The organism is Micromonospora sp. CA-248212, assembly GCF_050948405.1.
GTDB lineage: Bacteria > Actinomycetota > Actinomycetes > Mycobacteriales > Micromonosporaceae > Micromonospora.
On the sequence record NZ_CP192023.1, the window covers coordinates 6807986 to 6864250 of the forward strand.

Sequence of the window (56265 nt, forward strand, 5' to 3'; positions counted from 1 at the left end):
CACCATCTCGATACAGGCCAGTGAGAGCCGATCAAACCACCGACCCCAGCCGTGTGCTGCGCCTCCCAGCCTGTCTAGGCGGAAGACCACCGGCGGGTCGTCCAGGTGGAGACTGTGGACCGGCACACCCCACCAGGTGACATTCTGGTTTTCCGTCCGGAAGACCAGGACCCGGTCCTCGTCGTCGAGATACAGCCGCGGGGGTTCCCGCAAGTAGTCCTGGGTTCGTGTCAGGTCATCTCGGCGACCGAACAGGCGGTAGGCGGTACGCAGGGCAGCGGGCAACCGCACTCCGAGTGCTGTCTCAGCCGCAGCCAACTCCGCTTCGGTGTAGCCGTCCCCGGCCTCCGACGACGCCACCCAGACCGAGGCGAACTGAGTGATGAAGCGTTCCACGGCAAACTGTCCACGAGCCGCAGCATCGGTAAGACGTATTGGATCGAACCGGTCGGTCACACGTCCAGACCGTAGTAGCGGGCAAATGAAGCCGTCTAGCTGGACGTGTCACCCACGTCCCCCAGACCGATCTGTCACCCAGGTCCTGAGACCCGACATCGCCGGCAGTCCGGCCGGCCCGGTCAAAGGGCCGCGGCTTCCCTGATGCTCGCCGAAGGATCTGGTGCGGCTGTCGCTCGTTCGCCCGGCTCCGCGAGACCGCCAAGCTGCCCGGTGTCCGCCTATACGACCTGGCGGCAACCTGATCTGATGACCGATAGTCTCCGTTCCATGCTCCTGTCGGCTGGGCGCACTCGACGCTGCCTGCTTGTCGCGCTCGTGTCAGCGGCCTTCTTGTTGGTGTGCTGGGAAGTCTTCACCTGGCATATCGTTCTCAATCGGTGATCCGGTGGAATCCACCGGCATCGACGGCACCTACCTGGCCTTCCCTGTCACCCTGGCCTACTCCGACGAATCGACCGACGTCGTGCATCTGGCTGTGGGCCTGGAAGAGAGTGGTCCCCAGGTCTGTGATGACTACGCTTGGCGTAGGTGACCGACAACGGCGGGCACGGGCGGCCGCCGGACGCCCGTTTGCTCTCAGCGCTGCTGTCAATCACCGCGCTCCCGGCCCTGCGGTCCGGGGAAGCGCATGATGGATATGGAGCCCCCGGCCGGGATCGAACCGGCGACATCTCGCTTACAAGGCGAGTGCTCTGGCCAGCTGAGCTACAGGGGCGCATGTGTCGACGCCAGCATAGCGACTGACGTCCGGATATCCCGCTCGCGAGTGCTCCCGAGCACGGGAAACGTCAACAACCCGACGCCCGACGCCGCACCGCGACGTCGATTGATGCCTTGCCGTGCCCGACTGCCCGGAATGCGTAGGCATTGGGTCACTTCCGAGGGTCCCTCGCCTTGGCAGCGCGGGCAAAGCCAATTACGGTGCAGTGACACGGACGACGACCCGGCCGCCCCCGCGACCGACCGCCGTCCGCTGACCGGCACGGGCTCGTGCCGGTTGCTCCTTCACTCGGATCGTCCGGCACGTTCCTGCCGGTGAAAGGAAGCGCACCACCATGGCTACGGTCACCTATTCCAAGGCGTCCCGGATCTACCCGGGCACCGAGCGTCCCGCCGTCAACGAGCTGAACCTCGAGATCGGCGACGGCGAGTTCCTCGTTCTCGTCGGCCCGTCGGGTTGCGGCAAGTCCACCAGCCTGCGGATGCTCGCCGGTCTGGAGGACGTCGACGCCGGCTCGATCTACATCGACCAGCGGGACGTCACCCACCTTCCCCCGAAGGCCCGCGACATCGCGATGGTCTTCCAGAACTACGCCCTCTACCCGCACATGACGGTGTACGAGAACATGGCGTTCGCCCTGAAGCTGCGCAAGACCTCCAAGTCGGAGATCGACCGGCGGGTCAAGGAGGCGGCCGGGCTGCTCCAGCTCGAGGAGTACCTGAGCCGCAAGCCGAAGGCGCTCTCCGGTGGTCAGCGTCAGCGGGTGGCCATGGGCCGGGCGATCGTCCGCGAGCCGCAGGTCTTCCTCATGGACGAGCCGCTGTCGAACCTCGACGCCAAGCTGCGTGTGCAGACCCGTACGCAGATCGCGTCGCTCCAGGCCAAGCTGGGCGTCACCACCGTCTACGTGACGCACGACCAGGTCGAGGCCATGACCATGGGCCACCGGGTCGCCGTGCTGCTCGACGGTGTGCTCCAGCAGGTGGACACCCCGCGGGCGCTCTACGACACCCCGGCGAACGTGTTCGTCGCCGGTTTCATGGGCTCTCCCGCCATGAACATCAAGACCGTCCCGCTGCACGAGCAGGGCGCCGAGTTCGCCGAGCTGCGTATCCCGCTGACCCGCGAGCAGGTCGAGGCGGCCCGTGCCGAGGGTGGCGACGGCAAGGTCACCGTCGGCTTCCGACCGGAGGACTGCGACCTGGTCAGCCCGACCGAGGGCGGTATGCCGGTCGTCGTCGAGCTGGTCGAGGACCTGGGCTCGGACGCGAACGTCTACGGCCACGCCGCCCTGGGTGGCAACTCGGAGCGCTTCGTCGTCCGTACCGACCGCCGCAGCATGCCGAACATGGGCGACACCGTGTTCGTCAAGCCGCGCGCCGGCCGCAGCCACGTCTTCCACGCCACCACGGGCAGCCGGATCTGACGTAACGCCGTACCGAAAAGGGGCGGTCCGCTGCGGCGGGCCGCCCCTTTCGTCGTACCCGGAAAGGGTCGTCATCCCCGGGAGCCAGCGCGAGCGTGGCTCCCCGGGGTGACGCGGCGGGGTGTGCCGTATCCCTAGCGTTCGCGGCACACCGAGCCCGAGGAGACGCCGTGTCCGCCACCGCCACCGCCACCGCCCACCGGAACCAGATCATCCGCCGGGCCGGCCGTAGCCTCGCCTACTGCGCGACGCTGGTACCGGTCGCCCTGTTCACCTTGGCTACCACCCCGGTGGGCGGGGCCGACGCCGCCGTCGCGCGGTGGCGGGGCCTGCGGACCGGCCTGCTCGGCGCATCCCCGACGGCCGTGCCCGGCCGGCGACCCGGAACGCTCGCGGTGCTCGGTCACGCGCTGCTCAGCCTGCTGCTCGGCCTCGTGGCCCTGCTGCCGATCGGCGTCGAGCTGTTGATGGTGCTGCGCGGCGTCCTGTACGGGGTGGTCGATCCCGGCCCGTACGACCACTCCTGGGGCGGTCCGAGCCGGGCCGGCGCGTGGCTGGCGCACTTCCTCGTCGGCCTGCCACTGGCGGCCGGCGGGCTGGCCGCGCTGATCGGCATCGCCGCCGTGCACCAACGACTGACCCGACGCCTCGACGGGGAGCGGGGTCCGGCCTGGCTGCTGCCGGCCACGCTGCTGACGGCGGTGGCCGGTGCGATCTTCTTCGTCGCCTGGCTCCACCAGATCTGACGGCGAGGCCCCCTACCGCTTTCGGGCGGTAGGGGGCCTCGTCGACGTCGTTACAGCTCGACCGAGCGGCGGCGGGCGACCTCGGCCAGGGTGACCGCGGCGGCCACGCTCGCGTTGAGCGACTCCACCTCGGAGATCATCGGGATGCTGACGGTCAGGTCGCAGGTCTCCCCGACCAGCCGGGACAACCCGCGCCCCTCGGAGCCGACGACCACCACCAGCGGGCCGACGGCGGCCTCCAGGTCGTACAGGTCGGTGTCGCCGTCGGCGTCCAGGCCGACCACCATGAAGCCGGCGTCCCGGCACGCCTTCAGCGACCGGGTCAGGTTGGTGACCTGGGCCACCGGCACCCGCGCCGCCGCGCCGGCACTGGTCCGCCAGGCGGTCGCGGTGATCCCGGCGGCACGACGCTCGGGTACGAAGACACCCTGCGCGCCGAATGCGGCGGCCGACCGGATCACGGCGCCCAGGTTGCGCGGGTCGGTGACCCCGTCCAGCGCGACCAGCAGCGGAGCCTGCTGCTCCAGCGACGCGGCCACCAGGTCCTCGAAGGGCTCGTACGCGAACGGCGGCACCTGCAAGCCGACGCCCTGGTGCAGCACCCCACCGGTCATCCGGTCCAGTTCGGCCCGGCTGATCTCCAGGTTGGCGATGCCCCGGTCGGCGGCGGTCCGGATGATCTCCTTGGTCCGCTCGTCCACGTCGATGCCCTGGGCCGTGTAGAGCGCCGTCGCCGGCACCTGGGCGCGCAGCGCCTCCAGCACCGGGTTGCGTCCGACCAACAGCTCCGGGGAGTCCTTCGACGGGTTGGACTTGCGCCCCGGGGAGACCCGGGGACCGGAGCGCGAGGTGGGCTTGCCACCCCGACCGCCGGTCGCGCCACGACCGACCGGTACGCCCCGACCGCCACCCTTGCCCCAGGTGGTGTCCTTGCTGCCCGGCTGACCGATCTTCGGGGCGCGCCCCTCCTCGGCCGCCACCCGGCGCTCCTTGTCCTGCTTCCAGGCGGTGCGCTGCGGCAGCTTCTCGGTGCCCGAGTAGCCCTTGTGCCACGGCCGCTCGTCAGCGGGCAGGGTGCGACCCCGCCCGGCGAGGGAGTCCTTGTTCTTGCCGCCGGAGCCCTTGGGGGCACCCGCCTTCGACGTCAGTCGCCGGCCACGGCGCTGCGAGTTGCCGGCCATCAGTCCTGCTCTCCAATAGTCCAACGGGGGCCCTGGGGGGTGTCCTCGACCACCACGCCGGCCAGCTTGAGCTGGTCACGTACCGCGTCGGCGGCAGCCCAGTCCTTGCGGCCCCGGGCCTGCGCGCGCTGCTCCAGGGCCAGCGCGATCAGGGAGTCCACCACGGCGCGCAGATCGTCCGAACGACCGCCGCCGGTCCACGCCTCGTCGAGGGGGTCGATCCCGAGGATATCCAGCATCGCGCGTACGACGGCCAGGGTGGTGCGGACAGTCACATCGTCGCCCGCGCTCAGCGCGGTGTTGCCGTCCCGGAGGTGCTGTTGCAGCACCGCCAGCGCGGCGGACGTGTTGAGGTCGTCGTCCATCGCCGCGACGAAACCGGCCGGCAGCTCGCCGAGCTGCCCGGCGCCCACCCGCTCGACGGCCCGCTGGACGAAACCCTCGATCCGGCGGTACGCGGTGGCCGCCTCGCGAAGCGAGTCCTCCGAGTAGTCGATCACCGAGCGGTAGTGCGCGGCGGCGTAGTAGTAACGCAGCTCCACCGGCCGCACACCGAGCGAGTCGACGTACGCGAGGCCCAGGGCGTTACCCGCCGACTTGCCCATTTTCGCCCCGCCGATGTTGAGCAGGCCGTGGTGCACCCAGTAGCGGGCGAACGGCAGCCCGGCCGCCTGGGACTGGGCGATCTCGTTCTCGTGGTGCGGGAACGTCAGGTCCAGACCACCGCCGTGGATGTCGAACTCCGGGCCCAGGTAGCGCCAGCACATCGCCGAGCACTCGATGTGCCAGCCCGGACGGCCCAGCCCCCACGGGGACGGCCAGTACGCGTCCGCCGGCTCGTTCGGCTTGGCGCCCTTCCAGAGGGCGAAGTCGCGCGGGTCCCGCTTACCCCGGTCCGGCGCGTCCCCGGCCGACTGCATCGCGTCCGGCGACTGACCCGACAGCGACCCGTACGCCGGCCAGGACGCCACATCGAAGTAGACGTCGCCGGAGCCGTCGGTGGCCGGGTACGCGTGCCCGTCCGTGATCAGCTTGGTGATCAGCTCGTGCATCTCCGGGATGTGCCCGGTGGCGCGCGGCTCGTAGGTGGGCGACAGCACGTTCAACGCCCGGTACGACTCGGCGAGGATCAACTCGTTGGCGTACGCGATCGACCAGAACGGCAGACCCTGCTCACCCGCCTTGACGAGGATCTTGTCGTCGATGTCGGTCAGGTTGCGGATGAACGTGACCTCGTAGCCGGCCGCGAGCAACCAGCGGCGCAGCACGTCGTAGTTGACGCCGGAACGAAGGTGACCGATGTGCGGCGGCGCCTGAAGGGTGAGACCACACAGGTAGACCCCCACCTTGCCGGCTTCCCGCGGGACGAAGTCCCGCACCGATCGGGTGGCGGTGTCATACAGGCGTAGCGTCACCGTACAAGGGTAGCCGTCCGCGCCTGTCCGGGTCCGCCGGTGCCGGGTCGTACGCTGCGTGCTGTGGATGCGACGGCAGGGTCCAGCCGGACCGGGGAGACGTCCCAGACGCTCGACCGGGGTCTACGGCTTCTGCACCTGGTGGCCGATACGCCGACCGGGCTGACCGTCAGCGAGGCGGCGAACCGGCTCGGCGTCGGCCGGGCGGCCGTCTACCGGCTGGTCGGCCCGCTGACCGGGCACGGCATGCTGCGCCGGGGCAGCGACGGCCGACTCCGGATCGGCGCGGGCGTGCTGCAGCTGGCCCGACGCGCCCAGCCGCTGCTCGCCGAGGGCGCGTTGCCGGCGCTGCGCCGACTCGCCGAACAGGCCGGCGCGACCGCCCACCTGACCGTGGTGGACGGCGGCGAGGGTGTCGCCCTGGCGGTGGTCGAGCCGAGTTGGACGTCGTTCCACGTCGCGTACCGGACGGGCGCGCGACACCCCCTGGACCGGGGCGCGGCGGGTCGGGCCATCCTGGCCGGCCGCAGCGGCACGGCCGACCCGGTGAGCAGCAGCGGCGAGTTGGAGTCCGGGGCGTACGGGGTGGCCGCGCCGGTGCTCGGCGTACCGGGCCTGGAGGCCAGCGTCGGCGTGGTCGCGCTCGCCCCGCTGGACGTCGCCCTGGTCGGCCCCCAGGTGCAGGCCGCCGCGACGGCCGTGGCGGCAACCCTCCGCTGACCCCTTGATCCACTCGCCGACGCTTGGTCGACTCGGCTTCCTGGAAGTCGGGCTCTCCTTGAGCCCGCGACGCCCCGATTTCTGGAAAGCCGAGTCGATCAACCCATAGCAAGATCCCCAAGGCGCTTCGTGGTTTTCCACAGGCGGTGGCGGGGCCCTCCGCGGGGTTGTCCACAGGGGTACCGGGCGGCGACCGGCGGGCGGCACGCTGCTCGGCATGCCACCACGTCCGTACCGACCCGACGCCCTGACCTGGCAGGTTTTCCGCGGCTCCGACGTCGTCCGGGATGGCCTGCTCAGCGAGCACCAGCTACGCAGCAGCGCCTGGGTACGACTTCGCCACGACATCTACGCCGACGCCCGACTGGACCGGGACCACGCCCTGGCCTGCCGCGCCGCGCTCCTGCGGCTGCCGCCCGGGGTGGTCGTGGGTGGTCCGTCGGCCGCCTTCCTGCACGGCATCGAGCACGCCGCCGCCTTCACCGACGACGTGCACATCCTCGCGCCCCGACCGTTGCGGGTCGGCGCTCAACGCGGCCTTCGGGTGCATGTCCACACCGCGTCCGAACACGCCGCCACCGGCCCGCGCGTAAGCGGTCCGAGGCCTGAACGGGCGGTCCCCTATCCACCGGCGAGCGGTCCCTCGAAAGCGAGACGCCCAACCGGCGCGACCCGCCCACCGGGACCGGATCGCCTGGCGCGCAGCCCGCTCCCCTGCTCGGGTCCGGCGCGGTCCGCCTGGGAGACGGCGGTCTGGCTCGACCCGGTCCGCGCGCTCCCCATCATCGACACGTTGCTCGGGCGGGGACTGACCGACAGCGCCGCGCTGGCCAAGGAGGCCGCCCTCAACACGGACCGACCCGGGGCTCGTCGGGCGGATTGGCTCTTCGACCTGGCCGACGGGCGGGCCCAGTCCCCGCCGGAGTCCCAGCTACGGGCGCGGTTGGTGTTGGGCGGCCTGCCACGCCCCGTCGTCCAACATCCGGTGCGCCTGCCCAACGGCGTGGTCCTGCACCCCGACCTGGCGTGGCCCACCTACCGGGTGGCGGTGGAGTACGACGGGCAGTGGCACTCCGACATCGACCAGTTGCACCGTGATCGCCGACGGCTCAATCTGCTCGTCGGCGCGGGTTGGTTGGTGCTCCATGTGACCAGTCGACGGATGGGGTCCGAGTTCCCGGCGGTGCTGCGCGAAGTGCGCGCCGCCCTGAACGCCCGCGGCTGGCGGCGATGAACGCCCGCGCCGCGGCGGTGAGCGGCCGTGATCCACTCGGCTTCTTGGAGACCGGGCTGTCCGGGGCACCGCGACACCCCGCCTTCCAAGAAACCGGGGTCGATCATCGCGCCCGACCGCCGCACGCGGCAGGGCCCGGCCGACCAGTGTCGACCGGGCCCCGCGGGCGGTGCGTTACGGGCGGGCGTTGAGCTTGAGCGGGGTCTTCACCGCCGCGTACGCGTCGACGATCCCGTACCCGTAGAAGCCGTTGAAGTTGAGCCCACCGGCGCAGTACGCGTCGTAGGTCTCGTCACGGCCCTCGTTGCGGTACTGCTGCAGGCGCGGCTCCGGGCAGGCGTGCTCGGCCGCCGTGCGGTAGAGGTGCTGCTCCACCTGGTCCGGGGACATGCCGAAGCCACCCCGGGCCTGCGGCTTGCCGTACCGGCTGACGATCAGCGCGGCCACCCCGGCGGCGTGCGGGGACGCCATCGAGGTGCCCTGCAGGTAGGTGTAGTAGCCGCACTCACCGTTGGCCTTGCACTGCTTGAAGACGGACTCCTCGAAACCGGCGACGATGTTGCCGTCGGCGTCGACCGAGCCCTCCTCCTGGAGCACGTGCTTCGGGTAGGACGACAGGATCATGTTGGCGTCGGTGCGGTACGTGTCCGTGCCGAAGCCGTCGCGGAACCAGCCGCCCGGCGCGGCGACCGAGATCTGCTCGGTGCCGTAGTTGGAGAAGTCCGACTTCTTGCCGGACGGGCCGACCGACGACACACCGATGACGTGCGGGCCCTCGGTGGGCAGGTCCCAGCAGCTGTTGTTGTCGATCGGGCGCGGGTACGGGTCGGCGCCGTAGTCCGGGCTGGACGTGTCGGTACGCGGCGCGCCCAGGTCCTCGTTGTTGTTGCCGAGCGCGCCGACCAGGGTGACGCCCTTGTTGTGGGCGAATTCCAGCGCCCGCTTCATGGCCTTGATGATGGCCCGCTGCTCGGCCTGCGCCTCGGGGGAGTCGGCCGGGTTGGCGGTGCAGTTGTAGAGCCACGGGTCGACGTAGAACGACATGTTGACCACGTCGATCCCGTTGCGGCCGGCGTAGACCAGGGCGTTGACGACCGGGTCGAGGAAGAAGTAGCCGGAGTCCTGGCCACCCTTGAGCTCGACCAGCGACACGTTCGGGGCGACACCGGAGAGGCCGAAGCCGTTGGCGGCGGCGCCGATGGTGCCGGCCACGTGGGTGCCGTGCCCGCCGTCGTCGGTGCCCACCGCGTCGAGGCAGCTCGGCACCTCGCAGGGGCCGTCCACGTCGATCCGGTCGGGTGCGAAGTTGCGCGACAACGCCCAGTTGAAGTTGGGCGCGATGTCCGGGTTGCTGGCGTCGACGCCGGTGTCCAGTACGCCGACGGTCACCCGACGGTCACCGGGCTCGATCTTGCGGGCCTTGTCGGCCTGGATCATCTCCAGGCCCCAGAGCTTGTCGTCGAGCGGGTCCATTTTGGCCCCGCGCCGGGCGGCAGCGCCGGCGGCGGCCTTGGTGGCGGCCGTCAGGTGCTCCTGCTCGACCCGGTCCAGCTTCGGCTTGCGGCCGATGGCCTTCTGCTCGGCGGCGCCGACCAGGGTCGGCGCGGCGGCGGCCCGGGACGCGAAGTCGGCCCGGTCACTGGTGACCTGGAACATGCCGACCTCGTCGGACGAGGACACCACCGTGCCGCCGGCGGCCCGGATGGCGGCGACCGCCGTGTCGACGGCGACCCCGTCCTCGGCGACCACCGTGAAGGTGCGGGACGTGCTCGGCGCGGCGCTGGCCGGTACACCCAGGCCCGCTGCCGTAAGTGCCAGTACCGCCGCGGTCGCGACGGCACCGACGGTGAAGCGCTTGCTCACCACATCGAATCCTCTCGTTGAGGGACGTGGCGTCATCACACAACACCTGGCGGGTTCCCGCCAGATGAACGTCCGTTATGCCGGTGAATCTGTTCTTCATCCGCCCTGGCCGACGCCCAGATCCACCCGGTCGGACGATGCCGCCGGCAGATTCGGCAGGACCGTGGGCAGTTCGGCCAGGGTGGACACCTCCGCGTCGGGGATGAGACCCGCCGGGCGGGGTAGCCCGTGCCGGTTCAGCCACACCGACCGCAGGCCGGCCCGTCGGGGCGCCACCACGTCGTGCTCCCACGAGTCGCCGACGTACACGATCTGCTCGGCGGGCACCCCGGCAGCCTCGACCACCGCCGCGTAGAACTCCGGGGCGGGCTTCTTGGGCAGGCCGTTCTCGTGCGCGTACAGCTCGAAGGCGAACTCGCCGGCGAGCCCGCAGCGTTCGGCGCGGCTGTTGCCGTTCGTGGCGAAGCCCAGGGTGTACCGGCGGCGCAGCGCCACCAGCGCCGGTGGGACGTCCGGGAACGGCCGGGTGAGGGCGAACCGGCGGGCAAAGAAGAGGTCGGCGATCTCGTCGAGGTGGTCGCCGAGGCCGGCGCGGGCCAGCGACCGGGCCAGCGCGGCGCGGCGGATCTCCATGACCGGGGCGGCGCTCAGCTCACCAAAGACCGCTCCCCAGTCGGATTCCAGCTCGGCGAGCGTCACGCCGGCCGCGTCGGGTGCGCGACGCCGCATCTCGTCGAGGACGGCCGCCAGCCCGCCGGTCACCGCGGGCCGCAGGTCGAGCAGGGTCTCGTCAGCGTCGAACACGACAGTGGTCAGCACGGCACCCACTCTCCCACCGCACGACGACCACACCGCGACAGCGACCTCACCGGGTGCCGGCCGCCAGCGCGGGCTCGGGCGCGGCGGGCGCGGGCACGCCGCGCAGCTCGTCGAGGCGTACCAGGGCGACCCCGGCGACGATCAGCAGGCCACCGAGGAGTTGCCAGGCGGTGGGCAGTTCGTCAAGGAACAGCCAGGCGATGAGTACGGCGAACAGCACCTCGGTCAGCCCGACGAACGACGACAGCCGGGGGCCGAGGATCCGGTTGCCGGCGATGCCGGCCAGGTACGCGATCACCGCGGCGACGAGGGTGAGCCCGACGATGGGCAGCAGCCAGGTGGTGCGCTGCCCGGCGAAGGTGACCTCACCGAACGTGGCACGCAGCGGCAGCAGCCCGGTCACCCCGATGAGCAGCAGCACGGCCGCGCCGACGGCCATCCCGCCGCTGGCCATGGCGACCGAGGGCAGTCGGGGGTCGACCCGGCCGGCGAGTACGAAGTAGCCGGCCAGGCCGAACGCGGCGCCCAGCCCCCAGAGCACGCCGACCGGGTCGAAGGCGGCGTTGCCGGTGAGGTCCAGGACGAACACCAACCCGCACAGCGCGGCGGCGGAGCCGGCCACGGTGAGCCGCCGGGGGCGCTGGCCGTGCCGCAGCCACATCCAGCCCACGACGAGGATGATGCCCAGGTATTCCAGCAGGAGCGCGATGCCAACCGGCAGGTAGCGCACGGCGTTGAAGAAGCACACCTGCGCCAGGGCGACCCCGAGCAGCCCGAACATCACGACTGCGGAGCTGTTGTCGCGCAGCACGTGCCACCTGCCGCGCAGCGCCAGCAGGGCGGGGATCGCGAGCACCAGGGCGGCCACCCCGACCCGGGCGACGACAGCGGCCTCGGCCGACCACCCGGCCTCGATGAGCGAGCGCGCGAAGGTGCCCGAGGTGGCGAACGTGACGGCGGAGAGCAGCGCCAAGGCGGCGCCGACGGCGGGTCGTTGCGGCATCTCGCGCTCCTCGCTGCGACACGTGTGTCATGGGCAAACTATCCTTGTGCCCATGACGCTAGGCGGCCATCGTGACAGGAGTCAAGTTGCTGTTCGCTCATGACACCGAATGCTCGCTGATCGCCGCCACCGCCCTGGTCAACACCGGAGGCCGCGACGGCGAGCTGCTACCCGACGTCGCCGCGCTGGACGCCTTCTTCGTCCGGCACACCTACAGCGGACGGCACGAGCACACCGACGCGGAACTACGCGCCGTACGACAGTTGCGCCCCCGCCTGCGCCGCATCTGGGACGCCGAACCGCCCGAGGTCGTCGACATCATCAACGGCCTGCTCCGCGAACACCGGGCGTTGCCGCAGCTCATCGAGCACGACGACGAGCCGTACCACCTGCACGCCGTGCCCCGCGACGCGCCGCTGGCCACCCGCATGGCGGTGGAGGCGGCCATGGCGATCGCCGACCTGGTCCGGTCGAGCGAGCTGAGCCGGCTGCGCATCTGCGAGCACCCGGACTGCGACAACGTCGTCGTCGACCTGTCCCGCAACCGGTCGCGGCGGTTCTGCGAGGCCGGCTGCGGCAACCGCGCCGCCGTGGCCGCCTACCGGGCCCGCAAGGCGGCCGGCCGGTCCTGAGCGACGTCGGCGGCCAGCAGCTCGTACTCCACCTCACCCTGCTCGGTCCCCGGGATCGGGTCGTCGAAGTCCAGGTGGAACGTCCGCACGTAACGCAGCCCCGCCTTCTCCATCACCCGGCGGGACCGCTCGTTCACCGCCATCGTCTGCGCCCACACCCGGCGTACGCCCACGACGTCGAGCGCGTACTGGACCAGCGCCCGGGACCCCTCCGTCGCCAGGCCACGCCCCCACGCCGCGCGGCGCAGCCGGTAGCCCAACTCGGCCTCCGTGCCGTCCGCCGACGGGTCGAGCGCGAACCACCCCAGGAACTCACCGGACGCCCGGTCGAGCGCCGCCCAACGCCCCAGGCCGGGATGCCGCTCGTACTGGGCGATCAGCCTCGGCAACTCCTCGTCCCGGATCGTCTCCATCGGGGTCGCGACGCCGCCGGTGAGGAACCGCATCACCTCGGGATCGCCGTCAAGCTCGACGAACGCGTCCACGTCGGCCATCGTCAACCGGCGCATCCGCAGCCGCTCGGTCGACACGCTCTCGCCATCGCCGTCCCACATGCCCGCATCATCCCGCCACTCGCGGACACCGTCGAGCCGATTACCCGCAGCCCGACGCCGGCCGCCGCAAGATCCACGCAACTTCGGGGATACTGCTGCCTCACGCCGCGCGGAAGCAGCAGTATCCCTGAAGTTGCGCAGGAAACCCCGCGACCACCGTCGCGGGGAGGGCGGTCGGGTCAGCGCGGGGGCGCGACCACGAAGAGCCGCCAGGAGTACGCGTCGACCACCAACACGGGTCCGTCCGGGTCCTTACTGTCCCGCACCCCGACCACGCCCCCCAGATCCGTAGCCACCTCGACGCACTGGTCGTTGGAACCACTGCGGCTACTCTTCCGCCACCGGGCTCGGGTCAGCTCCACGACTCCGCCACTTCTCTCAGCAACTCGATCGACTCCTGCGGAGGTAACGCCTGCCCGAGGGTCGCTTCCCAGGTCCACTGTAGGCGGAGCAGATCTGCCGGCAGATCGAGTTCCTGGCCGCCGATCTGACCCCCAAGGTAGGCAAGGTCGCTGTGGTCGGCAAGCGTGGCGAGTATGAACGGGCCGTTCAGGCCGGGATATTCCTCCGCGCTGCGCGGCACCACATGTAGCTGCACCCGGGGATGCTCGGTCCCCAACCGAGCCAGGTGCAGGGCCTGCTCACACATCACCTTTCGGCCGCCGACGCGCCGCCGCAGAACCGCCTCATCAACTATCGCGACCAGATGCGGCGGCCGGTCCTGGTAAAGAACCTGCTGGCTGTCCAGCCTGTCTGCCAGCCGCCGCTCCACTTCCTCGGCATCGAGCAGCCGATCGGACTCGAAGATCGCCCTGGCATAGCCCTCGGTTTGCAGCAGTCCCGGAATGTGCAGCGGGTCGAACCACCGCAACGCTCGTGCTTCCGCGAGGATCGCACGCCAACCCCGCAGCCAGACCTGCGCCCGGTCCAGGCTGACCAACTCGGTGGACATGCGGCTGAAGAGGCCGCCGGTGTCCAGGGCGCGGTCGAGGAGTTCCAGGTACTTCGCGGTGGGCGGCTGCTGGCCCAACTCGACCGCGCTGACCATCGACGGCGAGTAGTTGACCGCCTTGGCCAACTCGTCCTGGCTCCAGCCTCGGCGAGCCCGCGCCCGGCGCAGCTCCGCGACCAGGAACGCCGCCGCCGTCATCTGCCCATCGGCCATGCCCGACCACTCTCCAACCCGCCGGCGATCAATTCCAGCCGGCCAACAGAGCCGGCACCGCCCGGAAACAGGGCAGCCACGACAGGTCGGCCGAACCCTTCCGACCGTAGTCGTCCGATCACCAGACTGTGAAGTGCGACGCCGCTCCCCGTCCCCCGGGCCAGCGACATCGCCCGGGACCGCCCGAACCCCCGTGCCGGGCGGTCCCACCCCGCAAGATCGTGCTCGATCGTGGAAACAGTGGCCTCCGCACGTGCCGAGGCCACTACATCCAGGATCGAGCACGATCTTGATCGGGTGCGGGGGTGATGTCGCCAGCGATTCAGCTCGAAAGGACTCCCACACCATGACCCGGACCGTCTCGGACGACCGCGCGGCCGTACCCCGTCGACCGCACCTGCCGTTGCGGCCGTTGTGGCTCTGCCGGGTCTGCGCCGCGCCGTGGCCGTGCGCGCTGGCCCGACTCACCCTCCGCCAGGAGTACGCGCACGACCGGATCGCGCTGAGCATCTACCTGTGCACGGTCCTGCACGACGCGGCGGCCGACCTGTACCGGCTCAACCCGCACGACGGCCCGGCTCCGGCGGCGCTCTACGTCCGGTTCCTCGGCTGGGCGGCACTGCCCGAACCCTGACGTTCGTCGACGGCGGCCCTGCCGTCGACGGGAGCGTCTAACGCATGGCGAGCCGTTCCAGCAGGGCGGCGCTGCGTGCCAGCAGTGCCCGCTCCTCATCCGTGAGTTCCGCCTCGATGGCCTGGGCGAGCCAACCGGCTCTGCGGCTGCGCTCCGCCTCCAGGGCGGCCCGACCCGCGTCCGACAGCTCGACGAGCGACTTGCGGCCGTCCGTGGGGTGCGCCCGTCGCGTGATCAGCTTCTGTTCCATGAGCAGCCCCACCGCCCGCGCCATCGACTGGGGGCGTACGCGCTGGTCGGCGGCGAGGTCGCTGGTGGTCATGGCACCGTCGCGGTCCAACGCGCCCAGCACGGCGATCTGACCCAGCGGAATGCGGTCCTCGTGCTTGACGCGCCGGGTGAGCTTGCCCATCGCGGTACGCAGTTCGGCGGCGATGGCGGCGGCTTCCGAGGTGGGCACAGGGCACTTTACCCCGCTCGTCAGCGCTGTTGGGCAGCTGACCTGCACAGCAATACTGTTCAGCGGAGCTGTTCAGCATAACTGGTCAGCATTGCTGTAGGGTTTGCCGCTGTCGGGCCCAGCGCCAGCGTTGTCGCAGCTGGGGCCACGGCAGGCGACAACGAAAGGGACCTCCCATGTCCGCACCGGCAGCCGGAACCGTCACCACCACCATCGAGACCGTCACCGCCCGCCGCATCATCGACAGCCGGGGCAACCCCACGGTCGAGGTCGACGTCACGCTGGCGGACGGCTCGTTCGGCCGGGCCGCCGTCCCCTCCGGCGCCTCCACCGGGGCCCGGGAGGCCGTGGAGCTGCGCGACGGAGACCCGACGCGCTGGCACGGCAAGGGCGTCGACCGCGCGGTGGCCAACGTCAACGGGGAGATCGCGGCGGCCGTGCGCGGCAGCGACGCGGCAGACCAGGCGGGTCTGGACGCCGCACTGATCGCCCTCGACGGCACCGCCACGAAGTCCCGGCTCGGCGCCAACGCGATTCTCGGCGTCTCCCTCGCCGTCGCCAAGGCCGCCGCGGCGGCCCACCGCCAGCCCCTCTACCGCTACCTGGGCGGCGCCGACGCCCACCTCCTGCCGCTGCCGATGATGAACATCGTCAACGGCGGCGCCCACGCCGACAACCCACTCGATTTCCAGGAGTTCATGATCGTGCCCGTGGGCGCGGACACCTTCGCCGAAGCCGTCCGCATGGGCAGCGAGGTCTTCCACACCCTGCGCCGCGATCTGCTGGCCGCCGGGCACTCCACGGGCGTGGGCGACGAGGGTGGCTTCGCGCCCGAGCTGCGTACCGCCGAGGAAGCGCTCGACTTCGTGCTGACTGCCGTCGAGGGCGCGGGCTACCGCCCCGGCACGGACATCGGCCTCGTCATGGACCCGGCGTCATCCGAGTTCTTCCGCGACGGCGTGTACGACTACACGGGCGAGGGAGTACGCCGCACGCCCGCCGAGCACGCCGACTACCTCGCCAGGCTCATCGACGCCTACCCGGTCGTCTCCATCGAGGACCCGATGGCCGAGAACGACCTGGACGGCTGGCGCGAGCTGACCGCCCGTGTCGGTGACCGCTGCCAGCTCACCGGTGACGACGTGTTCTGCACCAACGAGACGCTGCTGAGCGAGGGCATCCGCACCGGCGTCGGCAACTCGGTCCTGGTCAAGGTCAACCAGATCGGCACCCTGACCGAGGCGCTGGCCACGGTGGCCACGGCCCAGCGGGCGGGCTGGACCGTCGTCATGTCGCACCGCTCCGGCGAGACGGAGGACACCACCATCGCGGATCTGGCGGTCGCCACCGGCTGCGGTCAGCTCAAGACCGGCTCGCTCTCCCGCTCCGACCGGACGGCGAAGTACAACCAGCTGATCCGGATCGAAGAGGAGCTGGGCGACTCGGCGCGCTTCGCGGGCCGCGCCGCACTGCTCCGGGCGTGAGCGATCGCGCCGCGCTTCGCCGGGCGTGAGCAGAGGGCGGCGCTGGTCAGGGGTGGGTCATCCGGAGCAGGTCGAGCACCTCGTCGAGCTGGGTCTCGGTGAGCTTGCCCGAGTCGACGTGGCCTCGGGCGATCACGACCTCCCGGATGGACGCCTGCTTGGCCAGCGCCTCCTTGGCGATCGAGGCGGCCTCGTCGTACCCGAGGTAGCGGTTCAGCGGGGTGACGATCGACGGCGAGCCCTCGGCGTACGCCAGACAGACCTCGGCGTCCGCGACCAGGCCGGCCACCAGACGGTCGGCGAACAGCCGACTCGCGGCGGCCAGCAGCCGGATCGACTCCAGCAGGTTGCGGCCCATCACCGGGAGCATGACGTTCAGCTCGAAGTCGCCCTGCGAGCCGGCGAACCCGACTGTCGCGTCGTTGCCGATGACCTGGGCGCAGACCTGCCGCATCGCCTCGGCGACCACCGGGTTGACCTTGCCCGGCATGATCGACGAGCCGGGCTGAAGGTCGGGGATGCGCAGCTCCCGCAGGCCGGCCCGGGGGCCGGAGCCCATCCAGCGGATGTCGTTCGCGACCTTGTAGAGGCCCACCGCGATGGTGCGGAGCTGCCCGGAGGTCTCCACCAGGGCGTCGCGGGCGCCCTGCGCCTCGAAGTGGTTACGGGCCTCCGACAGTGGCAGCCCGGTCGACTCGCGCAGCTTGCCGATCACGGCGGCGGCGAAGCCGAGCGGCGTGTTGATCCCGGTGCCCACGGCGGTACCGCCCAACGGCAGTTCGGCCAGCCGGGGCAGCGAGCCCTGCAACCGCTCGATGCCGTAGCGGACCTGGGCGGCGTAACCGCCGAACTCCTGCCCGAGGGTGACCGGCGTGGCGTCCATCAGGTGCGTACGCCCCGCCTTCACCACCGTCTCGAACTCGGCCGCCTTGCCCTCCAACGCCTCGGCGAGGTGGGTCAGCGACGGCAGCAGGTCCTCGGCGATGAACTGGGTGGCCGCCAGGTGGATCGACGACGGGAACACGTCGTTGCTGGACTGGGACGCGTTGACGTGGTCGTTCGGGTGCACCGGTGAGCCCAGCTCCCGGCTCGCCAGGGTCGCGATCACCTCGTTGGCGTTCATGTTGGACGACGTTCCGGAGCCGGTCTGGAAGACGTCGACCGGGAACTGGTCGTCGTACCCACCGTCGGCCACGTGCGCGGCGGCGGCGGCGATCGCGGCGGCCACGTTGGCGTCGATCACGCCCAGCTCGCCGTTGACCTCGGCCGCCGCGCCCTTGATCTGGGCCAGGGCCTTGATCTGGGCGGGTTCGATGCCCCGGCCGGAGATCGGAAAGTTCCGCACCGCGCGCTGGGTCTGCGCCCGCCACAGCGCCTCGGCGGGCACCTCCACCTCGCCCATCGAGTCGCGTTCGATCCGGTAACCGGTCGCCTCTGGAGTCGTCACGCGTACCATCCTGCCGCGCCCGTGGCCGAACCGCAGATGATCCGTCAGCCCAACTCGGCGACCGGCACCAGCCGACCGGCACGCAGCAGCAGCATCGGGAGCACGACGCGGTCCGGTGATAGTGATCTGAGAGCGGATCGAGTGTGGTGCACCGCAGACTTGTTCCAGGTTGGCGGTGACGACATCCGACGGGGGCGGTGCGACCGTCCCACCCCCCAGCGGGCGGGCGTACCGATGTCGGTGGAGGTGCTACCGACGGGCGAGGCGCCAGGCGGAAGCCTGGCGCCTCGTCGCGTCACCCACCGATCAGTGTGGGTCGATGGCGAGCAGTCGCTCCACCTCGTGCCGGTCCGGCACGTCGATCTGCTGGTACAGGGACAGCGCCCGGGTCAGGTGTGCGCGGGCCGCCGCCGGATCGGTCGTCAGCAGGCACCGGCCGATGCCCTCCAGCGCCCGGCCCTGCTCGTAGCGGGCGCCCAACCCGGTCGCGTCGGCGAGCACCCGGCGGTACAGATCGAGGGCACTGGTCACGTCCCCCTGAGCCAGGATGGCCCGGGCCAACAGGTTGCGCGAGCCGCACTGGGCGACGCGGTCACCCACCTCGGTCATCGCGACGAGCGCCGAACGGTGCAGGTCGGCGGCCCGCTCCGGACGGCCGGCCTCGCGCTCCATCATCCCGATCTCGTTCAACACCTCACCCTCACCGAACCGGGCACCCACCTGCCGCTTCAGGCGCAGCGCCGCCCGCAGCAGCCGGCCGGCCGGCCCCACGTCGCCCATCCGGTGCCGGGCCATCCCGAGGTGCCCGACGGCGTTGGCGATGCGGCGCGGCTCGCCGATCTCACGGGCGACGATCAGGTGCTTGCGGGCCGTGAACACCGCCTCGTCGAGCCGACCCCACAGCAGCAGGCTCATCGACAGGTTGTTGAGTTCGTTCGCCAGCGCGTCGTTGTCGGGCATCCGCGTCGCCATCGCTCGGGAAGCCTCGTAGGCATCCCGGGCCCGCTGGAACTCGAAGTTGGCGGCGTACGAGGTGCCCAGATTGACCAGGGTGTTGCGGACTTCGCGACGCAGACCGAGCCGGCGGAAGATGTCGAGCGACATCTCCATCACCCGGATCGACTCGGGAAAGTCACCCAGCCGGTAGTGGGCCGAGGCGAGATAGTTGAGCAGCGTCGCCTCCGCCCGCTCGTCCCCCAACTCCTCCGCGGCGCGCAGTCCGACGGAGTGCGTCTCGATCAGCTCGTCGAGACGGCCGCTCTCGAACTGGGCGTACCAGCACGCCCTGGTCAACTGCCAGCAGTAGTGCGGGAACCCCTCCGTCTCGGCCAGGCGGACCAGGGCCGGCCACAGGGACACGTTCTCGTCGACCCAGGCTCCGCCCTGCTCGGCGACGATCGCGGCCAGGTCGGCGCGGAGCGGCTCGGCCACCACGAGCTGCGGACGAGAGGCGGAGAGTTCCCGCTTGCGGGCGATCGCGAGGGCGACCTGCAGATGGTGATCGAGGAGTCGCTCGACGCCATCCCGGCGCTCCACCGCCCGGTCCGGATCGGCCATCAAGGTCCGGGCGTACTCGCGGACGAGGTCGTGCAACCGGTACCGACCCGGCTGCACCTCCTCCACCAGGTGCGCGTCGACCAGCTCGTCCAGCAGATCCTGCGCGCCGGGAAGGGACAACTCGGCGAGGACGGCGGCGACCGAGGTGTCGAACCGTACCCCCGGGTGCAGGCCCAGCAGCCGGAACGCACGCTGCGCCGACGGCGACACCTGGGCGTACGACAGAGCGAAGGCCCGGCCCACGGACCGTTCGCCCGCCTCGAGCTCGGCCAGCGGGTCGGGTCGACTCGACAGCCGCTCCGCGAGGTCGGCGATGCGCCAGCGGGGCCGATGCGCCAGGCGAGCGCCGGCCAGCCGGATCGCCAGTGGCAGGTGACCGCAGCGCCGCACCATCTCGGCTGCCGCCTCCGGCTCGGCGGCAACCCGGTCGGAGCCGACCACATGCCCGAGCAGTTCGACCGCCTCGTCCCGGTCGAGCACCGGCAACGACAAGGGCCGTCCCTCGTCCACGCCGACCAGCCGGCGACGGCTGGTGACCAGGACCAGGCAGTGCGAGCCGTTGGGCAGCAGCGGTGTCACCTGGCCAGCGGTGGCGGCGTTGTCCAGCACCAGCAGGGCCCGCCGACCGGCCAGCTCGGTGCGCCACAGCGCCAACCGGTCGTCCTGGCTCGTCGGCACCCGGTCGGCGGGAACACCGAGCTGCCGTAGCAGGGTTGCCACCGCCGCCGACGGCGTCAACGGGGTGCGCTCGCTGTGCCCGTGCAGGTCGATGTAGAGCTGAGCGTCCGGATAGCTCTCCGCGAGGACAGTCGCGACGTGCACCGCCAGCGTGGTCTTGCCGCTGCCCGCCATGCCGTCGATGAGCTGGATCCGCGCACCGGCCTCCACATCCTTCAGCAGACGCGCCAGCGTCTGCTGCCGGCCGGTGAAGTCGCCGATCGCCCGGGGCAGCGAGCGCACCGGCGCCACCGACCGGACCTCCCGGCCGGCCAGCGCGAGGTCACCGGCCAGCACCCGCTGGTGCAACTCCTGCAGAGCGACACCCGGTTCGAGGCCCAACTCGTCGGCGTAGAACCGACGGCCCTCCCGGTAGACCGCCAGCGCGTCGGCCTGCCGACCCACCGACGAGAGCGCGAGCATCAGTTGCCCCCGCAGCCGATCCCGCGACGGATACACCTCGACGCTCTCGGTCAACTCCTCAATCAGCTCGGCGGCCCCCCCGAGGCGCAGCTCGACGTCGACGCACTCCTCCAGCACCGTGAGGCGCTGCTCGTCCAGCGTCTGCGCCCGGCGACGGACACTACGGCTGGCGATGCCAGCCAGCGCCGGGCCCCGCCACAGCGCCAGCGCCGCCCGGTAGTGCGTACGGGCGTCGACCAGACGACCGGCCGCGCCCGCCGCCCGAGCCACCTCCACCCCCCGGGTGAACAGGTTCGCGTCCAGGTCGGCGGGCTCGATACGCACGCCGTAACCGGCGGGATCGGTGACGATGGTCCCCGGGGTGAATCCCAGCTCGGTGAGGCGACGCCGCAGCCGCGACACACACGTCTGCAACTGGGCACGGGCGGTAGCCGGAGGATTTTCCTCCCAGACCGCGTCGACCAACTCGTCGACCGGCACCAGCCGGCCCGCACGCAGCAGCAGCATCGCGAGCACGACCCGGTCCCGACCTGCCGTGACGGTGGATCCACCACCGACACGCAGAGACCCCAGGATCCCGAACCGCATCTACTCCCCCGCGTCGATCACACAACCAACCAGCAGAGTAGTCCGACGATCACAGCTCGACGCAGGCCGACCACCGACGTGAGAGGCGCCTCCTCGCGGGACGGAGCGGTCAGCGGCGGCCGATGGTGAGCACCGGCTTGGTGACCTCGGCGAAGAAGTCGTTGCCCTTGTCGTCGACCACGATGAAGGCGGGGAAGTCCTCCACCTCGATCTTCCAGACGGCCTCCATGCCCAGCTCGGGGTATTCGAGCACCTCGACGTGCTTGATGCAGTCCTGGGCGAGGCGGGCCGCCGGACCGCCGATCGAGCCGAGGTAGAAGCCGCCGTACTGCTGGCAGGCGCGGGTCACCTGACCCGACCGGTTGCCCTTGGCCAGCATCACCTGCGAGCCGCCGGCGGCCTGGAACTTCTCCACGTACGCGTCCATCCGGCCGGCCGTGGTCGGGCCGAACGAGCCCGACGCGTACCCCTCGGGCGTCTTCGCCGGGCCGGCGTAGTAGACGGCGTGGTCGCGCAGGTACTGCGGCATCGGTTCACCGGCGTCCAGCCGCTCGGCGATCTTGGCGTGGGCGATGTCCCGGGCCACGACGAGCGGGCCGGACAACGACAGGCGGGTCTTCACCGGGTACTTGGACAGCTCGGCGCGGATCTCGTCCATCGGCCGGTTGAGGTCGACCCGGACGACCATCTCGGCGTCGAGCGCATCGTCGGTGACCTCGGGCAGGAACCGCGCCGGGTCGGTTTCGAGGCGCTCCAGCCACACGCCCGACGGGGTGATCTTGGCGACCGCCTGTCGGTCCGCCGAGCAGGAGACCGCGATCGCCACCGGGCACGACGCGCCGTGCCGGGGCAGCCGCACCACCCGTACGTCGTGGCAGAAGTAGCGCCCACCGAACTGCGCGCCGATGCCGAAGTTGCGGGTCAGCTCCAGCACCTGGGCCTCCAGCTCCAGGTCGCGGAAGCCGTGGGCGCTCATCGAGCCCTGCGTCGGCAGGGCGTCCAGGTACTTCGCGGAGGCGTACTTCGCGGTCTTCAACGCGTACTCGGCGGAGGTGCCGCCGATGACGATGGCCAGGTGGTACGGCGGGCAGGCCGCGGTGCCGATCAGCCGCAGCTTCTCCTCCAGGAACTGCATCATCCGCGTCGGATTGAGCAGCGCCTTCGTCTCCTGGTAGAGGTACGACTTGTTGGCCGAGCCGCCGCCCTTGGCCATGAAGAGGAACTTGTACGCGTCCGGGTGCCCGTCCGGGTCCTCGGCGTACAGCTCCACCTGGGCCGGCAGGTTGCTGCCGGTGTTCCGCTCGTCCCACATGGTCAGCGGGGCGAGCTGGGAGTAGCGCAGGTTGAGCCTCGTGTACGCCTGGTAGACGCCCCGGGAGATGGCCTCGGCGTCCGCGCCATCGGTCAGCACGTGCCGGCCACGCTTGCCCATCACGATCGCCGTGCCGGTGTCCTGGCACATCGGCAGCACCCCGCCGGCGGCGATGTTGGCGTTGCGCAGCAGGTCCAGCGCGACGAACCGGTCGTTCGACGACGCGGCCGGGTCGTCGATGATCGCCCGGAGCTGCGCCAGGTGCCCGGGGCGCAGGAAGTGTGCGATGTCGTGCATCGCCTCGGCGGTCAGCGCGGTCAGCGCGGCCGGCTCCACGGTGAGGAAACGACGACCCCCCGGGCCGTGCACGACGTCCACGCCCTCGTCGGTGACCAGGCGATATTCCGTCTGGTCGGGGCCGGTCGGCAGCAGGGGGGCGTACGAGAATGCGGCGGCACTGCTCATGAGCGGCAAGCCTAGGGCAGACCGGTCGATCATTCCCACCCGCCGGGCTGGGTCTGGGACGCCGCTCTCATCCGCCGAGGTCGGCAGCGCTCAGCGCCCCGAAATCCCACCCGCTCAGCCGTCCTTGCCGCCGTCCGGTTCGGTGCACAACTCACCCTTGGGACCGCAGTCGCCGTTGCCGTCACCCGACCCCGGGCGGGTGCCGCCCGGGCCGGGGTTGCCGCCGTCGCCGGGCTGCGGGACGGGGGCGCCGGGCGTGGCGCCGAAACGGACGTACCCGATCTCCCGACCCTCGCCGATGATCATGCCCTGCGAGCCGACGGCGAGTGCGTTCGCCGAGGTACGCAGGACGGCCAGCTCCCGCCCGGTGCGCGGGTCGAGGGCGACCAGCCGCGACGGCTTCTCGTCCGCGAGCACCGCCGCGTACGGGGTGAGCGCCGCGCCCGCCTTGGCGCTGGCCGGCCTGGTCCACCGCACCTTGTCGGCGCCGAGTTCCCGGGACACCACCGAGCGCTTGTCGGCGGAGCGGAACACCGCGTAGCGGTCGTCGACGGCGACGAGCTTGGTGCTGGCCTCGCCGACCCAGAGCAGCCGTCCGTCGTACCCGTCGATGACCGCCTCGCGGCCGTCCGGGCCGACGCCGATCAGCACGTTCCGCGCGCCCTGCGGGTCCTCGCGCTGGACGCAGCCGGCGGTGTCGGCGGTGCGCAGGTTGACCCCGGCCCGCTGCCACGCCTCCTGCCCGGTCGCCGGGTCCCGCGCGGAGATGGCGAAGTAGCAGGTGCCGTCCTGGGAGCGGGCGGCGATCCGCAGCATCCGGCCGCCCACCACCGACAGCCGCTCGTCCCGGCCGGGCTCGACGTTCTGCAGCACGCGACCGGTGGCGGTGTCGACGACGTGCACCCGGCCGTCGACCGGGAAGCCGAGCAGCGGAGGTGCCGCCTCGGCCCCGGCCACTCCGTCGTCGATGCGGGTGGCGGCGAGCCGGCGTGTGCCGCGCAGGCCGGGGTTGTCGGCGAGCAGGCCGCTGTGCACCCCGGGCAGGAAGGCCGTCCACAGTGGCTTGGTACCGCGCGGGTCCCACGCGCTCAGCGTGCAGTCGGTGGCGTCCGTGCAGCGGGCGTCCAGCAGCAGGTTCCGGTACGTCCAGACGGCCACCGCGTCGTCGTCGCGCCGTCGGACCGCCCCGGTGGTCGGGTCGAGCAGTTCGTACCCCTTGACCAGGAGCTTGCCCACGGCGACGACCGGATCGCGGTCGCCACCCGCGACCGCCGACCAGTCCGCTTTGCGTTCCCAGAGCTGGGCGCCGGTGGCCAGGCTGCGGGCCTCCACCCGGGTACGCTGCTCGACCACGACGGTGTCGCCGGCGATGGTCACGCTGCGCGGGGTGCCGCCGACCCGCTGCTGCCAGACCACGTCCGGCTCGGAGATGGGCTCGCTGCGGTCCACCCAGTCCCAGATACCGGGGAACGGGTTCCAGACGCCGGTGGCGGCGAGGGCGACGACCACGGCGAGGCCGGCCAGCAGCCCGACGCGCACGCTCCCCTTCGCCACCCGCACACCGTAGCCACGATCACGGATCTTCCGTACGCCCGCGCCGCCGTGTCGCCGCGCTTTCTGCGGCGGAAGGTGTTAACGGGGTGCCCTTCCTCTACCGCAAGCGTTAGGAAGGTGCCCTTCCTTCAGCTCGGACGGCGCTGCGGATCAACGGCAGCGTGCGGTAGGGGATCTGCTCCGCCAACGCGATGATCGTCGACGCGCGGGTGATGCCGGCGAACGAGACGATCTGGTCGATCACTCGTTGCAGGTCCGTGTTGGAGCGGGCCACGATCCGGCAGAGCAGGTCGCTGGAGCCGGTGATGGTGTGCGCCTCCAACACCTCGGGGATCGCCGCCAGGTGGGCGGTGACCGGGTCGTGGCCCTGCCGTTGGCTGATCTCCAACGTGACGAAGCTGGTCACGCCGAAGCCGATCGCGGCCGGCGAGATCTCCGGACCGAAGCCCCGGATGACACCCCGCTCGATGAGCTTGTCCAGCCGGGCCTGCACGGTGCCCCGGGCCACGCCGAGCCGCCGCGAGCACTCCAGCACCCCGATCCGCGGCTCCTCGGCGAGCAGTTCGACCAACCGGACATCGAGCGCGTCGAGCTGTACAGCCTGCCCACCATTCATGGGTTCAGACCATACCGAATGCGCAACCTGACCAGCCTTTACGTTGACAGTTGCCCACTCGATGCCCGTCCCGCGATCCTTCGGTCAAGAACCGGCCCACGAGGCCGGCCGGTACGCGAGGGAGGCCACCATGACCCAGGCGATCGACCGACCCCAGTCGACCGAGGACGTCGACATCGACCGGCTCGTCGGCGCTGTCGACCACGACATCAGCCACGACCCGTTCCCCGTCCGTGGGCTCGACCACGTGCACTTCCTGGTCGGCAACGCCAAGCAGGCCGCGCACTACTACTCCACCGCGTTCGGGATGACCTGCGTCGCGTACCGGGGCCCGGAGCAGGGTTACCGCGACCACGCCCAGTACGTGCTGACCAGCGGCTCGGCCCGGTTCGTGCTGACCGGCGCGGTGCGCCCGGACGCCGACGGCGCGGAGCACGTGGCGAAGCACAGCGACGGCATCAGCGACATCGCGCTCGAGGTGCCGAACGTCGACGCCGCGTACGCGCACGCCGTCGGCCAGGGCGCCACCGGCGTCGTCGAGCCGCACGACGTGACCGACGAGAACGGCACCGTCCGGATGGCCTCCATCGCCGCGTACGGCGACACCCGGCACACGCTCGTCGACCGGTCCCGCTACCGCGGCCCGTTCCTGCCCGGCTTCGTGGCGCGCGGCCCGATCGTCGACCGGCAGCCCATGATCGACGCCGGCATCCAGCCGAAGCGGTTCTTCCAGGCCGTCGACCACGTGGTCGGCAACGTGGAGCTGGGCCGGATGGACGAGTGGGTGGAGTTCTACAAGCGGGTGATGGGCTTCTCCAACATGGCGGAGTTCGTCGGCGACGACATCGCCACCGACTACTCGGCGCTGATGAGCAAGGTCGTCGCGAACGGCACCCGCAAGGTGAAGTTCCCGCTCAACGAGCCGGCCATCGCCCGCAAGAAGTCGCAGATCGACGAGTACCTGGAGTTCTACCAGGGCCCCGGCGCCCAGCACATCGCCGTCGCCACCAACGACATCGTGGCCAGCGTCGACGCCATGCGCGCCGCCGGCGTGGAGTTCCTGGACACCCCCGACTCGTACTACGACGACCCGGAGCTGCGGGAGCGGATCGGCAACGTGCGGGTGCCGATCGAGCAGCTCAAGGAGCGCAAGATCCTGGTCGACCGGGACGAGGACGGCTACCTGCTCCAGATCTTCACCAAGCCGGTGCAGGACCGCCCGACCGTCTTCTTCGAGCTGATCGAGCGGCACGGCTCGCTGGGCTTCGGCAAGGGCAACTTCAAGGCGCTCTTCCAGGCCATCGAGCGGGAGCAGGAAGCGCGCGGCAACCTGTAACACTGTCGAACGTGACGCAGCCTCCGTCGTACCCGACGCCGCCGGCCGGTGGGCCTCCGCCCGCCGCCGGCGGCGTCGCGCCATCGCCCGGCCCACACCCCCAGGGGTACGGCGTGCCGCCGCACCAGCCCCCACCCGGGTACGGCGTGCCGCCGCACCAGCCCCCACCCGGGTACGGCGTGCCGCCGCAGTACGCCCCACCCGGGTACGGCGTGCCGCCGCACCAGCCCCCACCCGGGTACGGCGTGCCGCCGCAGTACGCCCCACCCGGGTACGGCGTGCCGCACTGGCCGGTCGCCCAGCCCGCGCTCAGCCCGGCCGGCCAGCCGCTGGCCAGCTTCGGTGACCGGCTGCTGGCCTGGCTCATCGACGGGGCACTGGCGAGTGTCGTGTCGATGGTGCTGTTCCTGCCGGTCTTCCTGGTCCTCTGGTGGCAGATGTTCAGCGAGATGACCCGGACCAACCCGGACGGCACTCTCGTGGAGCCCGACCCGGCCACCGTCTTCACCGACTTCTTCCTGCCGCTCCTGCTGGCGGAGCTCGGCGTCTTCGTCGTGCTGCTCGGGCTCTACTGGCTCTACCACGTGGAGTACCTCAAGCGTGGCGGCCAGACGCTCGGCAAGAAGATCATGAAGCTGCGCGTGGTGCCGCTCGATCCGAACCGCACGCTGGACCGGCGGATGGCCGGCCGCCGGTGGCTCGTGCAGTACCTGGCCTGCTCGCTGGTCCCCGGCCTGAGCTACGTCGACGGCTTCTGGCAGCTCTGGGACAAGCCCTGGCAGCAGTGCCTCCACGACAAGTTCGCCGCGACGGTCGTCGTTAAGGTTGCCTCGTGAGCGAGCGAACCAGCAGGTACGGCAGCGGAGCGTCGGCGTGAGTGTGGAGCCCGGCTGGTACGTCGACCCCGCCGACCGCGAGACCCGTCGTTACTGGGACGGCGAGGGTTGGCTCGGCGCGGCCATCCCTGTCGACGCGACCCCGCCCGACGGACCGCCCCCACCCGAGCCGCCGCCCGTACCGGTCACCCCGGCCGGCTCTCCCTCGGCGGAGACCCCGCCGGGCTGGCCGCCGCAATCCGGCCAGCCAGCGCACCCGGGACCCGGCCCGCAGTCCGTCCCGCCTCCGGGTTGGGGTCCGCAGGGCGGTCCGCCTCCCGGCTGGGGTCCGCAGGGCGGTCCGCCTCCCGGCTGGGGCCCACAGGGCGGTCCCGCCGGTTGGAGCCCGCAGGGCACCCCGCCCGGTTGGAGCCCGCAGAGCGTGCTGCCCGGCTGGGGTCCCGGCTGGCCCGGCCGTCCACCGGAGCCGCGCCCGCACGGGCTCAGGTTGGCCGGTTACGGCCGGCGGCTGGTCGCCCGTTTGATCGACTTCGCTGTCGTCTTCGCGCTGAACGTGCTCGTCAACGGCTGGTTCGTCTGGCGGTGGCTGGAAGAGCTGACGCCGTACTGGCGGGAGGCGTTCCGGCGTGGGATGGAGGGCAACACCTCCCGCGAGGGACTGCCGCCGATCAGCGAACAGGCCGGGCTCCTCCAGGTGGCGATCGTGGTGATCGCCACCGCGCTGTGGCTGGCGTACGAGGTGCCCGCCATGGCCGGCAACGGGCAGACCATCGGCAAGCGGGTGATGCGTATCCGCGCCGTCCCCATCGAGGCCGACCAGCCGTTGGGCTTCGGCCGGGCGCTGCGCCGATGGACGACGCTGGGCATGTCCACCCTGCTCTGGCCCTGCTTCGGGATCGGTCTGCTGGTCCAGCTCATCGACTCCGTGTCGCCGCTCGTCGACCACCCGCTGCGCCGCGCGTTGCACGACCGGGGCGCGCTGACGGTGGTCGTCGAGGTTCCCGCCACCACCGGTCCCCCCGCCTCCGACGATCACCCTCAGCCCTCGGGAGACACCCCATGACCGACTCCGGACGTCACCAGCCGGCGGTGCGACTGACCCGCGCCGACCTGGACGCGCTGCCCAGCTACGTCCCCGGGCGCAGCCCCGCCGACCTGGCCCGCGAACTGGGTCTGCCGGAGGCCATCAAGCTCGCCAGCAACGAGGTGCCGTACGGGCCGCTGCCGGGCGTGGTCGAGGCGGTCACCGAGGCGGTCAGCGGCTCGCACCGGTACCCGGACATGGGCGTTGTCGCGCTGCGCGACGCGTTGGCCCAGCGGTACGGCGTGGACGCCGACCGGATCGCCACGGGCTGCGGGTCGGTGGCGCTCGCCGAGCACCTGGTGCGGGCCACCTGCCTGCCGGGTGACGAGGTGCTGTACGCGTGGCGGTCGTTCGAGGCGTACCCGATCATCGCGGCGACCAGCGGCGCGACCAGCGTGCGGGTCGCCAACGACGCCGGGCACGGGCACGACCTGGCGGCCATGGCGGCGGCCGTGACCGACCGGACCCGGATGATCCTGGTCTGCAACCCGAACAACCCGACCGGCACGGCCGTCCGCCGGGCCGAGCTGGACCGGTTCCTCGACTCGGTGCCGGACGACGTGCTGGTGGTCATCGACGAGGCGTACCGGGAGTTCGTCACGGACCCCGAGGTGCCGGACGGCCTGGACTACCTCGGTCGGCCGAACGTGGCGGTGCTGCGCACCCTGTCCAAGGCGTGGGGCCTCGCCGGGCTGCGGATCGGCTGGCTGGTCGCGCAGCCGGCGGTGGCGGCGGCGGTCCGCAAGGTGGTGACGCCGTTCTCCACGAGCACTGCGGCCCAGGCCGGCGCGCTCGCGGCGCTGGCGCAGGCCGACGAGATGGAGCGCCGGTGCGCGCTGGTCGTCGCCGAGCGGGACCGGGTCACCGAGGCGCTGCGCAAGTTCGTGCCCGACGTTCCGACCAGCCAGGCGAACTTCGTCTGGCTGCCGCTGGGCGACCGGGCCGTGGCGTTCGGCAAGGCGTGCGAGTCGCGCGGGGTGATCGTGCGGCCGTTCGCCGGGGACGGCGTCCGGGTCACCATCGGCACCCCGACCGAGAACGACGCGTTCCTGGCCGCCGCGGAGGCGGCGCTGACCTGAGCGAACGCGGTATGACCAACCGGTGACATAAGAGCTGTTTGTCTGGTTTTGCACGGTATTTGCCCTATCTTCCGAAGTAGCCGGCGCGGCGCGGACCCGTGCCGGCTCACTTCGAGAAAACGGGGTAACGAACAGTGCGTACTGCCAAGATCTGCCTCGCCGGAGCAGCCGCGGTGGCGGCGGTCGGCTTCCTCGCGGCACCCGCCGCCGCGGCACCCACCGACACCACGACCACCACCTTCGAGGTGCTCGCCGGCACCCTCGACATCGACGCGCCGGCCACCGCCGACCTGGGCACCGGCGCACCCGGTGGCACCATCACCGGCCAGCTCGGCACGGTGACCGTCACCGACTCCCGGGGCTCCGCCGACGCCTCCTGGGTCGCCTCGGTGACGGCGACGGTCTTCCAGACCGGCGGCGGCTCGCCGCCCGAGACGGTTCTGCCGTCCGAGATCGACTACTGGTCCGGTCCGGCGACCGCGACCACCGGCGACGGCACCTTCACCCCGGGGCAGGTCACCGCCGGGGACGCCGCGCCACTGGACAGCACCACCCCACTCACGGCCTTCACCCACACGGGTGGCACGGGCGGCAACACCGCCGCCTGGAACCCCACCCTGGTGGTCAACGTCCCGCTGGACAGCATCGCGGGCGTCTACACCGGCACGGTGACACATTCGGTGGCGTGACCGCCGGGGGCGGTCGACCATCGCGGTCGCGCTCGCCCTGTTCTGCCTCGCCGGTCCGGGTCTGTCGACCCGGGCCGGCGCGGCCGAGCCGGACGCGGGGTCGGACGAGGGCAGCATCGGGATCCGGTTGCTGGAGGCCCCGACCGACCGCCGCGACGACCCGCGGGCACTGCGCTACATCGTCGACCACCTACCGCCGGGCACCACCATCAACCGGCAACTGCTGATCGTGAACCGGACCGGCGAGCCGCGCCGCGTCGACGTGTACCCCGCGGCAGCGACCCTGGAGGGTTCGGCCTTCACATTCGGGGAGGGCAGGGCGGCCAGCGAGCTGACGTCCTGGACCACGGTCGACCGCGACACCGTGGAGTTGGAGCCGTGGGGCGAGGCACGGGTCCGGGCGACCGTCACCGTGCCGACGGCCGCCCCCCGGGGCGAGCGGTACGGCGTCATCTGGGCGTCCACCACCTCAAAGCCCCGGGCGAGCGGCCAAGTCACCCAGATCCACCGGGTCGGTGTTCGGATGTACCTCGACATCGGCCCGGGTGGCGAACCGGCCTCGGACTTCACGATCGGCGACGTGCGCCCGGCCCGCGGTCCTGAGGGCGTGCCCACGGTGACGGTCCAGGTCACCAACACCGGCGGCCGGGCCATCGACCTGACCGGCACGGTCAGCCTGAGCGACGGGCCGGCCGGCAGTCGAGCCGGGCCGTTCCCGGTCGGGAAGGGCGTCACGCTGCCCCCGGGCGGCTCGGGACTGGTCGTCGCCCAGTTCCCCACCGAGCTGCCCAACGGCCGCTGGAAGGCCGAGGTGAACCTGGAGAGCGGGCTGGTGAAGCGGAGCCTGACCGCGCAGATCGAGTTCCCCGACCCCGCTGCGGCCGGCCGCAAGGGCAGCGTCGTGTCCCGCCTGCGCTCTCCCTGGGCGGTGGGAGTTGTCGTCGCGGCGCTGCTGCTGACGACCGGTCTCGCCGTGCTCGTGCGCCGCCGCTCCCGCCGGACCCCTGCCGCCGCGCACCGCGAACACGTTCCGGCCGACCGGCAGGCGGGCCACGTCAGCTCGGTCGGCGGCGACGGGCGGCCAGCCAACCGATGACCACCAGCGTCATCCCCACGGCGACGAGGAGCAGAATCGACCCGTTCGGGCCGGTGACCGGCAGGTTCCCACCGTGGCTGGGCGTCGGGGTGGGCTGCCGGGTCGGCGGGGGCGTGGTTGGGGTGATGGTCGGCGATGCCGGCACCACCTCGAAGGTGACACCGGTGTCGTCCGACGGCGCCACCCGCACCGCGGCAACCGCGCCTGCCGGCGGCCCGCCCGGCAGGAGCGCCGATGGCACCGTGCTCACGAGTCCGGTGGCAGCGGCGAGCACACCACCGACCAACCACCTGGTTGCCCTGCTGGCCATGTCGACCCCTCCCACCCAGAAACCTGAACCGTGAGAAAAGTACCTTTTCCGGACAGATGTGGTGAAAGATTCGGAACCCGGTGCCCCGATCAGGTGGCGGCCAGGATCACCGCCTCCGAGGTCAGGTAGTAGCGCTGGTCGTCGCCGTCCGGATCGACCGGCTCGCGCAGCCGCTCCATCGCGACGTAGCCGGCCTCGGCCCAGACCGCCCCGGGCGTCCAGCCCGTGCCGTCCGAGCCGACGTTGAGCGTGCTGCGGGACAGCAGACGCCCGGTCGCCGGGTCGAGCGTCACCAGGTCGTTCCCCTCGGTCAGCAGATGCACCCGGCCGGGCTGGGCGGCGAGCACCCGCGCCGGGCCCAGGCCCGCAGAACGCCACAGCTCGGCACCCGTACGCGCCGACCGACCCACCGCTACCCCGTCGACGACACCGACAGCCTGTTCGCCGACCACGACGACGCCGGCCGGGTCCAACGCGGGCGCGGCCACCGGCTCGCCACCGCCCAACGCCCAACCCCGGCCACCGGCGTCACCCGGACCCGCCGTGCGTAGGGCCAGACACCCCGACCGGCCGGTACGACATCCGAGCGGGGTGACCACCAGGTGATCCGGGTCGCCCGGGGGTCGCCAGCGCTCGCCCACCAGGCCCGTCGCGGCGTCCCGGAACTCGATCGTGGCCGGGCCGGAGCAGGTGTCCAGTCCGATCAACTGCCCGGTCGCCGTGGTGCCGACGTCGCTGCGGCAGTCGCCGGGCAGGTCGGTCCGCCACAGCTCCCGACCGCTGGACACCTCCACCCCGCTCGCCCGCCCGTTCCCGGTGACCGTCAGCACGGTCCGGCCGTCCGGGAGGTCGGTGAAAAGGAGCCCGCTGGGGTTCCAGACGATGGCGGCACCGGTGCGCCGGACCACCGCCGTGCTCGCAACGGGCACCGGCCCGTCGGCCCGCCAGCGGACCCGCCCGGTGGACGCGTCGAGCGCGACCAGCCGGCCGTCCGACCAGCGGCTGACCACGATGGCGCCGCTCGCCACCACCCCGGTCAGCTCCGCCGGCCACCGCCGGTACGACCAGTAGGGGGTGGTGCGGTGCCGCCAGTCGACCGGCCGGTCGGCGTAGACCTGGCGGTGGGCGGCGTACACCCGCAGCCGCCCGTCCACGATCAACGGGGCGACCGGGAGACGGCCGATCACACCGGCCGCGGGTTGGGGCGTCGCCGGATAGTCCGCTCGGGCGGGCGTACTCACCTCGGCCGGCGCGAGCACCCGGTGGACGACGACCGCGACGGCCGCCACGGCGAGTAGCACCGCCACCGCCAGCACGAGCCGTCGCCGGCCCCTCGGGAACCCCATGCCGCACCTCCGCCCGGCACCCTACCCAGCGCACTGGGTCGGAGCCCGGTCAGGTTGTACGGGTCAAGCTCCGGGCACGTGCGCTCAGGCCGCTTCGAGCGAGCCGGCGGCGCGAGCAGCGACGGCCAGGTCGGCGAGGTCACGCCGGAGCGCCACCTCGACCGCACGGGCGGCGAGGCCACCGAGCAGCAGGGCCACCACCCGCCCGTACGGATCGGTCGGCACCGCCTCCTGGGTGACGGTGACCGCGGTGCGCGGGCCGCGACGTCGCCGGGCCGGACGCAGACGCCAGGTGATCCGGTAGTCCGCACCGGCGCCGGAGGAGCAGAGCACCAGCCGCTGGGGTGCGAGCGCCTCCACCACCAGGAACTCCTCGGTGAGGGTGCCGCCGCCCGGCTGGGCGCGCTCGGCACGCCAGGCGGTGCCCGGCCCGAACGGGCCCGGGGTCAGCACCTCGACCGGGCCGGCCCCGGTCAGTCGGGCGGCCCGGTCGGACAGGTCGGTCAGCAGGCACCAGACATCGACGGCGTCCGCCTCGATGAAACCGGTAACCGCGACCGTCGACATGCCACCCTCCCGTGCCACCGACGGTACGCGCGGTGCGGGCCGGACGAGGCCCCCGGACGGAATTTCCACCACCCGGAGGCCACGTTGTCCGTTCCGCCGGTGCGACACCGCTCAGCGTTCGAAGCGACCGGACCTGATCGCCCCGACGAACGCTGTCCATCCCGGCGGGCTGACGGCCAGTGTGGGGCCGCTCTGGTCCTTGGAGTCGCGGACCGCGACCAGGCCGATCACGTCGACCAGGTTGTCCGCCACCTCCACGCAGAGTCCCTGGTCGTTGGACCGGCTGCTGGTGCGCCAGAGCGCTCCGTTGAGATCGTGCATCGTTGTTACCTCCGTGTGCGTCGGGACGCCCCACCACTGGACAGGGGGTGGCGGGGCGACTGATCCGCGTGATCAACGGGGTAACCGGGGGGTGGTTATCGCACAGACGGTGCGACCATGAGTCTCGTCGATGAGACGGCCCGGCGGCGGGTGCCTCAGCGGGCCGGCTGGACCGTTCCGGTGACCTCGCCCAGGGCGATGGTGGTGCCGTCCAACCCGGGCGCGGTGGCGGTGATGGTGACGGTGTCGCCGTCGGCGAGGAAGGTACGGCTCTCGGCGCCGACCTTGGCCGGCTCGGCCCCGCCCCAGGTCAGTTCCAGGAACGAGCCGACCTGGGAGCGCTCGGGGCCGGAGACGGTGCCCGAGGCGTACAGGTCGCCGGTGCGCAGGGACGCGCCGTTGACGGTCAGGTGCGCCAACTGCTGGGCCGGCGTCCAGTACATGCCGGCGAACGGCGGTTCGCTGACCCGTTCGCCGTTCCACTCGACCGACAGCCGCAGGTCGAGCCCCAGGTGCGGGACGTCGCGCAGGTAGTCGACGACCGGCGGGTCCTGATCCGGAGCCGGCACGAAGGCGTCGGCCAACGCTTCCAACGGCGTCACCCAGGCCGAGACCGAGGTGGCGAAGGACTTGCCGAGGAACGGGCCGAGCGGCTGATACTCCCAGGCCTGGATATCGCGGGCCGACCAGTCGTTGACCAGCACCACCCCGAAGACGTGATCGGCGAAGTCCGCCACCGGGACCCGGTCGCCCAATGCGCTGGGCACACCCACCACGAAGCCGACCTCGGCCTCGATGTCGAGGCGTACCGACGGGCCGGTCACCGGACCCTCGGCGGACGCCCGCTGCCCGGTGGGCCGGACCACCGGCGTGCCGGAGACCACGACGGTCCCGGCGCGGCCGTGGTAGCCGATCGGCAGGTGCTTCCAGTTCGGCAGCAGCGGCGGCTGACCCGGGCGGAAGATCTGCCCGACGTTCGACGCGTGGTGCTCCGAGGAGTAGAAGTCGACGTAGTCGGCCACCTCGAAGGGGAGCAGCATCTCCACGTCGGCCAGGGGCACCAGCAGCGGCTCGACCGCCGGCCGGTGCGCCGGGTCGGTGAGCAGCTCCACGATCCGCTGGCGGACCGCCGTCCACTGCGGACGCCCGAGCGCCATGAAGTCGTTGAGGGTGGGCCGGCCCAGCGCGCCGGCGGCCAGCACCAGCCCGGCGGCCTCCGCCCCGGTCAGGTCGAACACCCACGAGGAGATGCGTACGCCGATCCGCGGCCCGTCCCCGCCGGAGGAGAACACCCCGTACGGCAGGTTCGTCACGCCGTACGGCGAACCGTCAACGCCGCTCACCCAGGTCATGCGTCGTAGCCCCCGTTCACCAGCCCCAGCCGGATCAGATCGGTAAGTGGTTCCAGGATGCTGCACGAGCCGAAGCCGACCCAGAGCGGGCGCGGCGCGTCCAGCCGTCCGTTGACGCGTTCGAGCAGCGGACGTGGATCGAGGGCGGCCAGCAGCTCGGCGATCACGCGCACGCTCTCCCCGTCGGCGGCGGCGAGCGTCGCGGCCAGCACGTTGGCGTAGCCGTGGTGGGTGAACCCGGTCTCCGGGTCGAGGTGCCGCACCGCCTGGTGCAGTCCGGCGGTGAGCTTGAACGGCAGCGCGCGGTCGCGGCAGGCGCAGAGCACCGCCGCCAGCTCGGCCGGGGTGGGGAACAGTTCGGCGGCGAGGCCGCCGGTGCGGAACTTGGCGGCGATCGGCACGCCGTCGGCGCGGGCGGTGGCGAGGGCGTCCAGGGCGCCCATCAGGCCGAAGGTCAGCGGCAGCTCGGCGTAGACGGCCTCGACGCCCGGCAGGGTCTCGGTCAGCCGCAGCAGTTCGGCGACGCCGGGTAGCGGGTCCTCGCCCCGCTTGGCGACGGCCACCTCCACCTGGCGGGCCGTGACGCCGTCGGGTGGCAGGAACGAGAGCGCGAAGGGCAGGCGGGCGATCCCGGTGTCACCGATCAGCCCGATTACCAGGCCCTCACGCTGGTCGACGAGACCGCTCAGGTTGCCGGTCACGACGGTCGAGGCGGGGACGAGCAGCGGGCCGACCAGATCCGCGTACCAGGCGGCGCGGTGCTGGCGGTGCGCCTTCAGAGCGTCGGGCAGCGTGGCGCTGCCCGGAGGGAAGACGGCGGCGTCGTCCACCAGGCCGTCGAGGAGCGCGGGCACCTGCGTTGACACGGAACAAGAATCTACGGGACGCTACAAGGAACGGACAACAGCGTCCGATTATCGGACGCCTTCGGCCGGTGAACGGGATATATCGGGAGGCGAGATGCCGTACTACCGCAGCGTCGGCGAGGTGCCGCGCAAGCGCCACACCCAGTTCCGCCAGCCCGACGGCAGCCTCTACGCCGAAGAGCTGATGGGGCAGGAGGGCTTCTCCTCCGACTCGTCCCTGCTCTACCACCGGCACGCGCCCACCGCGATCCTGGCCGCCGACGTGTTCACCCCGCCCGCGTTCACCCGGACGGCGAACCTGCCGCTCAAGCCCCGCCACCTGCGCACCCACAAGCTCGACGCCGGCGATGCCGACCCGATCCTCGGCCGGCAGTACCTGCTCGCCAACGACGACGTCCGCATCGGGTACGTCCTCGCCGACCGGCCCTCCCCGCTGTTCCGCGACGCCACCGGCGACCACTGCCTGTACGTCGAGGCCGGCACGATGCGGGTCGAGTCGCCGTTCGGGGCCCTGGACGCGGTCGCCGGCGACTACGTCGTCATCCCCACCTCGACCATCCACCGGCTGGTCCCCACCGGTGACGTGCCCGTCCGGCTGCTCGCCGTCGAGGCGTCCGGGCACATCGGTCCGCCCAAGCGCTACCTCTCCGTACGCGGGCAGTTCCTGGAGCACTCGCCGTACTGCGAACGAGACGTCCGCGGCCCCGACATGCCCCTACTCGTGGACGGCGAGGAGGTCGAGGTTCTGGTCCGGCACCGTCGCGGCTGGACCCGCCACGTCTACGCCAACCACCCGTTCGACGTGGTCGGCTGGGACGGGCACCTCTACCCGTGGGCGTTCTCCATCCACGACTTCGAGCCGATCACCGGCCGCATCCACCAGCCCCCGCCGGTGCACCAGACCTTCCAGGGCCCGAACTTCGTCATCTGCTCCTTCGTGCCCCGCAAGGTCGACTACCACCCGCAGTCGATCCCGGTGCCGTACAACCACCACAACGTCGACTCCGACGAGATGCTCTTCTACACCGGCGGCAACTACGAGGCCCGGCGCGGCTCCGGCATCGAGCAGGGCTCGATCTCGCTGCACCCCTCCGGGTTCACCCACGGGCCCCAGCCGGGCGCCGCCGAACGCTCCATCGGCGCGGACTACTTCGACGAGCTGGCCGTCATGGTCGACACCTTCCGCCCCCTCGACCTCTGCGACGCGGCACGCGCCTGCGAAGACGAGGGGTACGCCTGGACGTGGGCGCGCCGCCCCTAGCGGACGGTTGTTCTGGTGAAGGCGGCGAACTCGGCTATCACCGTGGCGAGGATGGCGAGCACCAGCGGCCACGGCGAGCCGACCATGGCGTACACGAGTAGCAGCAGCGGCGCGGCCGCCACCGCGTAGATCGCCAGGGCCATCGTCCGGTCGGCGTGCAGCATGGCCGGCAGGACGGTCCGGGTGAACCCCGGAAGCCGGGCCGCGAGCTGCCACACCACGACACCGCCGGTCAGGGCGGCGAGCACCGCCAGGACCCGGGAGAACCCGTCGTTCGCCGACGCCGCGAACGCGACCACCACCGCGGCGACCAGTGACCAGCCCGCGCCGTAGAACACCAGGCGGTGCAGGCCGTACGCGAGGGTCCGTGGGGAGTCGATCCGGCTCGGGCCGAACGTCACCATCTCGGCCATCTGCTCCAGCGCCGCAGACCAGCGGCGCTGCTCCAGGCGCAGAACGCCGACGTCGTGCCCGACCTCGGCGAGGCGGGGATCGAGCCGCAGCGCCTCCCGGTAGGCCCGCTCGGCCAGGTCGAACAGCTCCAGCCGGGCCGCGACCAGGCTGAGCACCAGGTGCGCCGGCGGCTCCTGGGGGGCCAGCTCGACCCCACGCCAGGCCGCGTTCAGCGCCGGCTGGCCGTTGCGCGCGTCGGCCAGGATCGCCGCGGCGCTGCGCTGGGCGTACGCGTCGGCCGGCCCGAGCGCCAGCAGCCGGTCGGCGGTGGCGGCCGCGTCGGCGTACCGCCCCAGATCGGCCAGCGCCATCGCCCGCACGACGAGCGCCGGCGGGGCGTCCGGTGCGGCGGCAACGGCCGAGTCGGCGGCGGCGAGCGCGTCGGCCGGCCGGTCGGCGGCGAGATGCACCCGGGCCAGCATGGTGAGGGCGTCCGGGTCGGCGGGCTTCAGCGCGAGCCCCTCGGTCAACTCGCCGGCCGCCTCGTCGTGCCGGCCCAACTCGGCGAGGAGCTGGGCGCGTTCGAGGTAGCCGTCGGCGGCGAACCGGTCGGGGGCGGGATCGGTGGACATCGCGGCGAGCCTAGGCGGCCGGGGCGTCGTACACCAGCGCGACGGCGACGCCCGCCAGACCTTCCTCACGGCCGGCGAAGCCGAGCCCGTCGGTGGTCGCGGCGGAGACGGTCACGGGTGCGCCGACGGCCTCGGAGAGCACCCGCTGAGCCTCATCCCGCCGACGGCCGATCTTGGGCCGGTTGCCGATGACCTGCACGGACACGTTGCCGATCGCCAGGCCGGCGGACCGCACCCGGCGGGCCGTCTCGGCCAGCAGCGCCACGCCGGACGCCCCCGCCCACTCGGGCTGGTCCACCCCGAAGGCCGAGCCGAGATCACCGAGCCCGGCGGCGGAGAGCAGCGCGTTGCAGGCGGCGTGGGCGGCGACGTCCGCGTCCGAGTGCCCGGCGAGACCGTCCTGGTCGGGCCAGAGCAGGCCGGCAACCCAGCAGGGTCGGCCGGGCTCGAACGCGTGCACATCGGTGCCGATGGCCACCCGAGGAACGATCATGATCCGAGACTACGCGTAGAACGAAGGTGCGGTCCCGCCGTGCGGTCGCGAGGCGTCAGTCGCTGGCGGCGAGCAGGTGCTCCGCCAGTGCCAGGTCGAACGGACGGGTGATCTTCAGCGCGTACTCCGAGCCGGGCACGCAGGCCACCGCCACACCCTGCTTCTCGACCAGGCCGGCGTCGTCGGTGAGCGGATCACCCGCGGCGGCGTGCGCGGCGGCCAGCACGGACCGGCGGAAGCCCTGCGGGGTCTGCACGGCGCGCAGGGCGGACCGGTCGACGGTGCCCAGCACCACCTCGTCGGGGCCGACCTCCTTGATGGTGTCGACGACCGGCAGGACCGGGATCACCGCCGGCTGGCCGCCCCGGACCGCGGCGGCGACCGATTCGACCAGCTCGGGTGGGGTCAACGCGCGGGCGGCGTCGTGCACCAGGACGATTGTCGGGCCGGCCGGCACGGCCGCGAGCGCGGCGGCGACGGAGGCCTGTCGTTCGGCGCCACCGGCCACCACGGTCACCGGCGCCACCGAGGCCAGCAACTCACGGACACCCGCCACCTCGGCCGCCGGTGCGGCCACCACGATCGTGTGGACCGACGGTGCGGCGGCGAGCCGGCGCACGGCGTGCACCAGCAGCGGTTCTCCGGCGAGCAGGCGCAACGCCTTGGGTCGACCGGGACCGAGGCGTACGCCGGCACCGGCCGCAGGCACGAGGACCGCGACGTCACCGCGCGGGTTGAGCTGCGCGGTCACGTCGCGGTCCTCGGTGGTTTCTTCGCTACGAAGTGGGTACGACGATGCTGTGCGGACTAGGCCTCGGTGAGGACCTTGTCGAGCAGCGTCTCCGCCTCGTCCTTGGTGCTCTTCTCAGCCAGCGCGACCTCGCCGACGAGAATGTCGCGGGCCTTGGCCAGCATCCGCTTCTCGCCTGCGGAGAGGCCCCGCTCCCGCTCCCGACGCCACAGGTCACGCACGACCTCGGCGACCTTCAGCGGGTTGCCGGAGGCCAGCTTTTCCAGGTTGGCCTTGTAACGCCGCGACCAGTTGGTCGGCTCCTCGGTGTGCGGAGCCCGGAGAACGTCGAAGACCTTACCGAGGCCCTCTTCGCCGACCACCTCGCGAACGCCCACGATCTCGGCGTTCTCAGCCGGCACCCGGACCGTCAGGTCACCCTGCGCGACCCTCAGGACGAGATATTGCTTGGGCTCGCCCTTGATGACCCGAGTCTCGATTGCCTCGATGAGTGCGGCCCCGTGGTGGGGGTAAACAACGGTCTCGCCGACACTGAAAACCATAGGTTCGAAACCCCTTTCGCTGTGTCTAGGGTAACACGCTCAGGCAACGATGTCTCACCGATGTCCTGACCGTTGGCGCAGCTCAGGGGCCCTGTGAGAGGTCTTTCTTCAGCTTGACAGGCGGTCAAACCGATGGTTCAAACACGCTCCGTGACGATCGGATGACTTCCCGATACGAGTGAACAGAACGTCGAGATCAAGGGCTATGCGCTCCTCCCATGGTATCCCGGCGTGCGGGACCGCGCCCAGATGTAGCGGGACGTGCCCCCGGTGCGGGACCCTGGAGTCCGAGCCACACTCCGCTCTCGAGACGCTTCCTGGGGGGTCCGATGGGCAAGCCGGACGCAGAGGGCCACGGGCCATCCGACGGCCTGCCCGACCTACCACCCGAGTGGGGCCGCATCGTCGTCCCCGACGACGCCTCCGCCCTCGCCAGCGAGGCCGCCCAGGTACGTCGTGAGCTGCGCCGGGCCACCGGCCGGTACGCCGGACGCCGGGCACTCGCCCTGCCGCTGCTCGTCCTGGTGGTGGCGGTGCTCACCACTCTGACCGGCCTGCTCGCCGTGACCTGGCCCCGCGCCGGCCGGAGCACCGACCGGCCCACTCCGGCGCCCTCCCCACCACCCGTTTCGCTCACCGGTCAGGCGCTGCCCGCGCTGGACCTGGTCGACGCCGGGCAGGCGCCCGTTCCGCTCCGCGGCCTGTTACCCGCCATGATCATCCTCGTGGACGACTGTGGCTGCCCCGACGTCGTCACCGAGGCCGTGGCGGCGGCGCCCACCGGCGTCACGGTGGTCACCGTGACCGAGGGCCGGGCTGTCGCCACCGCACCACCCGTCGACGGCGTCCGCGCGCTGGCCGACCCCGCCGGCGGTCTGCGCTCGTTCCTGGGCCCCGGTGCCGCCAACGCGCTGCTGGTCGGCCGCACCGGCGTGGTGACCCGGGTGCTGCCCGGCGTCGGGCCCGTCGACGCGTACCAGGACGACCTGACCGCCCTGGCCCGCTGAACGGCCTACGACGGGGGCAGCGCGACGAGCTGCGCCTCGACGTCGATGGGCTGGTCGCCGACGGCCGACAGCGACACCCGGAACGGCCCGCCGCCGGGCAGCAGCCGGGCGGACGCGAGCGTGCCGTCGCAGTCGATGCGCGGCGGGCCGGCGATCTCGGCCCCGGTGCTCGTCACCGCCAGCGTGCCCGGTCGGGTGCACCGGTACTGGAGCAGGAAGCGGGAACCGTCGTCGGACGCCTGCCGGGTCCGCTCCTCGCCGGGCGCCAACTCCCGCTGCTCCCGCCAGATCGTGTTGCGGAACGAGGGCAGGTCACTCCCGGGGACGAGAATCCCCACATCGCCGTCGACGTCGGCGGTCGCGCCCGTCTCCGCGTCGATCGCGATTCGCGAGTTGCCGCCCACCCGGACGGCCTCGCCGGTCTCCGGGTCGATCCGAACCGTCACGCCCCGTTCCCCGGGTTCGATGCGGGTCAGGATGCGCTCCAGTTCGGTGCTGACGCTGGGCGCGACCACCGGTGAGCTCACCGGCCCGGCCACCGGGGCGGGCGCGGCGGCATGCCACCACCAGCCGCCCACCGCGAGCGCGGCCAGGGCCGCACCGACCAGCACCGCCGACCGCAACCGGTCGTCCGCCCCCGCATCCATGGAACGAGCGTACCGGTCGGGTCGCTGGCGTTCACTCCTGTCGATCGAGCAGGACGGCGTACAGGGTGAGGCCGGGACCGAACGCCAGCATGACCACCCGCCGGGGCGGCGGCGTGGACCGACCCAACCGGTCCAGGATCAGCAGCACCGTCGGCGAGGAGCAGTTGCCGTGCTCGTCCAGCGTCGCCCGGGACGCCGCCAACGCCTCCGGCGGCAGGGCCAACTCCCGCTCGACCACGTTGAGGATCCGCGGCCCGCCCGGGTGCACGGCCCAACCGTCCACGTCGGAGATGGTGCCGCCGTGCCGGGCCAGCAGGTCGTCGACCAGGCCGCGCACGTGCCGGGAGAGGACCTGCGGCACCTTCGACGACAGCCCCATCCGAAAGCCCGCGTCCGTGACGTCCCAGGTCATGTGGTCGGCCGTCGAGGTGTCGGTGACCGAGGCGACCTCGCGCAACGCGTACCCCCGGCCGCCGGGCACCACCACGGCGGCGACGGCGGCGTCCGAGAAGAGCGCGTGCGAGATGATCTGCTGGGTGTCGACCCGGGCCGTGGACGGCTGGATGTGCAGGCTGGTCAGCTCCGCGCAGAGCAGCAACGCCGGCCGGCCCCGGGCGGTGACGAAGTCACTCGCCGCGCCCAACCCCGGAAGCGCCGCGTAGCAGCCCATGTGGCCGACGAACATGCGCTGGGTGTCCGCCGCCATGCCCAGGTCACGGGCGAGCAGGATGTCCAGCCCCGGGGTGGCGTACCCGGTGCAGGAGCAGACGATGAACATCCCGACGTCGCCGGCGTCCAGACCGGCGGCGGTCAACGCGCGCCCCACCGCCTCCTTGCCCAGCGGCAGCGCCTCCACCTGGTAGCGACGCATCCGGCGCTCGGTCGGCCAGTCCGAGACGTCCTCGAGCAACGGGTTGACCGCGGCCTGCCGTCGGGTCACCCCCGAGTTCGCGAAGATCCGTTCGGCCAACGCCCGGGTGCTGCCGGAGAAGTGCCGGGAGAAGAAGCCCTCCCACAGCTCGTCCTGCGAAGCGGACGGCGGCTGCGCTGTCCCGAGCCCCGCGATCACTGGTACGGACACGATCCCCACCTCTCGTCAAACGCTGTCCTCCCCCTGGCCGTCCCTCCGGCCACCTCGGCCGGCCGCACCCTCGTACGTTTCCCGCGACACCCGCTCACCAACGCGGTGCCGATCCGTCGCGGTCCGGGTCCCCGCCCAGCGCGGCGATGCCCAGCCAGTCGGCGCAGACGTCCGACGTGGCCGGGTGCAGTGAGCCGCAACGGGCATCCCGGTAGAGCCGCTCCAACGGGTGGCCACGTCGGGTCGCCGACGTGCCGGCCGCCTCCAGCATCGACGCCGCCACCTCGGCGGCCGTCGTCCCGGCCAGCAGCTTCGCCCGCCACACCCAGCGGTTGGTCTCCGCGTCACCCGGCGCGTCGTCCACCCGGCGGGCCGCCTCGGCCACCGCCAGCTCGGCGGCAGCCGTCGCCGCGTCCGCCCGGCCCAGCCGCGAGCGCACCGCCGGCAGACCGGCCAGGTTGCGGGCGTTGAGGTGCTCGGCCGCCGCGTCGATGGCGGCCCGCGCCACCCCCACGTAGACGGCCGCGTAGCTGGCCACCAGCCAGTGCGGCATGAGCTGGGCGATCACGAGGGCCAACCCCTCCACCCCACCGAGCAGCCGGTCGCCCGGCACGGTGACGTCCAGATGCAGGTCGTGCGACGAGGTGGCCCGCATGCCGAGGGCGTCCCAGGTCGGCTCGACGCTCAAACCGTCGCCGGCCGGCACCAGGAACTGCGACACCGTCGACTGGTCGGTGGCGCTGCGCGCGGCCACCAGGTAGCCGTCGGCGTGCCCGGCCCCGGAACAGAAGGTCTTGCTGCCCTTGAGGTGCCAACCGCCGTCGGTCGGCTCGTAGACCGTGCTCAACTGCGAGAGGCGCGCGCCGGTGCCCCGCTCGCTCATCGCGACGCCGTACCAGGCGCCCTGGGCAGCGGCGGTGAGCAGCCGGTCCCGGGCGGCCAGCGCCTCGTCCGACACGCCCAGAGCCTCGGCCAACTCCTCGGTGACCGCGCCCAGCGCGCCGGTCACCGACGCGTGCATGTTGAACACCAGCGCCGTCGCGCCGTTGCCCCGGGCCAGCTCGGTGGCGACCGCGGTGTAATCCGCGAAGCTCGCGCCCAGGCCACCGAGAGCGCGCGGCACCATCAACCCGAAGAGGCCGGCCTCCCGCAGGTCACGGAAGTCCTCGGCCGGGAAGGAGCCGTCCCGGTCGTGCTCCGCCGCCCGCGCGGCGAACCGCGGCGTCAATCGGCGGGCCGCCTCAAGCGCGTGCACCGTCATATCGCTCCCTCCTCGGCGTCCCATACCCCGCCACGAGCCGACTATCCTCTGCGGACCCCCTGGCCCTGGTAGAGCACGGCGGTGGACCGGGTCGGCACGATGCGCGGGGCACGACCGGTCAACGGCACACCCGGCGTCCGTGCCGCGCGGGCCCGCCGCACCAGCCAGGCGAGCAGCCCCCCGACCTGCGGTCGGATCCCACGTAGGCGCAGCTCGACGCCGTGCCGGGCGCACTCGGCCACCAGCGCCCGCGCGTCCACGAACAACCGTGGATCGTGGATGCCACGCGGCACCGTCGGCAGCCGCTCGGCGATCCGCACCGCGACCAGCCGGGCCAGCGCCGTGTCGTTGAGCGTGTCCAGCACGAGCAGGCCGCCCGGGCGCAGCAGGCGGCACGCCTCGGCCACCGCCCGCGGCCAGTCCGGCACGTGTTCCAGCAGCTCGCCGGCGGAGACCACGTCGGCGCACCCGTCGGGCAGCGGCACCGCCGTGGCGTCACCCTGCACCACCCGTACGCCGTGCCCGGCGGCCTGGACCAGCGCCGAACGGGTCAGGTCCACCCCGACGTGCCGGTAGCCCTTGCCGGCCAGGTGCGGCGCGAGCAGACCGGCGCCGCAGCCCAGATCGACCAGGACCGCGCCCGGACTCCTCGTCGGCGGTACGAGCGCCGCGCGGGCCTCGGCCAGCCAGTGCAGCATCGCGAACGCGCCATCCGGCCGCCACCACTCACCGGCCAGGTCGTCGTACTGGCGCGGATCGTTGCGCGGCAGCACCCGCTGGGCGGTCGACGCCACGTCTCGCATGGCTCCGAGCGTGGCACGACTGCTCGGTAACGACCAGACTTCCCTTATGTCGTCGAGGGTGTTAGGGCTGGTCAGGGCGAGCCATCCGGAACCGGCCGCCGCGGTGACCACAGTGTCCGGTCTGCTGGCCTGGGGAGTGGGCCACCGGCCCTGGGGAATCGCCTCCGTGGTGCTCGCCGTACTCGCCAGCCAACTCGCGGTTGGCTGGACCAACGACGCGTTGGACGCCGAGCGGGATGCCACGGTGGGGCGTACCGACAAGCCGGTCGCCGCCGGCGCGGTGGGCCGGCGTGTCACGGCCTGGGCCGCCGCGGTGGCCGCGGTGGCCTGCCCGCTGCTGGCGCTGACCACGAACCCCCGGGCGGCGCTCTGGCTCACGGTCGCCCTGGTCTCCGCGCTGCTCTACGACTGGCCGCTCAAGGCCACCGTCTTCTCGGTCCTGCCGTACGCCGTCTCCTTCGGCGCGCTGCCCGGCTTCGTGGTGCTGGCGCTGCCCGGCGAACCGACCCCACCGCTCTGGCTGCTGACGGCGGCGGCCTGCCTCGGCGCCGGCGCGCACTTCGCCAACGTGCTGCCCGACCTCGCCGACGACGCCCGCACGGGTGTACGCGGCCTGCCGCACCGCCTCGGCGCGGCGGGCAGTCGGGCGGCCGCGGCCGGACTGCTCCTCGCCGCGACCGCCGTCCTGGTCCTGGGACCACCCGGACCGCCGTCGGTCCTCGGGCTCGCGGCGGTCGGCACGGCCGCCGTCGTGCCGCCACTGAGTTGGTACGCCGGGCGCTCGGCGGCCCGCGCGGGCCGGCGGCCGGTGGCTGCCTTCCGGGCGGTGATGCTGGTGGCCCTCATCGACGTCGCGCTGCTGGTGGCGAGCGGTCGGGTGGTGTGACGGCACCCGGCGGGGTGGCATTGCCGGGTCCCCGTGCGGGCCTCGATCAGCTCCAACTACCCTGGAGCGCGGTCTGCGCGGGTATGGCCACCTCCCCCGGCGTGCGCCCGGGTGGGGATCGTAACGAGGAGGACCGACGTGACGCGCTCGATCAACCGATCCCGGCGGGCGGCCCTGCTGCTGTCCGGAGTCGCGGCGGCCACCAGCCTGCTCGCGTCCGGATGCGGCGCTGGCCAGATCGCCGAGACGGCTTTGAAGGAGCCGTCCGTCCAGGGCGTCAACCTCACGACCCCCAACGGCGCCTACTCGGTGCGTGGCCTGCTGGTCACCTACCCCGGCACCGAGGGTTACCGGGCCGGCCAGGACGCCCCGCTCAACGCGGTGATCTACAACGACTCGAAGAGCACCGTGACGGTCACCGTCACCACGCAGAGCGCCCGCGAGGTGCTGATCTCGGGTGGCTCGGCCAGCCCGACGCCGTCCGCCTCGGAGTCGGCCTCGGCCAGCCCGTCGGGCTCGGCCACCCCGTCGGGCTCGGCCAGCCCGTCGACCACCGAGTCCGGCTCGGCCAGCCCGTCCGCGACCCCGTCCGAGACCGGTTCGTCGTCGGCGACCCCGTCCGCACCGGAGTCGGCGCGGGCGTCGGGTTCGGCCAGCGCTGCCGCGCCGGGCCAGCCCGCCCGCATCGAACTGGCCCCGCTGAGCTACCTCCAGCTCAACTCGGAGTCCACCTCGCAGCTGCGGCTGGTCGGTCTGACCGAGGCGCTGCGCTCCGGCCAGAACGTCGTCGTGACCTTCGACTTCGGCAACGGCAACACGGTCACCGGCCCCGCGCCGATCGCGGTGCCGCTCACCCCGGCGGCCCCCGCCTCGCCGATCATCGAGCGCGAGGGCGGCTACGAGGGCAACGAGGGTGGCACCACCCACGAGTGAGCCCGATCCTCAACTACGGAACACCCCGGCGTGGGAACCACCACGCCGGGGTGTTTTCGTCGTACGAGGCGGCTAGCGTCCTGATGTGACCACCTCCCGATCGACCTCCGGCCGTGGCGGCGCGGCAGGTGCGCCCCGCGCCCGGTCCGCCACCCGCGAACCGCGCCCGGCGTACGAGTGCGACGCCTGCGGGCACCAGCCGCCCAAGTGGGTGGGTCGCTGCCCGGAGTGCGGCGAGTGGGGCTCGGTGGTCGAGTCGACGGTGACCGGGCCGACCGTCTCCGGTCGGGTGGTCAGTTCGCGGATGCCGGCCGAGCCGGCCCGGCCGATCGCCACCATCAGCGCGGCTCCGGCCCGCGCCCGGCCGACCGGGGTGAGCGAGCTGGACCGGGTGCTCGGTGGCGGCCTGGTCCCCGGGGCGGTCGTGCTGCTCGCCGGCGAGCCCGGCGTGGGCAAGTCGACCCTCCTGCTCGACGTGGCGCAGCAGTGGGCGGTGGGCGCCGGCAGCCCGTCCCTGGTGGTCAGCGGGGAAGAATCGGTCAGTCAGGTCCGGCTGCGCGCCGAGCGGATGGGCACCCTGCACGAGCAGCTCTACCTGGCGGCCGAGAGCGACCTGGCGTCGGTGCTCGGGCACCTCGACGCGGTCAAGCCGGGCCTGCTGGTGCTCGACTCGGTGCAGACCATCTCGACCACCGGCACCGAGGGTGTGCCGGGCGGCGTGACCCAGGTCCGGGCGGTCACCGCCGCACTGGTCTCGGTCGCCAAGGAGCGGGGCATCGCGACCGTGCTGGTCGGGCACGTCACCAAGGACGGTCAGGTGGCCGGGCCGCGCGTGCTGGAGCACCTGGTCGACGTGGTGCTGCACTTCGAGGGCGACAAACACTCCTCGCTACGGCTCGTGCGCGGCGTCAAGAACCGGTTCGGGGCGGCCGACGAGGTGGGCTGCTTCGAGATGCACGAGGGCGGCATCAGCAGCCTGGCCGACCCGTCCGGGCTGTTCCTCACCCGCTACTCCGAACCGGTGCCCGGCACCTGCGTGACCGTGGCGATGGAGGGGCGGCGGGCACTGGTCACGGAGGTACAGGCCCTGATCGGCGCGACGGTGGCCGGCTCTCCCCGCCGTACCGTCTCGGGCCTCGACTCGGCCCGCCTGGCCATGGTGCTCGCGGTCCTGCAACGGCGTACGGAGCGGTTGACCCTGCACGACCGGGAGGTGTTCGCGGCCACCGTCGGCGGCATCCGGGTGGTGGAGCCGGCAGCCGACCTGGCCGTCGCGTTGGCGGTCGCCTCCGGCGGGCTCAACCTGGCGATCGCGCCGCATCTCGTCGCGATCGGCGAGGTGGGGTTGACCGGCGAGGTGCGCCGGGTCGGTGCGGTGCCGCGCCGGCTGGCGGAGGCCGCCCGCCTGGGGTTCAAGGTGGCGCTGGTTCCGCCGGGTTGTGGCCCGGCGAGCACCGGTGCGGGGCCGGATCAGATGCGGGTGACCGAGGTCACTGACGTGCGCTCAGCCCTGCACCATGCGGCCCGCGCGTCCGCCGAGTGACTCAGCGTGCCGACGCCAACGGCGATAACGGACAGCATCGCCGCAAGTGGAAACGGTTCGAAGGGCGGCATCGTGACACATCACAGTAACCACGACAGCACCCACCGCACGGCAGTCCGTAGACTGTGCCCGTGCCGATCGACCGCGATACCACCAAGCCTGCCGGAGCGCCGCCCCAGGCCCGCACCGGCACCGTGGGCTCGCCGGCCCGCCCGATCAGCGTGAGCGTGACCGCCGCTGCCGGGGGTGCCGGCGATCCGCTGCGGGCGAATCTCGCCCTGATGGCACCCGGCACCGCGCTGCGCGACGGGTTGGAGCGCATCCTGCGGGGTCGCACCGGCGCGCTCATCGTGCTCGGCTACGACAAGGTCGTCGAGGGCCTCTGCACCGGCGGCTTCCCGCTGGACGTCGAGTTCTCCGCGACCCGGGTCCGCGAGCTGTGCAAGATGGACGGCGCCGTGGTGCTGTCCAGTGACGGCACCCGCATCGTCCGGGCGGCCGTGCACCTGATGCCCGACCCGTCCATCCCGACGGAGGAATCGGGCACCCGGCACCGCACCGCCGAACGGGTCGCCCGGCAGACCGGCTACCCGGTGATCTCGGTCAGCCAGTCGATGCGGATCATCAGCCTCTACGTCAACGGTCAGCGGCACGTCCTCGACGACTCGGCCGCGATCCTCTCCCGGGCCAACCAGGCGCTGGCCACCCTTGAGCGCTACAAGCTGCGGCTGGACGAGGTCTCCGGCACGCTCTCCGCGCTCGAGATCGAAGACCTGGTCACGGTGCGGGACGCGGTGGCGGTGGTGCAGCGGCTGGAGATGGTCCGCCGGATCGCCGACGAGATCGCCGGTTACGTCGTCGAGCTGGGCACCGACGGTCGACTGCTCGCTCTCCAGCTCGACGAGCTGATGGCCGGCGTCGACGCCGACCGCACGCTTGTCATCCGGGACTACCTGCCCGTCGGCCGTAAGCCCCGCACCCTGGACGAGGCGCTGGTGGAGCTGGATCTGCTGGGCGCCACCGAGCTGATCGACCTGGTGTCGGTCGCCAAGGCGATCGGCTACCCGGCCGCATCGGACGCGCTGGATGCCGCCGTCAGCCCGCGGGGCTTCCGGCTGCTGGCCAAGGTTCCGCGCCTGCCGGTGGCCGTGGTCGACCGTCTGGTGCTGCACTTCGGCAGCCTGCAGCGGCTGCTGGGCGCGACCGTGGAGGACCTGCAGGCCGTCGAGGGTGTGGGCGACGCCCGCGCCCGGGGCGTCCGCGAGGGCCTGTCCCGGCTCGCCGAGGCATCCATCCTTGAGCGGTACGTCTGATCCGCCGCCGATCCGGCTGGCCGGAGTGCCGACTCAGCCGGTGATCGTGATCTTCGCGGGCTCGCTGTACTTGGTGCCGACCCGGGCGAACACCTGGTACGTCCCCGCCGGCGCGAACGGCCCCGCGGCCAGACCCGCGCCGTCGCACCGGCTGGTGTCCCGTCCGTTCCAGCCCACCTGGTAGGAGCGCTCGAACCCGGGCGTGAACGACTGCACATCCGAGCCCTGGACCTTGCCGCAGGTGTCGGACGACCACACCTTCTCGGCGCCCGCCTTGATGAAGATCTCCTGGAGGTCGGCGCCGACGTTACGGCTGCACGTACGCTGCGAGGTGTTCTTGATCTTCAGTTGGAGGTCGACCACCGCGCCGCGCTGTGCCGAACTGGGCCGCGCCGCCGACGTCACGCTGATCTCCGCGTCGGTGCAGGTGCCGTCGTCGACCGACCCGGCGGCCGAGTCCGGCGGTGGGTCATTGGTGGTGGCTCCGCGGCCGGGGTCCGTGGCGTTCGTGGCATCCGGACCGGCGGATTGCTCCGTGGCACTCGGCGCCGCCGACCCGGACGCTGAGGGAGCCCCCGACTGCGGGGTCAGCACCGGCCCCACCGCCCCCGGGCTTGACGTCGGAGTCGGCGTCGAGCCGGCCCGTGGGTGACCGCCGGAGCGACCCGAGCCGGTGCAGGAGTAGAGCACGACAATCAGGAAAAGCAGCACCGCTCCGAATACGACGGCGCGACGCCGCCAGTACACGGCGGGTGGCAGGGGGCCGACCGTCAGACGCATGATGCCCCCCACCGTAGTCGCGCCGCACCCACCGGCGGGTCACGACGCGCCGGAGCGTCAGCGGGGCAGCGCGAAGAACATCCACTGAGGACGGACGGGCCGGCGTCCGGCCGCCCGGTCAGAGATAGACCTTGCGCTGGTAGACGGCGTGCGCGCCGGCCACCCGGTCCAGAAAGAGCAGCCCTTCACAGTGGTCGATCTCGTGCTGCAACGCCCGCGCCTCGAAGCCGTCCGTCACCAGTCGGACCGCCGCCCCCGTGCCCGGCAGGTCACCCTCCACGACGAGCCGACTCGCCCGCTTCACGTCCCCGGTCAGGTCCGGCACGGACATGCAGCCCTCCCGACCCGGCTTCCATCGGGTCGCCTCGACCACCCGGGCGTTACACAGCACGAAGGTGCCGTGCACGGTGACCGCCTTCGGGTGGCCCGTCACGTCGACGGCGAAGACCCGGGCGCCCACGCCGACCTGCGGCGCCGCCAGACCCACGCAGCCCGGCGAGACCCGCATCGTGGCCACCAGGTCGGCGGCCAACCGGATGATCTCCTCGGCGGTGGGATCGACGTCGCCTCCGGCCCGGCTCAGCACCGGGTGCGGGGCCGACACGACGGCCCGCACCTCACCCGCCACCGCCAGCGACTCCGGCGTCCAATCCCCCAGACCGGCGTACGCCTCGCCCCGCTCGTCGCTCACAGCAGATCCGGGTCTGCCGGCCGGAGGGTGACCTCGACCCCCACCTCGGCGGCCGTCCGGTGCAGCCGTTCGGTAAGCGCCTCGACGACCCCCGCCGGCAGCTCGACCTCGGCCAACACCACGTAGAGCGAACCGGCCAGCCGGGTGCTCAGGTCGGTGACGTTGCCACCGGCGTCCACCAGCACCCGGGTCATCGCCGCCACGATGCCCATCCGGTCCGACCCGTGCACCGCCAGCACGTACGGCTCGCCGGCCGGCGCCACCTCACCGTCCGGCGTCACCGCGCGTACGGTCGCCAGAAGTTGCCCCTCGGTCGCCAGCGGCGCCAACGCCGCCTCCACTTCGGCGGCGGCCGGGCCGGTGCAGATGAGGGTCATCGCGAAATGCCCCCGCAGGCGGGTCATCGTGCTGTCGGTGAGGTTCGCCCCCAGCCGGGCCAGCACCTCGGCGACGTCGGCCACGATGCCCGGCCGGTCCCGGCCGATGACGGTGATCGCGAGCTCGTTCATCCGCGCATTCTGCCCGATCCGTCCACCAGCACGGCGACACCCTGCCCGAGCCGCCCAACCAGCGGGACCGGACCGCGTGACATCATCGACGACGCCATGACTCAACCCGATTTCGCCGCGCTGGTCAGCCGATGGTTCCAGCAGCACGCCCGTGACCTGCCGTGGCGGGAACCCGACGTGACCCCGTGGGCCATCCTGGTCAGCGAGGTCATGCTCCAGCAGACGCCGGTGGTCCGGGTGGTGCCGGCCTGGCACGCCTGGCTGGCCCGCTGGCCCGACCCGGCGGCGCTGGCGGCGGACACCCCGGCCGAGGCGATCCGCATGTGGGGGCGGCTCGGCTATCCGCGCCGCGCCGTCCGACTGCGGGAGTGTGCGGTGGCCATCGTGGACCGACACGGCGGCCAGGTGCCCGACCGACTGGAACAGCTACTGGCGCTGCCCGGCGTGGGCACGTACACGGCACGCGCGGTGGCCGCGTTCGCGTTCGGGCAGCGACACCCGGTCGTCGACACCAACGTCCGACGGGTGGTCTGTCGAGCCGTGGCCGGTGAGCCGGACGCCGGCCCGGTCACCCGCCCGGCCGACCTGGTCGCCACCGAGGAGCTGCTGCCCCCGGAGCCCGCCGCCGCCGCGCTGGCCAGCGCCGCCTTCATGGAGCTGGGCGCGGTGCTCTGCACCGCCCGCGCGCCGCGCTGCACGGCCTGCCCGGTCGAGTCGGTCTGCGCCTGGCGGGCCTCCGGGCAGGCGCCACCGACCGGCCCCACCCGCCGTCCCCAGCGGTACGCGGGCACCGACCGACAGGTACGTGGACTGCTGCTCGGGGTGCTCCGGGAGACCACCGGGCCGGTCCCGCACCAGCGCCTCGACCAGGTGTGGACCGACGACGTGCAGCGCGCCCGCGCACTGGCCGGCCTGGTGCAGGACGGACTCGTGGAGCCCGTCGGGGCCGACTCGTTCCGGCTCGCCGGCGACGGCCCGTCGACCCCCGCCGCCAACCTGATCACCTGACCCGCCGGGCCCTACGCTCGGACGCCAGATCACCCTCGATCCAGCGCTCCCGGCCGGCCCGACGCGGGTGTGGGAACGCCGCCGACGGAGTGGGGCAGCGCGCAGAAAGGGGCGGGGCCCCGGTGGCTTACGCCGCCGGAGCCCCGCCCCCTGTGCTGCTGGTTATGCCACCTCGTCCGTCGCCGCTGCCGCGGTGCCGGCGGCGGTGCCACCGAGGTCGGCCGGAACGGCGTCCGGAACCTCGACCGGCTTCTCCGCACCCCGGAAGACGAGCTTGGACTTGTCGATGTCGTTCGGGTCGCCCTCGCAGTCCACCACCACGATCTGACCGGGGGTCAGCTCGTTGAACAGAATCCGCTCGGAGAGGTTGTCCTCGATGTCGCGCTGGATCGTGCGACGAAGCGGACGGGCACCGAGCACCGGGTCGAAGCCCTTCGCCGCCAGGTACTTCTTGGCGTTGTCGGTCAGCTCCAGACCCATGTCCTTGTTGCGCAGCTGGCCCTCGATCCGCTGGATCATGATGTCCACGATCGAGAGGATCTCGCTCTGGCGCAGCTGGTGGAAGACGATGGTGTCGTCGATCCGGTTGAGGAACTCAGGCCGGAAGTGCTGCTTGAGCTCGTCGTTGACCTTCTGCTTCATCCGGTCGTAGTTCGACTCGGAGTCCTCCGAGGCCTGGAAGCCCAGCGACACCGCCTTGGCGACGTCGCGGGTGCCCAGGTTGGTGGTCAGGATGATGACCGTGTTCTTGAAGTCCACGATCCGGCCCTGACCGTCGGTGAGCCGACCGTCTTCGAGGATCTGCAGGAGCGTGTTGAACACGTCCGGGTGGGCCTTCTCGATCTCGTCGAACAGGACCACCGAGAACGGACGACGACGCACCTTCTCGGTCAGCTGCCCGCCCTCGTCGTAACCGACGTAGCCGGGAGGGGCACCCACGAGGCGGGACACCGTGTACCGGTCGTGGAACTCGGACATGTCCAGCTGGATGAGGGCGTCCTCGCTGCCGAAGAGGAACTCGGCGAGCGCCTTGGACAGCTCGGTCTTACCGACACCGGACGGGCCGGCGAAGATGAACGAGCCGGACGGGCGCTTCGGGTCCTTCAGGCCGGCCCGGGTACGCCGGATCGCCTTCGAGACCGCCTTGACCGCGTCCTCCTGGCCGATGACGCGCTTGTGCAGCTCGTCCTCCATGCGCAGCAGGCGCGAGGTCTCCTCCTCGGTCAGCTTGTAGACCGGGATACCGGTCCAGTTGCCGAGTACCTCGGCGATCTGCTCGTCGTCGACCTCGCTGACGACGTCCAGGTCACCGGCCTTCCACTCCTTCTCCCGCTGCGCCTTCTGACCGAGGAGCTGCTTCTCCTTGTCGCGCAGCTGGGCGGCGCGCTCGAAGTCCTGCGCGTCGATCGCGGACTCCTTGTCGCGACGCACCTGGGCGATGCGCTCGTCGAAGTCACGCAGGTCTGGCGGCGCGGTCATCCGACGGATCCGCATCCGGGCGCCGGCCTCGTCGATCAGGTCGATCGCCTTGTCCGGCAGGAAGCGGTCCGAGATGTATCTGTCGGCCAGAGTTGCGGCAGCCACCAAGGCTGCATCCGTGATCGAGACCCGGTGGTGCGCCTCGTAACGGTCCCGCAGGCCCTTGAGGATCTCGATGGTGTGCGCCAGCGACGGCTCACCCACCTGGATCGGCTGGAACCGGCGCTCGAGAGCGGCGTCCTTCTCCAGGTGCTTGCGGTATTCGTCGAGCGTGGTGGCGCCGATGGTCTGCAGCTCACCACGGGCCAGCATCGGCTTGAGGATGCTGGCGGCGTCGATCGCGCCCTCGGCGGCACCCGCGCCCACGAGGGTGTGGATCTCGTCGATGAACAGGATGATGTCGCCCCGCGTGCGGATCTCCTTGAGCACCTTCTTGAGGCGCTCCTCGAAGTCACCGCGGTAGCGGGAGCCCGCGACCAGCGCACCCAGGTCGAGCGTGTAAAGCTGCTTGTCCTTCAGAGTCTCGGGCACCTCGCCCTTGATGATCTTCTGGGAAAGCCCCTCCACCACGGCGGTCTTACCGACGCCGGGCTCACCGATCAGGACCGGGTTGTTCTTGGTACGGCGGGAGAGCACCTGCATGACCCGCTCGATTTCCTTCTCGCGCCCGATGACCGGGTCGAGCTTGCCCTCGCGGGCGGCCTGGGTCAGGTTGCGGCCGAACTGGTCCAGCACCAGGCTGGTCGACGGCGCGGCCTCACCCGGCGCGGCACCCGCCGCGGCGGGCTCCTTGCCCTGGTAGCCGGAGAGGAGCTGGATCACCTGCTGGCGGACCCGGTTGAGGTCGGCGCCGAGCTTGACCAGCACCTGGGCGGCGACGCCCTCGCCCTCACGGATCAGCCCGAGCAGGATGTGCTCGGTGCCGATGTAGTTGTGGCCGAGCTGCAGCGCCTCGCGCAGCGACAGCTCCAGCACCTTCTTGGCCCGCGGCGTGAACGGGATGTGCCCGCTCGGCGCCTGCTGGCCCTGGCCGATGATCTCCTCGACCTGCTGACGGACGCCCTCCAGGGAGATGCCGAGGCTCTCCAGGGCCTTTGCCGCGACGCCTTCACCTTCGTGGATCAGGCCCAGCAGGATGTGTTCCGTACCGATGTAGTTGTGGTTGAGCATCCGGGCCTCTTCTTGGGCCAGGACGACAACCCGTCGCGCTCGGTCGGTGAACCGCTCGAACATGCCCTCGTGCTCCTCACATGCCGTGCGCCTTGATGGTCAAGATCTTGGCGGGGCCGGTGCACGAACGTCCGGGACGGGCGTCCGTGCCTCCTTACTCTATCGTCGCTGACCGACTCGGCTGAGGTCGTGTCTCTCCGGTCCGGGTCAGTTCCACGTCGTTTTGCACAACCGTCCGCGCTCAGGAGGTGTTCCGGTACCCCTGTCGCTACGCGTAGAGCGAAATCCGGTGGGCCACGGAGAAGCCCTCCGCCGCCTCCGGAGCGGCCCAGAGAGGCCCGGAGAGGCCCAGCGGGGCGTCTCGGCGGTCATCCACAGGTTGTGGAAAACTTCTCCACCGCCTGTGGACAACGTCGCCCGGTCCGCCCGACATTCCCGCCCGCGACCCGACCACCGCACGCGGCCCCGACGGGGTGGAAAGACGGCGACGCCGGCCCGGAGGAAGCTCCGGCCCGGCGTCGGTGTCGCCCCGCGGTGGCCGCCGCCACCGCTGCGCTGAACGAGATCAGCGCTTGGCGTGGAACTCGTCGACGATCTCCTGCGGAATACGACCGCGGTCCGAGATGTCCTTGCCGGCCTTCTTGGCCCAGTCCCGGATCGCCTTGTTCTGCTCCCGGTCGGCGGTGGCGCCACCGCGACCGCGGGCGGCCCGCCCACCGATCACCACGCCACCCCGACCAACCTTGGTGCCGGCACCCACGTACGGCGCGAATACGTCGCGCAATTTCGCGGCGTTGGCGCCGGACAGGTCGATCTCGTACTGAACGCCGTCGAGCGCGAACTTGACGGTCTCGTCCGCGTCCCCGCCGTCCAGGTCATCGACCAGCTTGTGAATGATCTGCTTGGCCACGTCCCACATTCCTTTCGAGCAGGGCGCTCCTGCTAATGAGAGCACAATAACCCCCGTGCTGCTCGCCCCGTCAATAGGATGCCGTTACGACTCGC

55 protein-coding genes and 1 tRNA gene (1 of these 56 running past the window's edge) are annotated in these 56265 nt (G+C 72.0%); 21 read left to right on the forward strand and 35 right to left on the reverse strand.

The genetic code is table 11. The features are described from left to right. Positions 1–456 carry the 5' portion of a hypothetical protein gene (locus ACQP03_RS32045; protein ID WP_433459506.1) on the reverse strand. It extends 282 nt beyond the left edge of the window, so 456 of the gene's 738 nt are visible here — the first part of the coding sequence; the start codon lies at positions 454–456; its stop codon lies beyond the left edge, outside the window. 388 nt (positions 457–844) lie between these two features. Here ACQP03_RS32045 and ACQP03_RS32050 point away from each other — a divergent pair, with 388 nt between their 5' ends. Beyond that, positions 845–991 (forward strand): hypothetical protein, encoded by a 147-nt coding sequence (locus ACQP03_RS32050; protein WP_433459508.1) that lies wholly within the window; start codon positions 845–847, stop codon positions 989–991. A 106-nt stretch (positions 992–1097) separates the two neighbouring features. On the opposite strand, the gene ACQP03_RS32055 is transcribed toward ACQP03_RS32050, so the two are convergent. Next, positions 1098–1174 (reverse strand) — tRNA-Thr (locus ACQP03_RS32055). 340 nt (positions 1175–1514) lie between these two features. On the opposite strand from ACQP03_RS32055, the gene ACQP03_RS32060 reads away from it, so the two are divergent. Both ACQP03_RS32060 and ACQP03_RS32065 read left to right on the forward strand, forming a co-directional pair. Continuing rightward, positions 1515–2606 (forward strand): ABC transporter ATP-binding protein, encoded by a 1092-nt coding sequence (locus tag ACQP03_RS32060; protein WP_357128782.1) that lies wholly within the window; start codon positions 1515–1517, stop codon positions 2604–2606. A gap of 170 nt (positions 2607–2776) precedes the next feature. Beyond that, positions 2777–3352 carry a hypothetical protein gene (locus tag ACQP03_RS32065; protein WP_357392316.1) on the forward strand — a complete coding sequence of 192 codons (576 nt, stop codon included), beginning with the start codon at positions 2777–2779 and terminating at the stop codon, positions 3350–3352. Between the two features lie 50 nt (positions 3353–3402). Here the strand turns inward: ACQP03_RS32065 and rlmB are convergent, their stop codons facing one another. Together rlmB and cysS are read right to left on the reverse strand one after the other, a co-directional pair. After that, positions 3403–4533 (reverse strand): 23S rRNA (guanosine(2251)-2'-O)-methyltransferase RlmB, encoded by a 1131-nt coding sequence (gene rlmB / locus ACQP03_RS32070; protein ID WP_357128776.1) that lies wholly within the window; start codon positions 4531–4533, stop codon positions 3403–3405. Next, positions 4533–5948 (reverse strand): cysteine--tRNA ligase, encoded by a 1416-nt coding sequence (gene cysS / locus ACQP03_RS32075; RefSeq protein ID WP_357128773.1) that lies wholly within the window; start codon positions 5946–5948, stop codon positions 4533–4535. The genes rlmB and cysS overlap by 1 nt, the downstream gene beginning before the upstream one ends. A gap of 54 nt (positions 5949–6002) precedes the next feature. On the opposite strand from cysS, the gene ACQP03_RS32080 reads away from it, so the two are divergent. Both ACQP03_RS32080 and ACQP03_RS32085 read left to right on the forward strand, forming a co-directional pair. Continuing rightward, positions 6003–6668, forward strand: a complete 666-nt coding sequence (locus ACQP03_RS32080) for an IclR family transcriptional regulator (RefSeq protein ID WP_433461237.1) — start codon at positions 6003–6005, stop codon at positions 6666–6668. A gap of 217 nt (positions 6669–6885) precedes the next feature. Next, a complete protein-coding gene (locus ACQP03_RS32085) occupies positions 6886–7902 on the forward strand; it encodes a hypothetical protein (protein WP_357392314.1) in 1017 nt (338 codons plus the stop codon). Positions 7903–8076: 174 nt separating this feature from the next. On the opposite strand, the gene ACQP03_RS32090 is transcribed toward ACQP03_RS32085, so the two are convergent. From ACQP03_RS32090 to ACQP03_RS32100, 3 genes are all read right to left on the reverse strand, one after another. Continuing rightward, positions 8077–9765, reverse strand: a complete 1689-nt coding sequence (locus tag ACQP03_RS32090; protein WP_357392313.1) for a S8 family serine peptidase — start codon at positions 9763–9765, stop codon at positions 8077–8079. Positions 9766–9861: 96 nt separating this feature from the next. Then, on the reverse strand, positions 9862–10584 hold the full coding sequence (locus ACQP03_RS32095; RefSeq protein WP_357392312.1) for an HAD family hydrolase: 723 nt from the start codon (positions 10582–10584) through the stop codon (positions 9862–9864). A gap of 46 nt (positions 10585–10630) precedes the next feature. After that, entirely contained in the window at positions 10631–11587 is a 957-nt protein-coding gene (locus tag ACQP03_RS32100) for an EamA family transporter (RefSeq protein WP_357128758.1), read from the reverse strand. An 86-nt stretch (positions 11588–11673) separates the two neighbouring features. Between ACQP03_RS32100 and ACQP03_RS32105 the strand changes: the two genes are divergently transcribed. Then, a complete protein-coding gene (locus ACQP03_RS32105) occupies positions 11674–12219 on the forward strand; it encodes a CGNR zinc finger domain-containing protein (RefSeq protein ID WP_357392369.1) in 546 nt (181 codons plus the stop codon). Here the strand turns inward: ACQP03_RS32105 and ACQP03_RS32110 are convergent. The 3 genes from ACQP03_RS32110 to ACQP03_RS32120 form a co-directional block, all read right to left on the reverse strand. Continuing rightward, the gene (locus tag ACQP03_RS32110) at positions 12186–12773 is read right to left on the reverse strand and encodes a GNAT family N-acetyltransferase (protein ID WP_357392311.1); all 588 of its coding nucleotides are present in this window, start codon (positions 12771–12773) and stop codon (positions 12186–12188) included. The two genes, ACQP03_RS32105 and ACQP03_RS32110, sit on opposite strands and share 34 nt — an antisense overlap. 179 nt (positions 12774–12952) lie before the next feature. Continuing rightward, complete coding sequence (locus ACQP03_RS32115) at positions 12953–13135, reverse strand: DUF397 domain-containing protein (RefSeq protein WP_357128752.1); 183 nt, start codon at positions 13133–13135, stop codon at positions 12953–12955. After that, positions 13126–13938, reverse strand: coding sequence for a helix-turn-helix domain-containing protein (locus ACQP03_RS32120; RefSeq protein WP_357128750.1), 813 nt, complete (start codon positions 13936–13938; stop codon positions 13126–13128). Before ACQP03_RS32120 ends, ACQP03_RS32115 begins: the two co-directional genes overlap by 10 nt. A gap of 346 nt (positions 13939–14284) precedes the next feature. On the opposite strand from ACQP03_RS32120, the gene ACQP03_RS32125 reads away from it, so the two are divergent. Then, the gene (locus tag ACQP03_RS32125; protein WP_357392310.1) at positions 14285–14572 is read left to right on the forward strand and encodes a hypothetical protein; all 288 of its coding nucleotides are present in this window, start codon (positions 14285–14287) and stop codon (positions 14570–14572) included. Between the two features lie 37 nt (positions 14573–14609). On the opposite strand, the gene ACQP03_RS32130 is transcribed toward ACQP03_RS32125, so the two are convergent. Beyond that, complete coding sequence (locus ACQP03_RS32130; RefSeq protein ID WP_234583379.1) at positions 14610–15032, reverse strand: MarR family winged helix-turn-helix transcriptional regulator; 423 nt, start codon at positions 15030–15032, stop codon at positions 14610–14612. A gap of 176 nt (positions 15033–15208) precedes the next feature. Here ACQP03_RS32130 and eno point away from each other — a divergent pair, with 176 nt between their 5' ends. Then, positions 15209–16516: a phosphopyruvate hydratase gene (eno, locus tag ACQP03_RS32135; protein ID WP_357128744.1), complete on the forward strand. Its 1308-nt coding sequence runs from the start codon at positions 15209–15211 to the stop codon at positions 16514–16516. Positions 16517–16562: 46 nt separating this feature from the next. Here the strand turns inward: eno and ACQP03_RS32140 are convergent, their stop codons facing one another. The 5 genes from ACQP03_RS32140 to ACQP03_RS32160 all read right to left on the reverse strand — a co-directional run bounded on the left by ACQP03_RS32140 (position 16563) and on the right by ACQP03_RS32160 (position 25195). Continuing rightward, positions 16563–17972: a class II fumarate hydratase gene (locus tag ACQP03_RS32140; RefSeq protein WP_396832459.1), complete on the reverse strand. Its 1410-nt coding sequence runs from the start codon at positions 17970–17972 to the stop codon at positions 16563–16565. Positions 17973–18269: 297 nt separating this feature from the next. Next, on the reverse strand, positions 18270–21248 hold the full coding sequence (locus ACQP03_RS32145) for an AfsR/SARP family transcriptional regulator (RefSeq protein ID WP_357128738.1): 2979 nt from the start codon (positions 21246–21248) through the stop codon (positions 18270–18272). Between the two features lie 109 nt (positions 21249–21357). Continuing rightward, on the reverse strand, positions 21358–23025 hold the full coding sequence (locus tag ACQP03_RS32150) for a fumarate hydratase (RefSeq protein WP_357128735.1): 1668 nt from the start codon (positions 23023–23025) through the stop codon (positions 21358–21360). A gap of 114 nt (positions 23026–23139) precedes the next feature. Then, the gene (locus ACQP03_RS32155; protein ID WP_433459519.1) at positions 23140–24585 is read right to left on the reverse strand and encodes a PQQ-binding-like beta-propeller repeat protein; all 1446 of its coding nucleotides are present in this window, start codon (positions 24583–24585) and stop codon (positions 23140–23142) included. 103 nt (positions 24586–24688) lie between these two features. Further along, on the reverse strand, positions 24689–25195 hold the full coding sequence (locus tag ACQP03_RS32160) for an Lrp/AsnC family transcriptional regulator (protein ID WP_357128732.1): 507 nt from the start codon (positions 25193–25195) through the stop codon (positions 24689–24691). A 130-nt stretch (positions 25196–25325) separates the two neighbouring features. Here ACQP03_RS32160 and hppD point away from each other — a divergent pair, with 130 nt between their 5' ends. The 6 genes from hppD (at position 25326) to ACQP03_RS32190 (ending at position 31315) form a co-directional block, all read left to right on the forward strand. Next, positions 25326–26531, forward strand: a complete 1206-nt coding sequence (gene hppD, locus ACQP03_RS32165; RefSeq protein WP_355050977.1) for a 4-hydroxyphenylpyruvate dioxygenase — start codon at positions 25326–25328, stop codon at positions 26529–26531. An 11-nt stretch (positions 26532–26542) separates the two neighbouring features. Further along, entirely contained in the window at positions 26543–27367 is an 825-nt protein-coding gene (locus ACQP03_RS32170) for an RDD family protein (RefSeq protein ID WP_433459523.1), read from the forward strand. A gap of 37 nt (positions 27368–27404) precedes the next feature. Continuing rightward, the gene (locus ACQP03_RS32175; protein ID WP_396832463.1) at positions 27405–28430 is read left to right on the forward strand and encodes an RDD family protein; all 1026 of its coding nucleotides are present in this window, start codon (positions 27405–27407) and stop codon (positions 28428–28430) included. Further along, on the forward strand, positions 28427–29530 hold the full coding sequence (gene hisC, locus ACQP03_RS32180) for a histidinol-phosphate transaminase (RefSeq protein ID WP_357128723.1): 1104 nt from the start codon (positions 28427–28429) through the stop codon (positions 29528–29530). Before ACQP03_RS32175 ends, hisC begins: the two co-directional genes overlap by 4 nt. A gap of 134 nt (positions 29531–29664) precedes the next feature. Next, positions 29665–30219: a hypothetical protein gene (locus ACQP03_RS32185; protein ID WP_357392307.1), complete on the forward strand. Its 555-nt coding sequence runs from the start codon at positions 29665–29667 to the stop codon at positions 30217–30219. 127 nt (positions 30220–30346) lie between these two features. Beyond that, positions 30347–31315, forward strand: coding sequence for a hypothetical protein (locus ACQP03_RS32190; protein ID WP_357392306.1), 969 nt, complete (start codon positions 30347–30349; stop codon positions 31313–31315). Here ACQP03_RS32190 and ACQP03_RS32195 read toward each other — a convergent pair. The 6 genes from ACQP03_RS32195 to ACQP03_RS32220 form a co-directional block, all read right to left on the reverse strand. Next, positions 31275–31625: an LPXTG cell wall anchor domain-containing protein gene (locus ACQP03_RS32195; RefSeq protein WP_357128713.1), complete on the reverse strand. Its 351-nt coding sequence runs from the start codon at positions 31623–31625 to the stop codon at positions 31275–31277. The two genes, ACQP03_RS32190 and ACQP03_RS32195, sit on opposite strands and share 41 nt — an antisense overlap. 89 nt (positions 31626–31714) lie before the next feature. Beyond that, complete coding sequence (locus ACQP03_RS32200) at positions 31715–32971, reverse strand: PQQ-binding-like beta-propeller repeat protein (RefSeq protein ID WP_433459527.1); 1257 nt, start codon at positions 32969–32971, stop codon at positions 31715–31717. Positions 32972–33055: 84 nt separating this feature from the next. Next, positions 33056–33538 carry an SRPBCC family protein gene (locus ACQP03_RS32205; protein WP_357392304.1) on the reverse strand — a complete coding sequence of 161 codons (483 nt, stop codon included), beginning with the start codon at positions 33536–33538 and terminating at the stop codon, positions 33056–33058. Between the two features lie 111 nt (positions 33539–33649). Next, complete coding sequence (locus ACQP03_RS32210; protein WP_357392303.1) at positions 33650–33859, reverse strand: DUF397 domain-containing protein; 210 nt, start codon at positions 33857–33859, stop codon at positions 33650–33652. Between the two features lie 155 nt (positions 33860–34014). Continuing rightward, positions 34015–35211, reverse strand: coding sequence for a fumarylacetoacetase (fahA, locus tag ACQP03_RS32215; RefSeq protein ID WP_433459530.1), 1197 nt, complete (start codon positions 35209–35211; stop codon positions 34015–34017). Then, complete coding sequence (locus ACQP03_RS32220; RefSeq protein ID WP_433459532.1) at positions 35208–36077, reverse strand: hypothetical protein; 870 nt, start codon at positions 36075–36077, stop codon at positions 35208–35210. The genes fahA and ACQP03_RS32220 overlap by 4 nt, the downstream gene beginning before the upstream one ends. Before the next feature lie 94 nt (positions 36078–36171). Here ACQP03_RS32220 and ACQP03_RS32225 point away from each other — a divergent pair, with 94 nt between their 5' ends. Next, positions 36172–37338, forward strand: coding sequence for a homogentisate 1,2-dioxygenase (locus ACQP03_RS32225; protein ID WP_357172550.1), 1167 nt, complete (start codon positions 36172–36174; stop codon positions 37336–37338). On the opposite strand, the gene ACQP03_RS32230 is transcribed toward ACQP03_RS32225, so the two are convergent. Genes ACQP03_RS32230 through ACQP03_RS32245 form a run of 4 tightly spaced genes read right to left on the reverse strand, consistent with a single transcriptional unit; the run spans position 37335 to position 40149 of the window. Continuing rightward, a complete protein-coding gene (locus ACQP03_RS32230; RefSeq protein ID WP_433459534.1) occupies positions 37335–38363 on the reverse strand; it encodes a tetratricopeptide repeat protein in 1029 nt (342 codons plus the stop codon). The genes ACQP03_RS32225 and ACQP03_RS32230 overlap by 4 nt on opposite strands. 10 nt (positions 38364–38373) lie before the next feature. Further along, the gene (gene ispF / locus ACQP03_RS32235; RefSeq protein WP_357129236.1) at positions 38374–38859 is read right to left on the reverse strand and encodes a 2-C-methyl-D-erythritol 2,4-cyclodiphosphate synthase; all 486 of its coding nucleotides are present in this window, start codon (positions 38857–38859) and stop codon (positions 38374–38376) included. 52 nt (positions 38860–38911) lie between these two features. Continuing rightward, complete coding sequence (gene ispD / locus ACQP03_RS32240; RefSeq protein ID WP_357128691.1) at positions 38912–39607, reverse strand: 2-C-methyl-D-erythritol 4-phosphate cytidylyltransferase; 696 nt, start codon at positions 39605–39607, stop codon at positions 38912–38914. Positions 39608–39663: 56 nt separating this feature from the next. Further along, the gene (locus ACQP03_RS32245; protein WP_007073334.1) at positions 39664–40149 is read right to left on the reverse strand and encodes a CarD family transcriptional regulator; all 486 of its coding nucleotides are present in this window, start codon (positions 40147–40149) and stop codon (positions 39664–39666) included. Positions 40150–40478: 329 nt separating this feature from the next. On the opposite strand from ACQP03_RS32245, the gene ACQP03_RS32250 reads away from it, so the two are divergent. Further along, positions 40479–41156: a hypothetical protein gene (locus tag ACQP03_RS32250; protein ID WP_357128688.1), complete on the forward strand. Its 678-nt coding sequence runs from the start codon at positions 40479–40481 to the stop codon at positions 41154–41156. A gap of 5 nt (positions 41157–41161) precedes the next feature. On the opposite strand, the gene ACQP03_RS32255 is transcribed toward ACQP03_RS32250, so the two are convergent. The 4 genes from ACQP03_RS32255 to ACQP03_RS32270 all read right to left on the reverse strand — a co-directional run bounded on the left by ACQP03_RS32255 (position 41162) and on the right by ACQP03_RS32270 (position 44948). Then, complete coding sequence (locus ACQP03_RS32255; RefSeq protein WP_357172562.1) at positions 41162–41803, reverse strand: hypothetical protein; 642 nt, start codon at positions 41801–41803, stop codon at positions 41162–41164. A 31-nt stretch (positions 41804–41834) separates the two neighbouring features. After that, entirely contained in the window at positions 41835–42893 is a 1059-nt protein-coding gene (locus ACQP03_RS32260) for a type III polyketide synthase (protein WP_433459538.1), read from the reverse strand. 85 nt (positions 42894–42978) lie between these two features. Further along, positions 42979–44145, reverse strand: coding sequence for an acyl-CoA dehydrogenase family protein (locus ACQP03_RS32265; protein ID WP_357128679.1), 1167 nt, complete (start codon positions 44143–44145; stop codon positions 42979–42981). Positions 44146–44186: 41 nt separating this feature from the next. Continuing rightward, entirely contained in the window at positions 44187–44948 is a 762-nt protein-coding gene (locus ACQP03_RS32270) for a class I SAM-dependent methyltransferase (protein ID WP_357128676.1), read from the reverse strand. Between the two features lie 46 nt (positions 44949–44994). Here ACQP03_RS32270 and ACQP03_RS32275 point away from each other — a divergent pair, with 46 nt between their 5' ends. The 4 genes from ACQP03_RS32275 to disA all read left to right on the forward strand — a co-directional run bounded on the left by ACQP03_RS32275 (position 44995) and on the right by disA (position 49623). Beyond that, positions 44995–45834: a UbiA family prenyltransferase gene (locus tag ACQP03_RS32275; RefSeq protein ID WP_357128673.1), complete on the forward strand. Its 840-nt coding sequence runs from the start codon at positions 44995–44997 to the stop codon at positions 45832–45834. A 138-nt stretch (positions 45835–45972) separates the two neighbouring features. Beyond that, positions 45973–46767 (forward strand): hypothetical protein, encoded by a 795-nt coding sequence (locus ACQP03_RS32280; protein WP_357172565.1) that lies wholly within the window; start codon positions 45973–45975, stop codon positions 46765–46767. Positions 46768–46852: 85 nt separating this feature from the next. Continuing rightward, positions 46853–48310: a DNA repair protein RadA gene (radA, locus tag ACQP03_RS32285; protein WP_357128667.1), complete on the forward strand. Its 1458-nt coding sequence runs from the start codon at positions 46853–46855 to the stop codon at positions 48308–48310. A gap of 131 nt (positions 48311–48441) precedes the next feature. Then, the gene (disA, locus tag ACQP03_RS32290; RefSeq protein ID WP_433459542.1) at positions 48442–49623 is read left to right on the forward strand and encodes a DNA integrity scanning diadenylate cyclase DisA; all 1182 of its coding nucleotides are present in this window, start codon (positions 48442–48444) and stop codon (positions 49621–49623) included. A gap of 33 nt (positions 49624–49656) precedes the next feature. On the opposite strand, the gene ACQP03_RS32295 is transcribed toward disA, so the two are convergent. From ACQP03_RS32295 to ACQP03_RS32305, 3 genes are all read right to left on the reverse strand, one after another. Continuing rightward, positions 49657–50403: a hypothetical protein gene (locus ACQP03_RS32295; RefSeq protein WP_357172568.1), complete on the reverse strand. Its 747-nt coding sequence runs from the start codon at positions 50401–50403 to the stop codon at positions 49657–49659. A 118-nt stretch (positions 50404–50521) separates the two neighbouring features. After that, complete coding sequence (locus ACQP03_RS32300; protein ID WP_357128660.1) at positions 50522–51094, reverse strand: peptide deformylase; 573 nt, start codon at positions 51092–51094, stop codon at positions 50522–50524. Beyond that, positions 51091–51603 (reverse strand): glycine cleavage system protein R, encoded by a 513-nt coding sequence (locus ACQP03_RS32305; protein ID WP_357128657.1) that lies wholly within the window; start codon positions 51601–51603, stop codon positions 51091–51093. The genes ACQP03_RS32300 and ACQP03_RS32305 overlap by 4 nt, the downstream gene beginning before the upstream one ends. A gap of 96 nt (positions 51604–51699) precedes the next feature. On the opposite strand from ACQP03_RS32305, the gene ACQP03_RS32310 reads away from it, so the two are divergent. Beyond that, positions 51700–52611: an A/G-specific adenine glycosylase gene (locus ACQP03_RS32310; protein WP_357172573.1), complete on the forward strand. Its 912-nt coding sequence runs from the start codon at positions 51700–51702 to the stop codon at positions 52609–52611. A 162-nt stretch (positions 52612–52773) separates the two neighbouring features. Here the strand turns inward: ACQP03_RS32310 and ACQP03_RS32315 are convergent, their stop codons facing one another. Both ACQP03_RS32315 and ACQP03_RS32320 read right to left on the reverse strand, forming a co-directional pair. Beyond that, the gene (locus tag ACQP03_RS32315) at positions 52774–55323 is read right to left on the reverse strand and encodes an ATP-dependent Clp protease ATP-binding subunit (protein WP_357128651.1); all 2550 of its coding nucleotides are present in this window, start codon (positions 55321–55323) and stop codon (positions 52774–52776) included. Between the two features lie 502 nt (positions 55324–55825). Continuing rightward, complete coding sequence (locus ACQP03_RS32320; protein WP_355051005.1) at positions 55826–56170, reverse strand: histone-like nucleoid-structuring protein Lsr2; 345 nt, start codon at positions 56168–56170, stop codon at positions 55826–55828. Positions 56171–56265: the final 95 nt, after the last annotated feature.

What these genes read in the sequence shown, in the direction of transcription:
- ACQP03_RS32110 (WP_357392311.1), bottom strand. Translation starts at nt 12,773, where the DNA reads ATGTGGGACGGCGATGGCGAGAGCGTGTCGACCGAGCGGCTGCGGATG.
- ACQP03_RS32200 (WP_433459527.1), bottom strand. Translation starts at nt 32,971, where the DNA reads ATGGGGTTCCCGAGGGGCCGGCGACGGCTCGTGCTGGCGGTGGCGGTG.
- eno (WP_357128744.1), top strand. Translation starts at nt 15,209, where the DNA reads ATGTCCGCACCGGCAGCCGGAACCGTCACCACCACCATCGAGACCGTC.
- ACQP03_RS32265 (WP_357128679.1), bottom strand. Translation starts at nt 44,145, where the DNA reads ATGACGGTGCACGCGCTTGAGGCGGCCCGCCGATTGACGCCGCGGTTC.
- hisC (WP_357128723.1), top strand. Translation starts at nt 28,427, where the DNA reads ATGACCGACTCCGGACGTCACCAGCCGGCGGTGCGACTGACCCGCGCC.
- ACQP03_RS32060 (WP_357128782.1), top strand. Translation starts at nt 1,515, where the DNA reads ATGGCTACGGTCACCTATTCCAAGGCGTCCCGGATCTACCCGGGCACC.
- ACQP03_RS32100 (WP_357128758.1), bottom strand. Translation starts at nt 11,587, where the DNA reads ATGCCGCAACGACCCGCCGTCGGCGCCGCCTTGGCGCTGCTCTCCGCC.
- ACQP03_RS32120 (WP_357128750.1), bottom strand. Translation starts at nt 13,938, where the DNA reads ATGGCCGATGGGCAGATGACGGCGGCGGCGTTCCTGGTCGCGGAGCTG.
- ACQP03_RS32275 (WP_357128673.1), top strand. Translation starts at nt 44,995, where the DNA reads ATGTCGTCGAGGGTGTTAGGGCTGGTCAGGGCGAGCCATCCGGAACCG.
- ACQP03_RS32245 (WP_007073334.1), bottom strand. Translation starts at nt 40,149, where the DNA reads ATGGTTTTCAGTGTCGGCGAGACCGTTGTTTACCCCCACCACGGGGCC.
- ACQP03_RS32305 (WP_357128657.1), bottom strand. Translation starts at nt 51,603, where the DNA reads ATGAACGAGCTCGCGATCACCGTCATCGGCCGGGACCGGCCGGGCATC.
- ACQP03_RS32205 (WP_357392304.1), bottom strand. Translation starts at nt 33,538, where the DNA reads ATGTCGACGGTCGCGGTTACCGGTTTCATCGAGGCGGACGCCGTCGAT.
- ACQP03_RS32270 (WP_357128676.1), bottom strand. Translation starts at nt 44,948, where the DNA reads ATGCGAGACGTGGCGTCGACCGCCCAGCGGGTGCTGCCGCGCAACGAT.
- ACQP03_RS32125 (WP_357392310.1), top strand. Translation starts at nt 14,285, where the DNA reads ATGACCCGGACCGTCTCGGACGACCGCGCGGCCGTACCCCGTCGACCG.
- ACQP03_RS32140 (WP_396832459.1), bottom strand. Translation starts at nt 17,972, where the DNA reads ATGGTACGCGTGACGACTCCAGAGGCGACCGGTTACCGGATCGAACGC.
- ACQP03_RS32250 (WP_357128688.1), top strand. Translation starts at nt 40,479, where the DNA reads ATGGGCAAGCCGGACGCAGAGGGCCACGGGCCATCCGACGGCCTGCCC.
- ACQP03_RS32145 (WP_357128738.1), bottom strand. Translation starts at nt 21,248, where the DNA reads ATGCGGTTCGGGATCCTGGGGTCTCTGCGTGTCGGTGGTGGATCCACC.
- ACQP03_RS32160 (WP_357128732.1), bottom strand. Translation starts at nt 25,195, where the DNA reads ATGAATGGTGGGCAGGCTGTACAGCTCGACGCGCTCGATGTCCGGTTG.
- ACQP03_RS32315 (WP_357128651.1), bottom strand. Translation starts at nt 55,323, where the DNA reads ATGTTCGAGCGGTTCACCGACCGAGCGCGACGGGTTGTCGTCCTGGCC.
- ACQP03_RS32150 (WP_357128735.1), bottom strand. Translation starts at nt 23,025, where the DNA reads ATGAGCAGTGCCGCCGCATTCTCGTACGCCCCCCTGCTGCCGACCGGC.
- ACQP03_RS32230 (WP_433459534.1), bottom strand. Translation starts at nt 38,363, where the DNA reads ATGTCCACCGATCCCGCCCCCGACCGGTTCGCCGCCGACGGCTACCTC.
- hppD (WP_355050977.1), top strand. Translation starts at nt 25,326, where the DNA reads ATGACCCAGGCGATCGACCGACCCCAGTCGACCGAGGACGTCGACATC.
- ACQP03_RS32225 (WP_357172550.1), top strand. Translation starts at nt 36,172, where the DNA reads ATGCCGTACTACCGCAGCGTCGGCGAGGTGCCGCGCAAGCGCCACACC.
- rlmB (WP_357128776.1), bottom strand. Translation starts at nt 4,533, where the DNA reads ATGGCCGGCAACTCGCAGCGCCGTGGCCGGCGACTGACGTCGAAGGCG.
- ACQP03_RS32295 (WP_357172568.1), bottom strand. Translation starts at nt 50,403, where the DNA reads ATGCGTCTGACGGTCGGCCCCCTGCCACCCGCCGTGTACTGGCGGCGT.
- ACQP03_RS32195 (WP_357128713.1), bottom strand. Translation starts at nt 31,625, where the DNA reads ATGGCCAGCAGGGCAACCAGGTGGTTGGTCGGTGGTGTGCTCGCCGCT.
- ACQP03_RS32255 (WP_357172562.1), bottom strand. Translation starts at nt 41,803, where the DNA reads ATGGATGCGGGGGCGGACGACCGGTTGCGGTCGGCGGTGCTGGTCGGT.
- ACQP03_RS32310 (WP_357172573.1), top strand. Translation starts at nt 51,700, where the DNA reads ATGACTCAACCCGATTTCGCCGCGCTGGTCAGCCGATGGTTCCAGCAG.
- ACQP03_RS32210 (WP_357392303.1), bottom strand. Translation starts at nt 33,859, where the DNA reads ATGCACGATCTCAACGGAGCGCTCTGGCGCACCAGCAGCCGGTCCAAC.
- ACQP03_RS32085 (WP_357392314.1), top strand. Translation starts at nt 6,886, where the DNA reads ATGCCACCACGTCCGTACCGACCCGACGCCCTGACCTGGCAGGTTTTC.
- fahA (WP_433459530.1), bottom strand. Translation starts at nt 35,211, where the DNA reads ATGACCTGGGTGAGCGGCGTTGACGGTTCGCCGTACGGCGTGACGAAC.